Source organism: Streptomyces sp. NPDC004111 (genome assembly GCF_042874215.1).
Lineage (GTDB): Bacteria > Actinomycetota > Actinomycetes > Streptomycetales > Streptomycetaceae > Streptomyces.
This window is the reverse complement of the sequence record NZ_JBIAMU010000027.1, coordinates 57672-114410: the sequence shown is the minus strand read 5'-3', so window position 1 is coordinate 114410 and position 56739 is coordinate 57672. Positions and strand designations below refer to the sequence as shown.

48 protein-coding genes (2 of these 48 running past the window's edge) are annotated in these 56739 nt (G+C 71.5%); 20 read left to right on the top strand and 28 right to left on the bottom strand.

The window, feature by feature from the left end:
* Positions 1-903: the beginning of a S8 family serine peptidase gene (locus ACFYVL_RS38900; RefSeq protein ID WP_389253739.1), read on the bottom strand. Its footprint begins 2370 nt before the window's first position; only the first 903 of its 3273 coding nucleotides appear in the window; it begins with the start codon at positions 901-903; the stop codon falls past the left edge of the window.
* A 698-nt stretch (positions 904-1601) separates the two neighbouring features.
* On the opposite strand from ACFYVL_RS38900, the gene ACFYVL_RS38895 reads away from it, so the two are divergent.
* The 3 genes from ACFYVL_RS38895 to fes all read left to right on the top strand — a co-directional run bounded on the left by ACFYVL_RS38895 (position 1602) and on the right by fes (position 5941).
* On the top strand, positions 1602-1949 hold the full coding sequence (locus tag ACFYVL_RS38895) for a DUF6355 family natural product biosynthesis protein (protein WP_389253737.1): 348 nt from the start codon (positions 1602-1604) through the stop codon (positions 1947-1949).
* 322 nt (positions 1950-2271) lie between these two features.
* Positions 2272-4599 carry a Fe(3+)-hydroxamate ABC transporter permease FhuB gene (gene fhuB, locus ACFYVL_RS38890; RefSeq protein WP_389253735.1) on the top strand — a complete coding sequence of 776 codons (2328 nt, stop codon included), beginning with the start codon at positions 2272-2274 and terminating at the stop codon, positions 4597-4599.
* Positions 4600-4690: 91 nt separating this feature from the next.
* Positions 4691-5941, top strand: coding sequence for an enterochelin esterase (gene fes / locus ACFYVL_RS38885; protein ID WP_389253780.1), 1251 nt, complete (start codon positions 4691-4693; stop codon positions 5939-5941).
* A 203-nt stretch (positions 5942-6144) separates the two neighbouring features.
* Here the strand turns inward: fes and ACFYVL_RS38880 are convergent, their stop codons facing one another.
* Genes ACFYVL_RS38880 through ACFYVL_RS38870 form a run of 3 tightly spaced genes read right to left on the bottom strand, consistent with a single transcriptional unit; the run spans position 6145 to position 15139 of the window.
* Positions 6145-7596 (bottom strand): DHA2 family efflux MFS transporter permease subunit, encoded by a 1452-nt coding sequence (locus tag ACFYVL_RS38880; protein ID WP_389253778.1) that lies wholly within the window; start codon positions 7594-7596, stop codon positions 6145-6147.
* Between the two features lie 23 nt (positions 7597-7619).
* A complete protein-coding gene (locus tag ACFYVL_RS38875; protein WP_389253733.1) occupies positions 7620-7826 on the bottom strand; it encodes an MbtH family protein in 207 nt (68 codons plus the stop codon).
* Positions 7823-15139: an amino acid adenylation domain-containing protein gene (locus ACFYVL_RS38870; protein ID WP_389253730.1), complete on the bottom strand. Its 7317-nt coding sequence runs from the start codon at positions 15137-15139 to the stop codon at positions 7823-7825. Before ACFYVL_RS38870 ends, ACFYVL_RS38875 begins: the two co-directional genes overlap by 4 nt.
* Positions 15140-15298: 159 nt before the next feature.
* Here ACFYVL_RS38870 and ACFYVL_RS38865 point away from each other — a divergent pair, with 159 nt between their 5' ends.
* Entirely contained in the window at positions 15299-16492 is a 1194-nt protein-coding gene (locus tag ACFYVL_RS38865) for an amidohydrolase (RefSeq protein WP_389253728.1), read from the top strand.
* Positions 16493-16613: 121 nt separating this feature from the next.
* On the opposite strand, the gene ACFYVL_RS38860 is transcribed toward ACFYVL_RS38865, so the two are convergent.
* From ACFYVL_RS38860 to ACFYVL_RS38820, 9 genes are all read right to left on the bottom strand, one after another.
* Positions 16614-17609, bottom strand: coding sequence for an ABC transporter substrate-binding protein (locus ACFYVL_RS38860; protein ID WP_389253726.1), 996 nt, complete (start codon positions 17607-17609; stop codon positions 16614-16616).
* A 207-nt stretch (positions 17610-17816) separates the two neighbouring features.
* A complete protein-coding gene (locus ACFYVL_RS38855; protein WP_389253724.1) occupies positions 17817-18482 on the bottom strand; it encodes an SGNH/GDSL hydrolase family protein in 666 nt (221 codons plus the stop codon).
* A 29-nt stretch (positions 18483-18511) separates the two neighbouring features.
* Positions 18512-19363, bottom strand: coding sequence for a sugar phosphate isomerase/epimerase family protein (locus tag ACFYVL_RS38850; RefSeq protein WP_389253722.1), 852 nt, complete (start codon positions 19361-19363; stop codon positions 18512-18514).
* Between the two features lie 103 nt (positions 19364-19466).
* Positions 19467-20894 (bottom strand): chondroitinase-B domain-containing protein, encoded by a 1428-nt coding sequence (locus tag ACFYVL_RS38845; RefSeq protein ID WP_389253720.1) that lies wholly within the window; start codon positions 20892-20894, stop codon positions 19467-19469.
* A gap of 267 nt (positions 20895-21161) precedes the next feature.
* A complete protein-coding gene (locus ACFYVL_RS38840) occupies positions 21162-22595 on the bottom strand; it encodes a polysaccharide lyase 6 family protein (RefSeq protein WP_389253719.1) in 1434 nt (477 codons plus the stop codon).
* 34 nt (positions 22596-22629) lie between these two features.
* Positions 22630-23967 carry an alpha-L-fucosidase gene (locus ACFYVL_RS38835; RefSeq protein WP_389253717.1) on the bottom strand — a complete coding sequence of 446 codons (1338 nt, stop codon included), beginning with the start codon at positions 23965-23967 and terminating at the stop codon, positions 22630-22632.
* Between the two features lie 157 nt (positions 23968-24124).
* Positions 24125-24991: a carbohydrate ABC transporter permease gene (locus ACFYVL_RS38830; protein ID WP_389253715.1), complete on the bottom strand. Its 867-nt coding sequence runs from the start codon at positions 24989-24991 to the stop codon at positions 24125-24127.
* On the bottom strand, positions 24988-25959 hold the full coding sequence (locus ACFYVL_RS38825; protein WP_389253713.1) for a carbohydrate ABC transporter permease: 972 nt from the start codon (positions 25957-25959) through the stop codon (positions 24988-24990). The genes ACFYVL_RS38830 and ACFYVL_RS38825 overlap by 4 nt, the downstream gene beginning before the upstream one ends.
* Positions 25956-27284, bottom strand: a complete 1329-nt coding sequence (locus ACFYVL_RS38820; protein WP_389253711.1) for an extracellular solute-binding protein — start codon at positions 27282-27284, stop codon at positions 25956-25958. Before ACFYVL_RS38820 ends, ACFYVL_RS38825 begins: the two co-directional genes overlap by 4 nt.
* Before the next feature lie 482 nt (positions 27285-27766).
* On the opposite strand from ACFYVL_RS38820, the gene ACFYVL_RS38815 reads away from it, so the two are divergent.
* On the top strand, positions 27767-28777 hold the full coding sequence (locus ACFYVL_RS38815) for a hydroxyacid dehydrogenase (RefSeq protein ID WP_389253709.1): 1011 nt from the start codon (positions 27767-27769) through the stop codon (positions 28775-28777).
* Between the two features lie 316 nt (positions 28778-29093).
* Here ACFYVL_RS38815 and ACFYVL_RS38810 read toward each other — a convergent pair whose 3' ends face one another.
* The 5 genes from ACFYVL_RS38810 to ACFYVL_RS38790 all read right to left on the bottom strand — a co-directional run bounded on the left by ACFYVL_RS38810 (position 29094) and on the right by ACFYVL_RS38790 (position 35513).
* Positions 29094-30548, bottom strand: coding sequence for an aldehyde dehydrogenase (NADP(+)) (locus ACFYVL_RS38810; protein ID WP_389253707.1), 1455 nt, complete (start codon positions 30546-30548; stop codon positions 29094-29096).
* Positions 30545-31711, bottom strand: coding sequence for a hypothetical protein (locus ACFYVL_RS38805; RefSeq protein ID WP_389253701.1), 1167 nt, complete (start codon positions 31709-31711; stop codon positions 30545-30547). The genes ACFYVL_RS38810 and ACFYVL_RS38805 overlap by 4 nt, the downstream gene beginning before the upstream one ends.
* A gap of 4 nt (positions 31712-31715) precedes the next feature.
* A complete protein-coding gene (locus tag ACFYVL_RS38800) occupies positions 31716-32972 on the bottom strand; it encodes a glucarate dehydratase family protein (RefSeq protein WP_389253699.1) in 1257 nt (418 codons plus the stop codon).
* Positions 32969-33916, bottom strand: coding sequence for a 5-dehydro-4-deoxyglucarate dehydratase (locus ACFYVL_RS38795; protein WP_389253697.1), 948 nt, complete (start codon positions 33914-33916; stop codon positions 32969-32971). The genes ACFYVL_RS38800 and ACFYVL_RS38795 overlap by 4 nt, the downstream gene beginning before the upstream one ends.
* A 100-nt stretch (positions 33917-34016) precedes the next feature.
* Positions 34017-35513 carry a sodium:solute symporter family protein gene (locus tag ACFYVL_RS38790; protein WP_389253776.1) on the bottom strand — a complete coding sequence of 499 codons (1497 nt, stop codon included), beginning with the start codon at positions 35511-35513 and terminating at the stop codon, positions 34017-34019.
* Between the two features lie 154 nt (positions 35514-35667).
* On the opposite strand from ACFYVL_RS38790, the gene ACFYVL_RS38785 reads away from it, so the two are divergent.
* Both ACFYVL_RS38785 and ACFYVL_RS38780 read left to right on the top strand, forming a co-directional pair.
* Entirely contained in the window at positions 35668-36471 is an 804-nt protein-coding gene (locus tag ACFYVL_RS38785; protein ID WP_389253695.1) for an IclR family transcriptional regulator, read from the top strand.
* A 44-nt stretch (positions 36472-36515) separates the two neighbouring features.
* Positions 36516-37337 (top strand): NAD-dependent epimerase/dehydratase family protein, encoded by an 822-nt coding sequence (locus tag ACFYVL_RS38780; RefSeq protein WP_389253693.1) that lies wholly within the window; start codon positions 36516-36518, stop codon positions 37335-37337.
* Positions 37338-37418: 81 nt separating this feature from the next.
* Here the strand turns inward: ACFYVL_RS38780 and ACFYVL_RS38775 are convergent, their stop codons facing one another.
* Positions 37419-38402, bottom strand: coding sequence for a hypothetical protein (locus ACFYVL_RS38775; RefSeq protein ID WP_389253691.1), 984 nt, complete (start codon positions 38400-38402; stop codon positions 37419-37421).
* Positions 38403-38726: 324 nt separating this feature from the next.
* Between ACFYVL_RS38775 and ACFYVL_RS38770 the strand changes: the two genes are divergently transcribed.
* The 6 genes from ACFYVL_RS38770 to ACFYVL_RS38745 all read left to right on the top strand — a co-directional run bounded on the left by ACFYVL_RS38770 (position 38727) and on the right by ACFYVL_RS38745 (position 43579).
* A complete protein-coding gene (locus tag ACFYVL_RS38770; RefSeq protein WP_389253689.1) occupies positions 38727-40613 on the top strand; it encodes an SMI1/KNR4 family protein in 1887 nt (628 codons plus the stop codon).
* 60 nt (positions 40614-40673) lie between these two features.
* The gene (locus tag ACFYVL_RS38765) at positions 40674-41921 is read left to right on the top strand and encodes a MalY/PatB family protein (protein ID WP_389253687.1); all 1248 of its coding nucleotides are present in this window, start codon (positions 40674-40676) and stop codon (positions 41919-41921) included.
* 88 nt (positions 41922-42009) lie between these two features.
* On the top strand, positions 42010-42336 hold the full coding sequence (locus ACFYVL_RS38760) for a PadR family transcriptional regulator (protein WP_389253685.1): 327 nt from the start codon (positions 42010-42012) through the stop codon (positions 42334-42336).
* Complete coding sequence (locus ACFYVL_RS38755; RefSeq protein WP_389253683.1) at positions 42333-42689, top strand: DUF1048 domain-containing protein; 357 nt, start codon at positions 42333-42335, stop codon at positions 42687-42689. Before ACFYVL_RS38760 ends, ACFYVL_RS38755 begins: the two co-directional genes overlap by 4 nt.
* Position 42690: 1 nt before the next feature.
* Positions 42691-43017 (top strand): DUF1048 domain-containing protein, encoded by a 327-nt coding sequence (locus ACFYVL_RS38750; RefSeq protein ID WP_389253681.1) that lies wholly within the window; start codon positions 42691-42693, stop codon positions 43015-43017.
* A 166-nt stretch (positions 43018-43183) separates the two neighbouring features.
* Complete coding sequence (locus tag ACFYVL_RS38745) at positions 43184-43579, top strand: WhiB family transcriptional regulator (RefSeq protein WP_389253679.1); 396 nt, start codon at positions 43184-43186, stop codon at positions 43577-43579.
* Positions 43580-43658: 79 nt separating this feature from the next.
* Here the strand turns inward: ACFYVL_RS38745 and ACFYVL_RS38740 are convergent, their stop codons facing one another.
* Complete coding sequence (locus ACFYVL_RS38740; protein ID WP_389253677.1) at positions 43659-44135, bottom strand: hypothetical protein; 477 nt, start codon at positions 44133-44135, stop codon at positions 43659-43661.
* Positions 44136-44330: 195 nt separating this feature from the next.
* Here ACFYVL_RS38740 and ACFYVL_RS38735 point away from each other — a divergent pair, with 195 nt between their 5' ends.
* Both ACFYVL_RS38735 and ACFYVL_RS38730 read left to right on the top strand, forming a co-directional pair.
* On the top strand, positions 44331-44771 hold the full coding sequence (locus ACFYVL_RS38735) for a VOC family protein (protein WP_389253675.1): 441 nt from the start codon (positions 44331-44333) through the stop codon (positions 44769-44771).
* 143 nt (positions 44772-44914) lie between these two features.
* Positions 44915-45514 carry a dihydrofolate reductase family protein gene (locus tag ACFYVL_RS38730; protein WP_389253673.1) on the top strand — a complete coding sequence of 200 codons (600 nt, stop codon included), beginning with the start codon at positions 44915-44917 and terminating at the stop codon, positions 45512-45514.
* An 85-nt stretch (positions 45515-45599) separates the two neighbouring features.
* On the opposite strand, the gene ACFYVL_RS38725 is transcribed toward ACFYVL_RS38730, so the two are convergent.
* Positions 45600-47225, bottom strand: a complete 1626-nt coding sequence (locus ACFYVL_RS38725; protein WP_389253671.1) for a VWA domain-containing protein — start codon at positions 47223-47225, stop codon at positions 45600-45602.
* A complete protein-coding gene (locus ACFYVL_RS38720) occupies positions 47219-48442 on the bottom strand; it encodes an AAA family ATPase (protein ID WP_389253669.1) in 1224 nt (407 codons plus the stop codon). The genes ACFYVL_RS38725 and ACFYVL_RS38720 overlap by 7 nt, the downstream gene beginning before the upstream one ends.
* 326 nt (positions 48443-48768) lie before the next feature.
* On the opposite strand from ACFYVL_RS38720, the gene ACFYVL_RS38715 reads away from it, so the two are divergent.
* Entirely contained in the window at positions 48769-49128 is a 360-nt protein-coding gene (locus ACFYVL_RS38715) for a hypothetical protein (protein WP_389253667.1), read from the top strand.
* Between the two features lie 64 nt (positions 49129-49192).
* Here ACFYVL_RS38715 and ACFYVL_RS38710 read toward each other — a convergent pair whose 3' ends face one another.
* Together ACFYVL_RS38710 and ACFYVL_RS38705 are read right to left on the bottom strand one after the other, a co-directional pair.
* Positions 49193-49657: a hypothetical protein gene (locus ACFYVL_RS38710; protein ID WP_389253665.1), complete on the bottom strand. Its 465-nt coding sequence runs from the start codon at positions 49655-49657 to the stop codon at positions 49193-49195.
* A 33-nt stretch (positions 49658-49690) separates the two neighbouring features.
* Positions 49691-50131: a hypothetical protein gene (locus ACFYVL_RS38705; RefSeq protein WP_389253663.1), complete on the bottom strand. Its 441-nt coding sequence runs from the start codon at positions 50129-50131 to the stop codon at positions 49691-49693.
* 235 nt (positions 50132-50366) lie between these two features.
* Here ACFYVL_RS38705 and ACFYVL_RS38700 point away from each other — a divergent pair, with 235 nt between their 5' ends.
* Positions 50367-50771, top strand: coding sequence for a hypothetical protein (locus tag ACFYVL_RS38700; RefSeq protein ID WP_389253661.1), 405 nt, complete (start codon positions 50367-50369; stop codon positions 50769-50771).
* A 208-nt stretch (positions 50772-50979) separates the two neighbouring features.
* Positions 50980-51318: a VOC family protein gene (locus ACFYVL_RS38695; protein ID WP_389253659.1), complete on the top strand. Its 339-nt coding sequence runs from the start codon at positions 50980-50982 to the stop codon at positions 51316-51318.
* A 174-nt stretch (positions 51319-51492) separates the two neighbouring features.
* Here the strand turns inward: ACFYVL_RS38695 and ACFYVL_RS38690 are convergent, their stop codons facing one another.
* Positions 51493-52197 carry a DUF4232 domain-containing protein gene (locus ACFYVL_RS38690; protein WP_389253657.1) on the bottom strand — a complete coding sequence of 235 codons (705 nt, stop codon included), beginning with the start codon at positions 52195-52197 and terminating at the stop codon, positions 51493-51495.
* 321 nt (positions 52198-52518) lie between these two features.
* Between ACFYVL_RS38690 and ACFYVL_RS38685 the strand changes: the two genes are divergently transcribed.
* Complete coding sequence (locus ACFYVL_RS38685; protein WP_389253655.1) at positions 52519-53343, top strand: SAM-dependent methyltransferase; 825 nt, start codon at positions 52519-52521, stop codon at positions 53341-53343.
* 121 nt (positions 53344-53464) lie between these two features.
* Here the strand turns inward: ACFYVL_RS38685 and ACFYVL_RS38680 are convergent, their stop codons facing one another.
* Positions 53465-54232, bottom strand: a complete 768-nt coding sequence (locus tag ACFYVL_RS38680; RefSeq protein ID WP_389253653.1) for an NPP1 family protein — start codon at positions 54230-54232, stop codon at positions 53465-53467.
* 287 nt (positions 54233-54519) lie between these two features.
* Here ACFYVL_RS38680 and ACFYVL_RS38675 point away from each other — a divergent pair, with 287 nt between their 5' ends.
* Positions 54520-55149, top strand: coding sequence for a class I SAM-dependent methyltransferase (locus tag ACFYVL_RS38675; RefSeq protein ID WP_389253651.1), 630 nt, complete (start codon positions 54520-54522; stop codon positions 55147-55149).
* A 58-nt stretch (positions 55150-55207) separates the two neighbouring features.
* On the opposite strand, the gene ACFYVL_RS38670 is transcribed toward ACFYVL_RS38675, so the two are convergent.
* Both ACFYVL_RS38670 and ACFYVL_RS38665 read right to left on the bottom strand, forming a co-directional pair.
* Positions 55208-55804, bottom strand: a complete 597-nt coding sequence (locus tag ACFYVL_RS38670) for a GNAT family N-acetyltransferase (RefSeq protein WP_389253648.1) — start codon at positions 55802-55804, stop codon at positions 55208-55210.
* A gap of 98 nt (positions 55805-55902) precedes the next feature.
* Positions 55903-56739, bottom strand: the 3' portion of a protein-coding gene (locus ACFYVL_RS38665) for a MerR family transcriptional regulator (RefSeq protein ID WP_389253645.1). 96 nt of this gene lie beyond the right edge of the window; 837 of the gene's 933 nt are visible here — the last part of the coding sequence; its start codon lies beyond the right edge, outside the window; it ends in the stop codon at positions 55903-55905.

The window sequence follows — 56739 nt, the reverse complement described above, 5'->3', positions numbered from 1 at the left end:
GTCCGCGCCCTCGGCGGCGGCCCACTCCATTCCGGCGATGATGCCGGAGTCGTCCCCCACTCCCTCGTCGTTCAGCACCTTGCCGCTGATGATCTTGGCGCCGGGGGCCACCCCCTTGTACCTACCGCCCGACTTGGCGCCCGTGCCCGCCGCGATGGAAGCGACGTGGGTGCCGTGCCCGACGCGGTCGACGGCATCGGCGGAGGCGGAGAAGTTCTTCTCGCCGACCACCTGGGTCTTCAGATCGTCGTGGGTCCTGTCGACGCCGGTGTCCAGTACCGCGATCTTGACGCCCGTGCCGTCGTATCCGGCCTGCCACGCCTTGTCGGCGCCGATCTGCTTGACGCTGCGGTCCAGGCTCGCCCGGCGCACCCCGTCGAGCCACACCTTGTCGATGCCGGGGGCGGCGGTACGGAGACCGCGCCGCTGGTCGGTCAGCGCCTCCCACACCTTGGCCAGGTCGCCCGGCGAGGCCTGGACGGCGTCCGCGTTGATTGAGGGGAGGGTGCGCCGCAGCCGGGTGTCACCGGCCGCACGCACTTCGGCCCGTGCGCCGCCCGCCACACCGGCGTACTGGACGATCAGCTTCAGACCCTCGCGCCCGCTCCTGCGCAGCTGGGGGTCGGTGAGCGCGGTGACGTCGAAGAGCCGTGCGTCCAGCTTTCCGGCGGCGATTAGGGGCTGCGCGTCGGTGGGCAGTACCGAGGTGTGGCCCTTGGCGCGCTCCACCTTCACCGGTATCCGCTCACGCCCCTTGGCGGGCTCGAAGCCCATCACCCGGCCTTTGGCGCCGACCACCACGTGGTCGCCCGTGATGAGCTGGACCCGCTGACTTCCGTCGGGGCGCGGCTGGTTGGAAGCGGTCGGCGGGGCCGGGCCGACCGCTGTGGCAGGGCCGGTCATACCCGCCACGAGGGCCACCGAAGTGGCCGCCGCGACGGCGAAGGCGCCTGCTCTTCTCGGATGTACGGGCAAGTCTCCCCCAGGAGCTTGGGATGAAGCCGAATGGTTCCGGTGGCGGGCGCATCGTCTCCGGCCACCGGTCAGCGGAAGTATGGGACGCGTGGGAAATGTGATCAACGGTGGGACAGGAGTGAAGAGTTGAGGCAAAGAGTTTTAGGACAACCTTCCACTCCCGCGATGTGAGCGGATGCACGGCCGACGGGCCGATGCGCAGGGCCGACCGTGACCGGCTCGCACCGGAATAGCGTGCGGTCGCGGGCTCCCCGGCCGGGCACCCGGCTGCTTCCGACGCGTCTGCGCGACGGACGCCTCACGGAGCGTTCGGCTCCGTTTGGCTGTATCCGCACCCCGATGGAACCTGTCGCCGTCAGGGGGAGAAACGTCCGCACTGATGACTCGTGACTCGTGACTCGTGACTCGTGGCTCGTGGCTCGTGGGACAACGGGCAGCCGGACCGGTCACAGGTGAACGGTTGGTGAGCTGTTACCCCGTCCGGCGCACCAGCACGATGGTGCAGGTCAGAACACGGCGTGCCGTACACCCCACCTGCCTCACAAGGTCAAGGTGCGCGGTGATCGCACGCGTCGAGAAACGGGGTCCCAATGCCGACCATCAGGAACAAGGTTCGGGAGACGCACATGCGCAAGACGATCCGGGGAGTACTGGCAGGCGCCGCGGTCGCGACCGTCGCCGTGGGCATGACCGGCATGTCGCCGGCATCCGCGAGCACCGCGCCGGCCGGGGTGACGGCCGCCGCCCAGCAGCAGGACGGGAAGCCCGGTGTGAAGGGCGACCCCTGTGGCTGGTTCGCCAATCCGGGCGCCTACTACAACCACTGCGGAACGGGCAACGTCGTCATCTACGTCGACAGGTGGAACATCGGCGGCATCAGCGACTACGAGAAGTGTGTCGGTCCGGGCACCACCTACCTGGGCGGCGGATGGCCCGACTTCCAGGGCGCCTGGTACGTCGGCAGGTCCTGCTGACGCGTCGCGGCGCGCGAACGGGGGGCGTTGGACCGCGCGCCGCGGACACGTAGCAGCCACGGCGGCCCGCAGGACGACCTGCGGGCCGCCGTACGGTGATGCGTGCCAGGCAGGGCGTTGATTTGACAGTTCGTCAGCCTTGCACTGCCGGCGCACGGCCACGGGTGGTTCGTGCGGACCGCTCCACGCCGAGCAAGTTCCCCGACCATCTCGTTGTACCAGGCGCCCGAAACCTCCACGGCAGCTGGGAAGGGGTCTCCGCCTGCGGCAAGGCGGCAGTGGGTGGGATATCTTTGGCTAAAACTTAGGTTAGCCTCACCTCATGAATGTGCCGCGCGCGGGAGTGACCGCCGCTTCCCAGCCCGCTCCCCCTGTCGCACCGGAAACGCCGGAGCCCGACCGGGGCACCGACACGCCCGCCGCGGCCGTCGGCGCGGCGTCCGCGCGCTCCACGCCGCCCGGCGACCGGAGCGGAACACGCACGGAGCGGCGTGGGCTCCCTCTTCCGGCGATCCTCGGCATGTTGGTTGTGGTCCTCCTCGGCCTCCTGGCGCTGTCGCTGTGCGTCGGCGCGGGCGAGGTCGGTCCGCGCGGGGTGCTCGACTACCTCCTCGACCGCGGCGGCGCCCGCACCGACTCCCGGCTCTCGCTCGTGGTCGGCGATCTGCGCCTGCCGCGTACGTTCACCGCGCTGCTGGTCGGCGCGGCACTCGGGGTCGCCGGGTGTCTCCTCCAGGCCGTCACCCGCAATCCACTCGCGGAGACCGGGCTGCTCGGGGTGAACGCGGGCGCCTCCTTCGGCGTGGTGGCCGGCATCGCGCTGCTCGGCCTGGACTCCGGATTCGCCTTCCTGGTCTGCGCGTTCGTCGGCGCGGTCGTGGCCAGCGGTCTCGTACTGCTGATCGCCGGGCGGGCCGGCGGGTCGCCGATGCGGCTGGTGCTCGCGGGCTCGGCCCTCGGGGCCACCTTCGGCGGGGCGACCAGCGTGATCGTGGTCAACTCGGCGGAGACGTACGACAAGTTCCGCAACTGGGTGCTGGGGTCCCTGGCGGGCGTCGAGGGCTTCGGTGAACTCGGCCGCCTCGCCCCCGTCCTGCTGGTCGGCTTCCTCATCGCGCTGCTGATCGCCCGGCCGCTCTCGGCGCTGGCCCTCGGCGACGACATGGCGCGCGGCCTCGGGCACCGGCCGCCCGTCATCCGTACCGTCGTCGCTGTCGCCGTCACCCTGCTCACCGCGTCCGCCGTCGCGCTCTGCGGGCCGGTCTCCTTCCTGGGCCTGCTCGCCGGGTTCCTGGCCCGCGCGCTGGCGGGCACCCGGCTGGCCGCCCGGCTGGTGCTCGCCGGAGTCATCGGCGCCCTGGTCCTCATCGCCTCCGATGTCCTGGCCCGCGTGGTGTCGCGGCCGTACGAGGCGCCAGTGTCGGTCATCGTGGCGCTGATCGGCGCCCCGGTGCTCATCGGCATCGTACGGTCGCGGAAGCTGGCCGCCATGGGGATGACGGACCCGGCCGCCGAGGAGCGCCGCCCCACGAAGCCGGGGCGTCTGTCCCCCGGGGTCCTGCTCCGCAGGGCGTTTCCCGCCGGGTTGCCGCTGCCGCGCCGCGCGAAGAGCGGGGCCCGTCCGGCCGAGAGCCTCGTGCTGCGCCGGGGTCCGGTCTCGCTGCTCGTGGCACGGCGCGCGACCCTCGCGGCGCTGTCCGTCGGGGCGCTGCTGGTGCTCGCCGTGGTGCTGTCGGCGCAGGCCGGGCAGAGCGACATGGGCCTCGCGCGCACCTTCCGCGCGGTGTTCGGGTACGGCGACCACTTCGACGTACTGATGGTGCAGAAGTTCCGGCTGGGCCGGATCGTCGCGGGCCTCGCGGCCGGTGCGGCGCTCGGCCTTGCGGGCTGCCTCACCCAGACCCTCGCCCGCAACCGGCTCGCCACCCCGGAACTCCTCGGCGTCAACGACGGCGCCACGGCGGCCGTCCTGGTGTCCGTCTCGATCAGCGGCACGTTCGGCGCCTGGTGGGCGGGGCCGATCGGCGCCCTCGTCGCGGTGGTCGTCGTGGTGGTGGTCTCCGGCGGTCTCGGACAGCGCGGCTACCGGGTGCTGGTGGTCGGGCTCGCCATGTCGGCGCTGGCCTCCGCGGCCACCCAGGTCGCCCTGTCGCGGCGCTCCCTCAACTCCAGCAGTGCGCTGTACGTGTGGACCCAGGGCAGCCTCAACGGCCGCAGCTACGACGTGGCGCTGCCCGTGCTCATCGGACTGGTGGTACTGGTCCCGTCGGCCCTCGCCGTCTCCCGGCACCTCGGCGTGCTGCGCTTCGACGACTCCACCGCCTCCTCGCTGGGGTCGGGCCCGGCCCGCACCCGGATGATCTGCCTGCTCCTCGCGGTGGCCCTGGCAGGGCTCGCCGTCGGCATCTGCGGGCCGGTCGGCTTCGTCGCCCTGGCCTCCCCCGTCATCGCCTCCCGGCTGGCGGGTCCCCTGCGGGTGCCGCTGATCGGTTCGATGCTGGTCGGGGCGGCGCTGGTGACGGTCGCCGACACCGTGGGACGCGTCGTGTTCGACGGCACGGAACTCCCGGTGGGTGTGGTCACCACGATCCTGGGCGGCCCCTTCCTGCTCTGGGTACTGCTGGGCCGCTCCCCCGCGACCCGCGTGTGACCCGTACCGAGGACCCGGTGCGAACCGTTCCGAGGAGCCCCTGGTGAACCGTCCCGAGGACCCGCTGGCCACCCGCCCCCGGTTCACACGTGTGATCCGTCCCGCCGCCCCACGAAAGGCAACGACCGTGCTCAGCCCCCTCCTGCGTGCCCTCTCCGACGACGTACGGGACGACAAGCCCGGCGCCGAGCAGGAGTTCTGGCAGTACGCCGCCGCCCACGGCACGCCACTGGTGGAGCCCGACCCGGAGGGCGACGCGGCGTACCGCCTCGTGACGTTCGTGTGGCGGGACGAACCCGGGGCGCCCGCGACGGGCGTCCTGGCGCTGCTGCACACCGTCACGGACAAGGACCGGCACGCCGCCGACCTCGCTCCGCACCTGATGGAGCGGGTTCCCGGTACCGGCGTGTGGGCGAAGTCCCACCGGCTGCGCGCCGACCACCGGGCCTCCTACCAGTTCGCGGTGGGCCACGGCACCCGTGACGAACTCCTGCGCACGGACCGGGCGGCCTGGCGGCGCGTCCTGGACGGAGCGCTGCCGGACCCTCTGTGCCGGGGACTCCCGTTGCCCGCGCAGGGTGCCCGCAACCCGGCGTCGGTGCTGGAGCTTGGGGACGCGCCCGCGCAGCCCTTCGCCGCGCGGCGCGCGGACGCCGCGCGCGGCACCCTGCGCGACGAGGTGGTCGACGGCCGGCGCGTCACCGTCCACCTCCCCCACGGGCACCGTCCGGACGGCGGGCCCTACACCGTCGCCGTACTCCTGGACGGCGAGATGTGGGGCCCCGTCCTCGCCGTCGGCGACACCCTGGACAATCTCCTCGCGGACGGTCAACTGCCGCCCACCGTCGCCCTGCTGGTGGACACCATGGGGCGCCGGATGGAGGACCTGAGCTGCAACGGCGCCTTCGTGGACTGGCTGGCCGACACCCTGCTGCCCTGGGCGGCGCGCGAGTTCGGCACGGCCGCCCATCCGGCGCGCACCGTGATCGCGGGCCAGAGCGCGGGCGGCCTGACCGCCGCCTTCGCCGCCTTCCACCGGCCGGACCGCTTCGGGCGGGTGCTGTCGCAGTCCGGTTCGTTCTGGTGGCCGGACGACGAGGCGGGGTTCGGCGCCGGCAGCGAGTGGCTGACCAGGCAGTTCGCGATCACCGAGCGGCGCCCGGTGCGGTTCCGCATCGAGGTCGGCCTCCAGGAGTGGATGCTGCTCCCGCAGAACCGGCATCTGCGCAACGTACTGGAGGCGCGGGGTTACGAGGTGTCGTACGAGGAGTTCAACGGCGGCCACGACTACGCGTGCTGGCGCGGCGGCCTGGCGACGGGGCTGTCCGAGCTGCTGTCCTGAGCGGCCGGGCGGGGCGGGCGAAGTACGCGGAGGCGCCGGACGGGGCGGGACACCCGTGCGGCGCTGCTGCGTACGGTAGGCCGGGATCAGGTCTGCGAAGTGGTCCGGCCCGGTGCTCCCGGCCGGACGGGAGCACCGGACGAAAGCGCCGGACGGAACTGCTCGTTCCGTCCGGCGCTTCCTCGTACCACCGGAGCAGTGCGTCAGCCGCGAACCGGCTGCCCCTCCTCCGTGGTCCCTCCGGCCAGGGGTTCGGGTTCCGTCGGTGCCTCGTCGTCGAAGTCCGGTGGGGCCGGTGCCTCGCTGGGCAGTCGGAGCCCGACCAGCGCACCCAACGCCACCAGGCCCGCCGTGACGCAGATCGCGACCCGGTAGGGGCCCGCGTCGGCGGCGGAATGGGCGTCGCCGCCGATCACGGCCGCGCAGGCCGCGATGCCCAGCGCACCGCCGAGCGTCCGCACGATGGTGAACAGGCCCATCGCATGGCCCATGTCCGGCGGCGCGATGCCCTCGAACCCGGCGATCTGCACGGTCAGTACGGCCGTACCGAGGACGAGGCCGATCAGGAACATCAGGGCGCGCACCGCCCACTCCTGTGCGGAGACCTGCGGGACGGCGAGCAGCGCGAACACGCCCGCCGCCAGCACCAGCGCCGGTACGGTCAGCAGCCGTGGCCCCAGCCGCGGCATCAGCCGGTCGACGACCTGCGAGGCCAGCATCAGCCCCACGGCCTCGGGGAAGACGATGAGCCCGGCGTCCAGCGCCGTGGCACCGAGCGCCGCCTGGTACAGCAGGGGGAAGACGAACAGGACGCCCATCAGCCCGGCGGCCGTCACCGCCGCGAGCGCGGAGGCCGCGCCGTACACCCGGTCCGCGAGCAGCCGCAGCTTCAGCAGCGGTTCGGGGGCGCGCAGCTGGTGGACGACCGTCGCGATGAGGAGGCCGGTTCCCAGGACGGCGCTGATTGCCACGCCGGGGGTGCTCCAGCCCTGGGAGGGGCCGAAGCCCAGCGCGTACGTGAGGAGGCCGAGCGCCGGGGTGGCGAGCAGGAAGCCGGTCCGGTCGAACGCGCCGGGGTCCTCCTCGCGGTGCTCGCGCAGTCCGACCACGCCCAGCAGGACGGCCGCCGTGCCGATGGGCACGTTGACGAAGAACAGCCAGTGCCAGGAAAGGTGCGCGGTCAGGAACCCGCCCAGCGGCGGGCCGAGCGCGGGCATGAGCGCGGTCGGCACGATCAGCACCTTCGCCAGGCTCGCCCGGCGGTGCGGCGGGAACGTGCGGAACAGCAGCGTCATGCCGACGGGTGTCAGCAGCCCGCCCGCCAGTCCCTGCACGGCGCGGGCGGCGACCAGCGACGGCAGGTCCTGGGAGAGACCGCACCCGGCGGACGCCAGCGTGAAGACGGCCAGCGCGCCGAGGAAGACCCGTTTGGTGCCGAACCGGTCCCCGGCCCAGCCCGCGACGGGCAGGGCCAGGGCCAGGGCGATGAGGAACGCCGTCTCGACGGTGTTGGCCGCCGACAGCGGCCTGCCGAAGTCGCCCGCGATGGTGAACAGCGCCGGATTGACGATCGTCGAGTCCAGGCCGTTCATGCACATGGCGGCCGTGTAGACGAGGACGACGGCGACGGTGGGCCGGATCCTGGGCCTGATCATCAGCCCGCCACTCTTGGACACGGTCACCGCGGGGAGGGGGCGAGGTCGGTCCAGTACGCCGTGATCCAGTCCTGGGCCTGCGCGCGCGGGCAGGGCCCGTGCGCGGTGTCCCAGCCCTCGGGCACGTCGGCGAAGACCGGCCACAGGCTGTGCTGGCCCAGGTGGTTGACGAGGACGAGGAAGTCGCCGTCCGCGTCGAAGGGGTTGACGGTGGCGGATTCGCTGCTCATCGGGCGTGGTTCTCCAGCTCGGTCAGTCGGTCGGCGACCACGCGGGCGATCCGCGCGATCGGAACGGGGTGGGTCATGTCCTTGTGGGAGCAGGCGACGTTCGTGTTGTCGATGCGCCCGCCCACGTACGGGGTCCAGGTGTCGGGGGTGAGGGTGTCGTCGATGGTGTCGACGGTCGCCCGGAAGAACAGCACGTCGCCGTCGAAGACGCGGTGGTCGTAGGCCCGTACGAGGTGGTTGACGTGGAGGTAGATCTCGCCGAGCGCCTCGATGGTGGCGGGGGCCAGGTCGGCGAGCGGACTGCCTTCCCTGCGGAGCGTCTCGATGACGTTCGTGGTGGTCAGGGGCTTGCCTTCGAGGCTTTCGGGCCCGTAGCCGCCCATGGTGAGCAGTGATTCGAGGGCTTCGGCCTCGTCGGGGACGGGCAGCTCGCGGAAGCCCTCGGCGGGGTAGGCGTCGAGGACGGCGAGGAGTTCCACCTCGGCGCCGAGGTCCTGGAGGTGGGTGGCGATGGACTGGGCGATGATGCCGCCGGTGGACCAGCCGAGGAGCCGGTAGGGGCCCTCGGGCTGCACTTCGCGCAGGCGGGCCGTGTAGTGCGCGGCGAGTTCCTCCAGGGTGCGCGGCAGGGGCTGCGCGGAGGTGGCGGGGCCCACTCCCTGGGCCTGGAGGCCGTACAGCGGTACGTCGGCGGGGATGCCGCTGATGAGTCCGGCGTAGCACCAGCTGAGGCCGCCGGCCGGGTGGACGCAGAACAGCGGCGCCTTGTCGCCGGGCCCGGCGGGCCGCAGCGGCAGCAGGACGTCCAGGGGGTCTCCGGTGTCGCGCGCCCCGTCGTCGAGTACGGCGGCGAGGGCTGCGGCGCTGGGGGCCTGGAAGACGGTGCCGATGGACACCTCCGTGCGGAAGGCCTCCTTGACGCGTCCGGCGAGGCGGACGGCGAGCAGGGAGTGGCCGCCGAGGTCGAAGAAGTTGTCCTCGACGCCGACCGCGGGCAGGCCGAGGACCTCGGCGACGATCGCGCAGAGCTGCTCCTCGCGCGGGGTGCGCGGCTCACGGCTCGCGGTGGCCGCGGCGGGCAGGACGGGGGCCGGGAGGGCCTTGCGGTCGAGTTTGCCGTTGGCGGTCAGCGGCAGCCGCTCCAGGACCACGACGGCGGACGGCACCATGTGGGCGGGCAGGTGGGCGCCCGTGTGGGCGCGCAGCTCGGCGGGGGTGACGGCCGGGTCGGCGGGCACGACGTAGCCGACGAGTCGCTGGTCGCCGGGGGTGTCCTCGCGGGCGACGACGGCGGCGTCGGCGACGGCGGGGTGGTCGGCAAGTACGGCTTCGATCTCGCCGAGTTCGATGCGGAACCCGCGGATCTTGACCTGGTGGTCGGCGCGGCCGAAGTACTCCAGTGTGCCGTCCGCGCGCCGCCTGGCGAGGTCGCCGGAGCGGTACATCCGGCTGCCCGCCCCGCCGAAGTGGTGGGCGAAGGGGTCGGCGACGAAGCGCTCCGCGGTCAGCGCGTGGCGGCCGAGGTAGCCGAGGGCGAGGCCCTCCCCGGCGACGTACATCTCGCCGGTGACGCCGGGCGGCACCGGCTGGAGGCGGTCGTCGAGGACGTAGACGCGCAGGTCGGGGATGTTGACGCCGATGGTGCTGGAGGTGGAGGCGGCGGCGGTGCGCCGGTCGAGGGGGAAGTGGGAGACGTGCACGGTCGTCTCGGTGATGCCGTACATGTTGACGAGGGTCGGCGCGTTCTCGGGGTGCCGGTCGTACCAGTCGTCGAGGCGGCCGAGTTCGAGGGCCTCGCCGCCGAAGACGACGAAGCGCAGGGCGAGTTCGCGGCCGCGTGCCGGGTTCTCGCGGTCGGCGGCGGCGAGCTGGTAGAAGGCGGAGGGGGTCTGGTTGAGGACGGTGACGCCCTCGGTGACCAGGAGGTTCAGGAAGAGCGCCGGGTCGCGGCTGACCAGGTGCGGTACGACGACGACGCGACCGCCGTACAGCAGCGCGCCCCACATCTCCCACACGGAGAAGTCGAAGGCGTACGAGTGGAACAGCGTCCACACGTCGTCGGGCCCGAAGCCGAACCAGTGGTCGGTGGCGGACATCAGCCGGGTGACGTTGTGGTGGGTGACGACGACGCCCTTGGGGCGGCCGGTGGAGCCCGAGGTGTAGATGATGTACGCCGGGTCGCTGGGCACCAGGGGGCGGGTGAGCTCGGTGGGGGCGAGGGGGCCGGTGGGGTGCGCGTCGGCGTCGGGTCCGTCGACCGTGAGCAACGGCAGGTCGTTGGCGGGCAGGCGTGTTGCGGTGGCCGAGTCCGTGACGAGGGCCGCCGGGCGGGCGTCTTCGAGCATGTACGCCAGCCGGTCGGCCGGGTAGTCGGGGTCGAGCGGCAGGTAGGCGGCGCCGGACAGGGACACCGCGAGCAGGCCGGTGACGAGGTCGACGGAGCGCGGCAGGGCGAGCGCGACGACGGAACCGGGGCCGATGCCCCGGGCGGCGAGGAGCCGGGCCAGCTGGTGGGCGCGGGAGGAGAGTTCGGTGTAGGTGAGCGACCGGCCTTCGCAGGTGACGGCGGTGCGGTCGGGGTTGCCGGCCGCGGCCTCCTCGTAGCGGGCGGCCAGGGTGGTGGGCGCGGGCTTCTGCGCGTGGGCCGTCGCGGTGTTCCACGTGACGAGCGCGCGCCGGCTTTCCTCGGCGCCCAGCAGGGGCAGCAGGCTCAGCGGTACGTCCGGGTCGGCGGCGGCGCCGGTCAGCAGGCGGGCGAGCCGGTCGGCGAGGCCCTCGACGGTGGCGCGGTCGAAGAGGTCGGTGCGGAACTCCAGGAAGCCGGATATGCCGCCGCCGGCCGGGAGTTCCCCGGCGTTGAGCGTCAGGTCGAACTTGGCGGTGCCGGAGGGCACTGCCACCATGCGCGCGGTGAGGCCGGGGGCCAGGGTGAACTCGGTGTCCGGGATCGACTGCCAGGCCAGCATGACCTGGAAAAGGGGGTGGCGGGCCAGCGAGCGCGGCGGGTTGAGGTCCTCGACGAGCCGGTCAAAGGGCAGCGCGTCGTGTTCGTGGGCGGCGAGGGTGGCGGAGCGGACGCGGCCGAGCAGGGTGCGGAAGTCCGGGTCGCCGGAGGTGTCGGTGCGCAGTACGAGGGTGTTGGTGAAGAAGCCGACGAGGTCTGCGGTGGCGCGGTCGTCGCGGCCCGCGACGGGGGTGCCGAGCGGGATGTCGGTGCCGCAGCCGTGCCGGGTGAGGAGGGCGGCGAGGGCCGCCTGGACGGTCATGAATACGCTGGTGCCGGTGGCCCGTGCGAGGTCCTTCAGGGCCTGGTGCGCGGCCGGGTCCAGGGTGAAGGGCACCGTGTCGCCCGCGGTGGTCGCGACGGGCGGCCGGGGGCGGTCGGTGGGCAGGTCGAGCTGGTCGGGCAGCCCGGCCAGGGCTTCGCGCCAGTGGGCGAGTTGGGCCTTGGCGAGCGGGGTGGGCGATCCGGGCTCGCCGAGGGTGCGCTGCTGCCAGGCGGCGTGGTCGGCGTACTGCACCGGGAGCGGGGCGTACGTGGGGGCGTGGCCTGCGGCGCGGGCGGTGTAGGCGGTGGCGAGGTCGCGTGCCAGGGGGGTGGTGGAGGCGCCGTCGCCGGCTATGTGGTGCAGGAGCAGGAGCAGGGTGTGGGTCTCCTGTGCGCCGTCGGCGCGGCCCGCCCGGCCGGTGTGCGCGGGCTCCTGCGGTGCGCCGTCGCCGTGCCCGGTGAAGAGGGTGGCTCGCAGCGGGGGTTCGGACGCGAGGTCGAAGCAGTGCCGTACGGCGTCGGTGAGCCGCATGCCTTCGGGGGCGGTGTGCAGGGCGGGGCGGGCCTCGTCGGCGGTGAGAATCCGCTGGTGGGGCTCGTTGTCAGTGGCGGGATATACGGTGCGTAGTGTCTCGTGGCGCTCCGTCAGGTCGCACAGGGCGAGGTGGAGTGCCGTGCGGTCGAGGGGGCCGTGGAGGTCGAGGACGAGCGGGATGTTGTAGGTGGGGCTGGGGCCTTCGAGCCGGTCGAGGAACCAGAGCCGCTTCTGGGCGGGCGAGAGGGGGAGGTCGCCGGTGCGGGGTACGGGGGCCAGTGGTGTGCGGACGTGGAATTCGGCGGCGGCGTCGCGGACGTGGGCGGCGAGGGCGGCCGCGGTGGGGTTGCGGAAGACGTCGGCGAGGGACGCGGTCACGGCGAAGTGCTCGCGGATACGGGCGGCGAGGCGGCCCGCGAGGAGGGAGTGGCCGCCGAGGGCGAAGAAGTCCGCCTCGGGCGAGGGCACTTCGGTGAGGTGGAGGAGGTCGGCGAAGAGTCCGCAGACGATCTCCTCGTGCGGGGTGCGCGGGGCGGCCGGTGTGCTGTCGAGGCCGGGGGGCTGCTGTTCGGGGTCCGGCAGGGCCCGGTGGTCGAGCTTGTCGTTGGCGGTGAGCGGGAGGTGGTCGAGGAGGGTGACGGCGGCGGGCACCATGTGGGCGGGCAGCGTGAGCGCGAGGTGCTCGCGCAGGGCGGCCGGGTCCACGGGCGTCGCGTCGCGCGGGACCGCGTAGGCCAGCAGGCGCTTGCCGAGGTCGGTGTCGCGGGCGATCACGGCGGCGTGCGCGATGTCCGGGTGGGAGGCCAGCCGGGCCTGGATCTCGCCGAGTTCGATGCGGAAGCCGCGGATCTTGACCTGGTCGTCGGCGCGGCCGAGGAACTCCAGGGTGCCGTCGGCGGTGCGGCGCACCAGGTCGCCGGTGCGGTACATGCGGGCGCCGGGCTCGCCGTGCAGGGCTGCGAAGGGGTCGGCGGTGAAGCGTTCGGCGGTGAGGTCGGGGCGGCCGAGGTAGCCGCGCGCCAGGCAGGCCCCGGCGACGTACAGCTCGCCGGTCACGCCGTCGGGCGCGGGGCGCAGGGAGGAGTCCAGGACGTAGACGCGGGAGCCGCGGACGGGGCGGCCGGTCACTCCCCCGCCGGGACCGCCGCTGGGCATCCAGGTGTAGGCGTCGACGGTGGTCTCGGTGGGCCCGTACAGGTTGACGGGATGGACGCCTTCGGTGGCGCTCAGGCGGTCCCACAGGGGCTGGGCGACGCTCTCGCCGCCGACGACCACGATGCCGGGGCGGTGCCTGCCGTCGTCGTCCAGCAGACCCTCGGCGACGAGGGCTTCGGCGTAGGAGGGGGTGATGTCGAGGTAGTCGACGCGGTGTTCGGCGACGTGGGCGGCCAGCGTCGCGGGGTCGCGGTAGGCGGCGTCGTCCAGGAGGTGGAGTTCGTGGCCGTGGACCATCCACAGGAGCGGGTCCCAGGACGCGTCGAAGGCGAAGGAGGCGCTGTGTGCGACGCGCAGGCGGGGGCGGCCGGTGCGGGCGACGGCGGGCGCGATCTGGTCGCTGCCGTGACCGGCGAGCAGGTTGGCCAGCGAGGCGTGCGTGACGACGACGCCCTTGGGGCGGCCGGTGGAGCCGGAGGTGTGGATGACGTACGCGGCGTCCGTGAGGGCGGGGGCGTGCGGCGCTCCGAAGGCGGGCAGCGCGGCGAGGGCGGTGCGTGTCTCTTCGGTGTCCAGGGCCAGGGTGGGCAGGGCGTGTTCGGGCAGGGCCGCCAGGGTGGCGGTGGTGCCGAGCACGCAGGCGGGGCGGGCGTCCTCCAGTACCGCGGCGGTGCGCCGGGCCGGGTGTCCGAGGTCCAGCGGCTGGCAGACGCCGCCCGCCTTCAGTACGGCGAACAGGGCCACGATCAGGTCGGTGCCGCGCGGCAGGGCAAGGGCGACCGGTGTCTCGGCGCGTACGCCGAGGGCGACGAGCCGGTGGGCGAGCCGGTTCGCGGCGGCGTCGAGCTGGGCGAAGGTGAGCTGCGCGCTTCCGGTGGCTCCGGTGGCGCGGACTGCGACCGAGTCGGGGGTGCGGGCGGCCTGTTCGGCGAGGAGTTCGGGCACGGTGCGCGTCACGGCGGGCTCGGTGCGTCCTGCGGTGACGCGCGCGACGGTGTCGGCGTCGAGGAGGTCGAGGGTGCCGATGTGGCGCTGGGGGTCGGCCGTGAGGAGTTCCGCGAGCGCGTCGAGATAGTGGAGGAACTGCCGCTCGTGCACGGCGAGTTCGTGCTCGTCGTAGCGTCCGGCGTGGGCGTCGAGGGTGAGCCGGAAGGTGCCGCCGGGGCCGGGGCCCGCACCGAAGGCGAGGTCCTCGACGGGTCCGGCGGCAAGGTTGTGGACGACGCCGGGCAGGCCCGCGAAGTCCAGGTCTCCGTCGAACGGCTTGATGTTGACCATGGGCCCGGTCAGCGGTTCGCCGGCGCGGGTGAGTCCGAGGGCGCGGCGCAGGTCGGCCTGCGGGTAGCGCTGGTGGCGGCGGACGGCGCGCACTTCGAGCACCACTCGGCGCAGGAGGGCCGCGCCGGTGTCGGCGGGGCGCACGCCGATGCGCAGCGGCAGCACGTTGACGGTCATGGCGGGGGTGCGCAGGGCTGTGGGGCCGCGCCGGTTGGTCACCGGCAGTCCCAGTACGACGTCGTCGGCGCCGGTGAGGCGGTGGAGGTAGCCGGCGGTGGCCGCGATGAAGAGTTCCGCCCAGGTTGCCTTGACGGCGCGGGCGGCTTCTTCGAGGCGGGCCGTCGTGCCCGCGGGCAGGTCGGTGGCGCGGCGCAGCACGACGTCGGTGGGTCTGTGCCGTCCGTGCGCGGCGGGGGTGACAGGAGCGGGGCGGTCGGCGAGCCGCTCGGCCCAGAACTCGTGGTCGGCCGCGTACGGTTCGCCGCTGAGGTAGTCGGCCTCCTCCTGGGTGAGTCGGGCCAGGGTGGCGAAGGTGCGGGCGGGCGGCTCGGCTCCGGCGCTCAGGGCGGTGTACAGCTCGGCGACCCGGCGTCCGATCAGCTGGAGCGCGTAGGCGTCGACGGCGATGTGGTGGACGCGCTGGTACCACCAGTACCGGTCGTCGGCGAGCCGGATCAGTGCCTGGGTGGTGAGTGCGGCCTGCGCGGGCCAGGGGCGGGCCAGATCGGCGCGCATCCACTCCCGGGCCTCTCCCTCGGGGTCCTGGGCGGCCCGTACGTCGAGTCGGTGCAGTGTCCACCGCGGGTCGTGTGCGACCTGCTGGCGGGGCTCGCCGCCGGTTTCGGTGATCCGCAGCGACAGGGTGTCGGACTCCGCGACGGCGGCGCGCAGAGCCGCTTCGAAGTGCTCCTCGTGCAGGGCGCCGTGGATCTCGACGCGGTCGGCGGTCTGGAACACCGTGCTGCCGGGCGCGAGTTGCTGGGCGTAGAGGATGCCCGTCTGCGAGGCGAGCAGCGGCAGGTCCGCTGCGGGCGCAGCGGCTTCCCGGCCGATCTGATGCTGAAGAGGGTGAAGCATGCGTGGAACTCCCCGGAAAAGGACATCTGCCCTGCGCGCACCGAGAGCCGGGCGCGAACTTAGGTAAGCCTAAGCTATCTTTTTCCAGGTGAGAAGCAGGGTCCCCGACCGGGACACGAAGCAGCTGGACCTTCGTGGTCCGGGAGAGCAGAGGCGCCGATGAACACCCCACAGTCCCCCGCGCGCAACGCCGTTGGAGCGGACGCGGCGACGGCCGACGAGGAGCTGAAGGCGCGGTTGCGCACCGGGATCCTCGACGGCCGGGAGACGCTGCTGGCGCTCAGCAGACGCATTCACGCCGCGCCGGAGACGGCGTTCGAGGAGCACCGCGCCGCGGCCTGGTGCGCCGAAGTCCTGGCGGAGGGGGGCTTCGAGGTCACCGCACCCGCCTTCGGACTCGACACCGCCTTCGTCGCCACCTGCGGCGGCGGGCCGCTGACCGTCGCCGTCGTCTGCGAGTACGACGCACTGCCCGACCTCGGCCATGCCTGCGGGCACAACCTGATAGCCGCCGCCGGTGTGGGCGCGGCGCTCGGGCTGGCCCCGTTCGCGGACCGGCTCGGCCTCACCGTGCGAGTGGTGGGCACCCCGGCGGAGGAGCGCGGGGCCGGCAAGGCACTGCTGCTGGAGGCGGGTGCGTTCGACGGGGTCGACGCGGCGATGATGGTGCACCCGTGCCCGTTCGAAGTGGCGGAGTTCCGGTCCTTCGCGCTGGGCACGCTCTCGGTGACGTACACCGGTCGCTCCGCGCACCCGAGCCTCAACGCCCACGAGGGCCGTAACGCCGCCGACGCGCTGACCGTCGCCCAGGTGGCGCTCGGCCTGCTGCGCCAGCAGCTCCCGCCGCACTGGAAGGTGCACGGCGTCACCACCGGCGCCGGCACCCGGCCCAACCTCATCCCGGACCGGGCCACCGCCGAGTACGAGATCCGCGCGTCCGCCGCCGAGGACCTGCGGGAGCTGCGCGAACGGGTCGAGGCGTGCTTCCGCGGCGGCGCCGTCGCCACGGGATGCGAAGTGACCCTGGAGCGGCCGGAGCCCGACTACCTCGACTTCCGCGGCGATCCGCTGCTCATCGACCTGTGGAAGGCGAACGCGGCCAGGCTCGGCCGGGCCGCCCCGCAGACCCCCGAGCCCTTCGCCTGCACGGACATGGGCAACGTGTCGCACGTCGTGCCCTCCATCCACCCGGTGCTGGACATCACCGGCGGCACCGGGGCCTGCGGTCCGCACCAGCCCGGTTTCGTCGATGCGGCCGTCTCGGCGGAGGCCGAACAGGCGCTGCTGGACGGAGCGGTGGGCATGGCGTGGACGGCCGCGGACTTCGCGGCGGCCAAGTCCGCGCGCGCGTGACGCGCCGAGCCTGTGACGCGGCGTCCGCGTGACGCCACCGTCCGCGTGAGCGTGTGACAGCGCGACGGGGTGAGGGCCGGTGTCCGGGGACACCGGCCCTCACCCCGTGCCCGCCCGCCGCCTACTTGCCGAGCGCCTTGCTGATGTCGTCGATGACGGTCTGCGCCGCCAGCGGACCGCCGCGCGTCGACCACACCGAGCCGTTGACGGTGACGACATGTCCGGCCTTGACCGCGCCGAGCTGCTTGTACGCGGGCTTCTCCTGGACGTCCTTGAACGCCTTGTCGCCGTCGGCGGTCAGCGTGGAGAGGAAGAGCCAGTCGCCGTCGACCTCGTTGATCTTCTCCAGGCTGAGTGCCGGGGTGTGCGCGTTGCCGTCCTTGTCCTGCGCCTTGGGCCGCTTGAGGCCCATGTCCAGGGCGATGCCGCTGGCGAACTGCTTCTTCTCCATCCAGCTCGGGCCGTCCGGGTTCCAGCGGACGATCGAGACCTCGGCACCCTTGTTCTTGCCGAGCTTCTCCCCCGCCGCCGTGGCGTTCGCCTTGTAGTCGCTGACGACCTTCTGCGCCACGGAGAGCTTGTTGACCGCGTTGCCGACGCCCATGAGCGACAGCTGCCAGGTGTCGGTGGGCGCCATCGTGACGAGCGTGGCCGGAGTGATCTCGCGCAGCTGCTTGAGCACCTGCTCGTCCTGCATGTCCCCTGCCAGGATCAGGTCCGGCTTGGCGGCGATCACCTTGTCCATGACCGGCTGGAGGAGGTTGCCGACGATCTCCGTACCGGCGACCTTGTCGGCGAGGTAGGCCGGCGGCTTGTTCAGGCCCTGCCCGTTGGTGATGCCGACGGGCTTGAGCCCCAGGGCCAGTACGGCGTCCAGGTCCTCCTGAGTGAGGGTCACGATGCGCTGGGGGTTGGCGGGCACCTGCACCGCACGGCCGGTGGCGTCCTTCACGGTGCGCGTCCCGGCGGCGGCGTCGGCCTTCCCCTTCGCCTCCGACTTGCCCGCGTCCGTCTCCGAGCCGCAGCCGGTGACCAGCAGGGCAACCGCTCCGAGTGCGGCAACGGTGCGCACGGCACGGCGCGCAGCGGTCGTCGAAAGTCTGAGGGACACGGTCATGGGGAACTCCGGGCGTCAAATAGTGGGCATACGGGACCGGTTCGCCGGTCGCGGGACCGCGAGGGGCCCACAGGGCACTTCACAGCCGGTCACGCTGGCTAAGGTTAGCCTTACCTTATGCCCACTTGGGAGGGGTGACGTCCACACAAGATCTCGAACTCGTACCGAATCGCCGGAAAGCCGGTGCCGGGCACCTCCTGCGGGCGGCTACCCCAGGCGGTCCGGAGTGCGGGAGCCGACCGTGGTGAGCCAGGCGTCGGCGATCAGGCGGTGGCCGAGGGGGCTCGGGTGGACGCCGTCCGGGGCGAGTTCCGCCGCTTCCCGGTCCTGTGCCGCGCGGCGCAGCACCTCGTCCGCCCGGACCACCTCGGCTCCGTTGCCGTGGGCCACCCGCAGAACGGCTTCCGTACGGGGCAGCAGGTCCTCGAACCACTCCTCCTGCTCCGGGGTGACCGGGAGCAGGAAGGGCGTGATGACGACCAGCCGCGCGGCGAGGGTGTGCGCGGTGTCCGACAGGAGGCGGTCGAGGCACGCCTCGAACTCGTCCACCGGGCTGGGCAGCCCCCTGTCGTACCGCCGCCAGGTGTCGTTGATGCCGATCTTGACCGTGACGACGGTGGGCCGCAGGTCGGTGACGTCGGCGGTCCAGCGGGACGCGAGGTCGTACACGCGGTTGCCGTTGAGGCCCTTGTTGACGACGCGGGGCATGCCGCCCGGGGTGGCGGAGCGCCCCGCGTTCGCCCGGTTGCGCAGGGTCCGGGCGATCTCGCGGACGTAGCCGTTGCCGAGGGACGCGGCGTCCGCCCGGTCGCGGCCCGCGTCGGTGATGGAGTCACCGATGAACAGAAGTGTGTCGTTGTCGTCGAAGTGCATGTGTGCCGTCCTGGTGGCGTCGGAGGAACTCAGGGCTGAACCCGGGGCTGGGGAATCGGCCGTTGCGCCGCGACGCGGCGCAGTGTGCCCGCTTCGCGCCCGAGCACCGCGGGATCGTCGCCCGGCACGAACTCCAGCAGCGCTTCGATCTCCCTGCCGTGCAGCAGGCGGAACACCGCCGCCCACAGGTCTTCGCGCGCGGTCAGCGGCAGCCGGGTGTTCCCCGGCCACCAGGAGAAGGCGTGCACGGCGCCGACCCGGTCGCCGAGTTCGGCGAGCCCCGCCAGCGCCTCCGCGTCGGGGACGTCGAGCGGCGGCTGCCAGTAGGTGCGTACGTTGTCCGCGCCGACCTCGTCCAGCAGCCGGGCGGTGGAGGCGACGGTGTCGGTGAGGGTGCGCGAGTGGAACTCCGTCGCGAGTTCCAGTCCGTGGTCGGCAGCGATCCGGCCCGCTTCCCGCAGACAGGTCACGGTCGTGCGCCGCTCGTCCGGCGGGGTGTCCGCCGATCCGGTGCCACCCGCCCAGACCCGTATCCGCGGTGCCCCGAGCAGGGCGGCGGCACGGGCGACGGCCGGGAACCGGGCCAGTTCGCCGGGGGTGGCGCGGAAGTACGAGCCGTACGAACAACAGGTGAGCCCGAACCGGTCGGTGACCTCGCGGACCGCTCGGACGGTGTCGGGTTCCTCCGGTGGTGCGTGTACGTCGGCTCCCCACTCGACCACTTCCAGGCCCGCGTCCGCGGCGCTGCGCGCGACCTCCGCGGCGGGCAGGCGGCGGAAGGTGACCGAGCACAGGCCGAGCCTGGGCGCACCGGTACCGGGCCCGGCCGGCGGGCGGCCCGGGGCGTCTTCGGGCGCGCTGGGCCTGTTCTGCTCGGTCACTTCTCTGCCTTCCTGCGGTGGTCCTGCGGGAGTTGTGGTGCGGTCGGCCCGCTGGCGGGGCGCGGATGGACCGGGTCCTCCGCGCCCCGTCGGCGGGCGGCGGTCAGGGGGCGTTCGGGCCGACGTCCGCGGGGGTGAGCGGGTGCCGGAGGGCGGGGGTGGTCGCGTACTCGTCGGCGCCGATGTCGCGGGTGCTGCCCCGCTGGTCGCCGTCGATGTCGTCGGCCACCGCCGGGTCGGCCGACGTGGCGGCGCCGATCGCGGGGCTGCCCGCGGTCAGTCGCAGGACGCCGTCCTGGCCCTGGGCGAGCCGGGGGTCGGCCCGGGTGAAGCCGCCGGAGGGGATGTTGCCGTTGCCCGCGGCGCCCCACAGCATGTTGGTCTTCCAGGTGAATCCGGTGGTGGCGCCCATCGAGACGAGGCTGCCCGAGTCGCCGACCAGCAGGTTGTCGGCGACGACGACGTCCTTGGGCTCGTAGGTCCGGGTCTCGCCCGAGAGCGTGCCGGCGTTGTTCAGCAGGGAGTTGTGCACGATCACCACGCGGTCGCAGGCGTCGTTCCCCCTTCTTTCCTCCTTCGTCTCACCCGGGTGGTGGTCACGCGTGGAACCGCTGCCGACGACCATCGCGTTGCCCGACAGACCGCTGAGGTAGTTGTTGACGACGACGTGGTCGTTTCCGTAGAGGCGTATGCCGTCCTTGCCGCCGATCAGGAAATTGCCCTCCACCCGGTTGCGGTTGCCGTGCCGCAGCACGATCCCGCCGACGCTGTCGCGGACGGTGTTGTACCGGACGGTGTTGGCCGAGGACTTCACCGAGATCGCCTCGGGATCGCCGTCGCAGCGCTCGAACAGGTTGTACTCCACCGTCGCCTTGGCGTCGGACAGCGCCCAGTTGCTGGCCCCGAGCCGGACCGGCTCGCCGCCGTTGTCCCCCGGGAAACTGTGGTCGGAGAAGTGGTTCTTGAAGACGTGCAGGTTCTGGGCGATGCCGGTCGAGCCGGAGCCGTCGAGGATGAGGAAGAGGCCGATGGTGGTCTTGTCGTGGAAGTGGTTCCGGTCGACCTTCGTGCCGCTCGCCCGTACGACGAGCCAGTCCGCGTCGCCGTCGTCCGCGAACTGGAAGTCGTTCCGGGTCAGCCGGATCGACGAGCAGTTCGCGGGGATGTCCATCGTGGTGCTCTGGCGGAAGGCGAAGCCACTGACCGTGATGTTGCTCGAATTGCTGAAGACGAAGCTGTTGCCGCCGCGAAGGACGACTCCGCCACGGGTCTTGGCGACGATGGTGATCTGTGCGTCGCTGGTGCCGTGCTTGCCGGACACGTTGATCGCGCCCCCCGACGGCACCGTGTAGGTGCCGTCGGCGACGACGATCCGGTCGCCGGGGACGGCGGCGTTGATCGCGCTCTGGAGTTCGGCCAGGGAGGCGACCGGTATGTCGGCCGCCGATGCGCTCCCCGACAGCGAGGTGGACAGGGGTACGGCAGCGAGTGCTGCCACCGCGGTGCTTCTGAGGAACGTGCGTCGTTGCATGATGCCTCCTGTGCGAGCGGGAAAGTACCGGCGGGTCCAGGCCCTCCGGAGTGCGACCGGGAGTCCTCGGCGAGCGTGGGGGGTGCCCGTCGGACGGACGTACCCGGCAAACCTGCGTCCGCGGCCCGTGGGACGCACGGGCCCGGCACACCTGCGTACGCGACGGTCGCCCGTGGGACGGACGGGCCCGGCACAGCAGCCTGCGCGACGGTCGCCCGTCGGCCGGGGCGGGCCCGGCCGACCCTCGTACGCGGGTGTCGGGTGTGCTCAGACCGCCTGCGGGCCCACGTCCGCCGGGGTCAGCGGCCTGCGCCGCGAGGGGCGGCGGGAGTACTCGTCGGCGCCCACGTCCCGGAACCGGCCGCGCGGCTGCCCGTCGATGTCGTGGGTGACGGGCGGCCACCGCAGCGTGCCGGCGTCGATCGCCGGGCTGTCGGCGGCCGGCCGCAGGATGCCGTCCGGGCCGGCCACCAGCTTGGGGTCGGTACGGGTGCCGCCGCCCGCGGGGATGTTGCCGTCGGCCGCGGCTCCCCACAGCAGGTTGCCCGACCAGGTGAAACGTACGGTGTTCGCCATCGCGACCAGTTGGCCGGTGTCGGCGACGAGCAGGTTGTCGGCGACGGTGACGTCCCTGGGCTCGTGCGGGCGCTGGCTCTCCCCGGAGAGGGTGCCCTGGTTGTTGACCAGGGTGTTGTACGCGATGAGGACCCGGTCGGCCGCGTCGTTGCCGCGCCGCGCCTCCGGTGTCTCGCCCGGCACGTGGTCGCGCTCCGAGCCGCTGCCGATCACCAGGGCGCGGCCGGACAGCCCGGCGAGGTAGTTGTTGACGACGACGTGGTCGTTGCCGTAGATCCGTACGCCTTCCGTGCCCGCGACGAGGTGGTTGGCCTCCACCCTGGTGCGGTTGCCGTGCCGCAGCACGATCCCGCCGAAGCTGTCACGGATGGTGTTGCAGCGGATCGTGTTGTCCGAGGACTTCACCGAGATGGCCTCGGGGTCGCCGTTGCACCGCTCGAACAGGTTGTACTCCACGACCGCGTGGGCGCTGGACAGGGCCCGTGGGCTGACGCCGAGCCGGATCGGTTCGCCGCCGTTGGACCCGGTGAAGGTGTGGTCGGAGAAGTAGTTGCGGTAGACGTGGACGCGCTGCGCCATCCCCGATTCGCCGGCGCCCTCGATGCCGAGGTAGATGCCGAGCGTGCTCTTGCCGTGGAAGTGGTTGTGGTCGACCTTGCTGTCGTCGGCGCGCACCATCAGCCAGTGCAGGCCCTCGATGTCGGCCAGCTGGAAGTCGTTGCGGGTGAGCCTGATGTGCGCGCAGTCCGGGGGTATGTCCAGGGTGCTGCTCTGGCGGAAGGAGAAGCCGCTGAGGGTGATGTGGCGGGACGCCTCGAACACGAAGCTCTGCTCGCCGTCCAGTACGACGCCGCCGCGGGTCTGGGCGGTGACGGTGATGGGCGCGTGTGCGGTGCCCCGCTTGTTCCGGACGGCCAGGGGCCGGCCCGTGGGGACGGTGTAGGTGCCGTCGGCGACGACGATCCGGTCGCCCGGACGTGCCCGGTCGATCGCGGCGCGGAGTTCGTCCAGCGAGCCGACGGTGGCCGGGGCCGCCGTCGCGGTTGCGGTCAGGAGTCCTCCGACGGGGGCGGCGGCCAGCGCCGCCCCTGCCGCGGTGCCTCTGAGGAACGTGCGGCGTTGCATGGTGCCTCCGTGAGGTGGTGGATCGGGGCCCGGCTCAACAGCCGGCCGCGGGGTCCAGGAACAGTTCGATGACGGGTACGGGGGTGTCGGGGCGCCGGACCGGGATCTGGAGGGTGAGCGTCCCGGCGGGCTGTCCGCCCATCTCGGTGTTGACCGCGGGCCGGTCCGGGTCGATGTGGACGGGGACGATCTCGGACGCGTCGTTCAGCAGCTGGGCGTAGCGCACCCGGCCGGCGAGGCCCGGCAGGTGCAGATGGCGCGGCGGCCAGGCGAAGAGGTGGACGTAGAGCCGGTCGCCGCGCTGGGTGTACCGGCATTCGGCGGGGGCGGTGTACGGGGAGGGGCCGCAGCCGCGTACCGACCTCTCGTGCAGGTCCGTCCAGCGGCCGATCTCCGCGAGGATCGCCGTGTCGCGCGCGTCGAGTGCGCCGCGGCCGTCGGGGCCCACGTTGAGCAGCAGGTTGCCGCCCTTGGACACCCCGTCGACGAGCATGCGGATCAGCAGGTCGGCGCTCTTGTGGTCGAGGTTGTCGCGGTCGTAGCCCCAGCTCCCGTTGAGGGTCTGGCAGGCCTCCCAGAGCACGGGTCGCCCGTCCTGGGTCATCGGTCCCGAGGGCTGGTACTGCTCGGGGGTGACGAAGTCGCCGGGCAGGCCGGTGCGGTCGTTGACGAGGATGTGCGGCTGGAGTTCGCGGACCGTCTCCAGGAGCTTCGGGGAGTCCCAGTCGTCGGGCCCCTTGCCGCCCCACCAGGTGCGCCCGGCGTAGGAGAAGTCGAAGAACAGGTAGTCGACGCGGCCGAAGGAGGTGAGCAGTTCGCGGACCTGGCCGTGCAGGTAGCGCTGGTAGTCGCGGATGTCCCGGTCGGCGTGCTTCGCCTTGAACTCCTCGTCGTCGCGCTGCGGGTGGGTGCCGTCCACGGGGAAGGAGGGGTGGTGCCAGTCGATCAGCGAGTAGTAGAGGCCGACCTTGAGCCCCTCGGCGCGGCACGCCTCGACGAACGGTCCGACGAGGTCGCGGCCGTAGGGGGTGTTGGTGACCTTGTACTCGGTGTGGGCGCTGTCCCACAGGCAAAAGCCGTCGTGGTGCTTGGCGGTGAGGACGACGTACCGCATGCCCGCCGCCCTGGCCGCCCTGGCCCACTGGACCGGGTCGTAGCGGTCGGGGTCGAAGTGGTCGAAGTAGACCTGGTACTGCTCGTCGGTCAGCTCCTCCCGGTTCTTGACCCATTCGTGCCGTGCGGCGAGGGAGTAGAGGCCCCAGTGGACGAACATGCCGAACCGGGCGGAGGTGAACCAGGAGGTCTCCGGGGCTGCTGCGGCGGCCGGGGTTTCGGTGGCGTGCGCCGGCGGGGTGTCGGTGTGCGGGGTCATGCTCGATCGCTCCTTGTCGTCGCCGTCCGGTGCGGGTGCGGTACGGCGGGGAGGGCTGCCGGTGGTACGGGGTACGGGGGTGTGCGGACGTATTCCGGGTGCCCGGCCGGGACGTCTGTGCGGCCGGGCCGGGCAGGCGGGTCGCCTCTGTCGCGGGTCAGCCCTTCAGGGCGCCGGAGGACAGGCCGCTGACGAAGGAGCGCTGGAAGAACAGGAAGACGATCACGGAGGGCAGCAGGGCCAGCAGGGCGGCGGCCAGCACCACGCCGGGGGTGACGTCGGGGTCGATCCGCAGGGTCCGCAGTGCCAGCGGGAGCGTGTAGGAGGAGGAGTCGACCGAGACGAGGAGGGGCAGCAGGTACTGGTCCCAGATCATGGTGAAGCCGAAGACTCCGATGACTCCCAGGGCCGGCTTGCACATCGGCAGGATGATCTGGAAGAAGATACGCAGGTCACCGGCGCCGTCGATGCGGGCGGCCTCCTCCAGTTCGCGGGGCACGTCCTTCATGAACTCGGTCATCACCAGGATGGAGAAGCCCCAGGCGCCCAGCGGGACGATCATTCCGGCCAGCGTGCCGATGAGGTTGAAGTGCAGGACCGGCAGGTCGGCGAGGATCAGGGACAGCGGGAGCGCCAGGATCTCCTCGGGCAGCATCAGCGTCGCCAGGATCGCGACGAGCACCACCGTCATGCCGGGGAAGACCTTCCGGGCCAGCGCGTATCCGGCCAGGACGGACACGGCCACCTGGAGCAGCAGCCCGAAGCCGACCACGAAGAACGAGTTCAGCAGGTACGCGAGCACGCCCTGGTCGAACGCGATCCTGAAGTTGTCCAGGGAGATTCCCGAGGGGATCACACTCAGCTGGGTGGGGTCCTTGACGTTGCCGAAGGCGCTGACGAGCAGGGCCAGCAGCGGTCCGCCGAAGACGATCAGGACCAGCAGGTAGATGACGGCCTTCAGGATCCGTCCGCCGGCGCTGCGGCTCTCGGTCAGACCCAGCGCGGTCTCGGTCGGCGCGTTCATTTGCTTTCCCTCCGCCGCAGCAGTTGGACGACGACGGTCAGGATCAGGGTCGCGCCGAACAGCAGGACCGCTCCCGCCGCGCCGACGCCGAGCCGGTTCTGCTCCAGTCCGAGCTTGTAGATGAGGGTCATGACGACCTCGGTGGAGCCGTCGGGCCCTCCGTTGGTCAGCAGGAACACCTCGGTGAACACCCGCAGTCCGCGGATCGCGGCGAGGATGAACAGGATCGAGAACACCGAGCGCAGTCCGGGCACCGTCACGTACCACACCCGCTGGAGCCGGGACGCTCCGTCGACCTTGGCGGCCTCGTACAGGCCGCGGTCCACGCTGGTCAGACCGGCAAGGAAGATCATCATGTCGTAGGGGGCGCCCCGCCAGATGCCGGTGAGCATGATGGAGGCCATCGAGGAGTCGGGGTCGTTGATGAATCCGGAGGGGCCGAACCCGACCAGGCCGAGGATGGAGTTGAGCATCCCGTCCTCGGTCGGGTGGTACATGATCCGCCACAGTTCGGCGACGACCGCGATGGGCACCACCACGGGGAGGAACGCCGCGGAGCGTACGAAGCCCAGGCGGCGGCTCTGTCCCTCCATCAGCAGGGCGAGGGCGAGACCGAGGGCCATCGAGCCCGCGGTCTGCCCGGCGGCGAGGACGACGGTGTGCCACGCGGCCTCGCGGAAGCCTTCGGACTGGAGCACCGTGGAGTAGTTCTCGGTGCCGACCCACTTGTTCCCCAGGTAGGGCTGAACCTCCTGGAAGGACATGGTCAGTGCGTTGACCATGGGGATGAACTTGAAGTACAGGAAGAGCAGCAGGGCGGGGGCGAGGAACAGCCAGGGCGTCCACCAGCGGCCCGACCTGCGGCCGTTCTTCCGGCGGCCGACGGCGCCTTCGCCCCGGCGGCCCGTGGTGCGGGTGGCGGGGCCGGCCGCCGCGGGGGCGGCCGGATCAGCCTGGTCGAGACTCATGACGCGGCGATCCCCTGCTCCTTGAGAATGCCGGCGAGCTGCTTGTCGAGGTCGGCCAGCTTGGTCGCGATGTTCAGGCTGCAGTCGGCCATCAGGGCGTTCACGGTGTCGGCCGTGGCCTGGCGCACCGGGGTCCAGTTCGGGATTGACGGCGCGTAGCGGCCGGAGCCCTGATACACCTCGGAGTAGGTCTTCCAGCGGGGGTCGGGGCGGACCTGGGAGATGTTCACCGTCTTGTTGACGGGGAGCTGGACGACGAAGCCGGTGTCGCCCTCCATGCCTGTCTTCTGGCCGGGTTCGGAGACCGCGTAGTCGGCGAAGGCGTCCTGGCCGGCCTGGTTCTCGGAGCCGGCCATCAGGTAGACCGAGCCGCCCTCGGCGAGGACGGTGGCGTCCTTGGGCCCCTTGGGCATGGGCACGACCTCGTACTTGTCCTTGCCGAGGCTCTCGTCGAACCGCGGCAGCATGTACGGGCCGACGACGTACATGCCGGCCTTGCCCGCCTCGAACGTCTCGTTGGTCGGCGGGGTGTCCATGGTCACCGAGCCCGGCTGGACGGCCTTGGCCTGGCAGCCGAGGTCGCGGAACCACTGCATGGCCTCGACGGACGCCTTGCTGGTCATCGCGGGCTTGTACTTGCCCTTGCCGGACTCGGTGATGAAGTCGCCGCCCGCGGCCCACAGGAAGTTGGAGAAGTACCAGGAGGCGTAGCCGCGCTTGGTGGAGAGGGGGGCGGCGAGGCCGGCGGTGTCCTGCTTGCCGTTGCCGTCGGGGTCCTTGGTGGTGAAGTCCTTGGCCATCGCGGCGAAGTCGGCCCAGGACTGCGGGACGCCGAGCTTCAGCTTCTGCCGCCAGTCCTTGCGGATGAGCAGGGCGGACGCCTGCGCCGAGTACGGCAGTGCGTACTGCTTGCCGTCCACGCTCTTGCCGGAGTCCAGGCTCTGGCCGATGAGGTTCTTGCCGTTCTTGACCTTGTCCAGGTCGATCTCGCGGAGCAGGCCCTGGCTGTGCATGGCCCCGAGCTGCGTCACGTCGTTCATGACGATGTCGGGGAGGTTCCGCTGTGCGGCCCGCTGCTGGAGCTTGGTCTCGAAGTCGTCGAAGATCGCCGTGACCTTGACCTTGTAGCCGGTGGCCTTCTCGAAGGCCTTGGCGAGCTTGAGGGTGCCCTGCTCCCCCGGTCCGCCGGGCTTGGTCCTGGTCCAGAGCTCCAGCGGCGATGTGGAGTCCTGCTTGGCGTTCACTCCCGCAGGACCGGATGTACAGCTGGTGAGGACCAGAGATGAGGCGAGAAGGCCCGCGCTGATCCATCGCAATCGCTGCATGACAACTCCCGTTTCGCTGTTGCCCAGTTGGCATAGAAAGCGCTTGCTGGGAAGGTAACGGGGTCCGAATCAGCGGTCAACAGTCCGATGAATATAAAGATTTCCGCAGTCGGCGGGTAACCGCACGGACACGCTTTCCCGGGCCTTGCCGGAGTGCTCGCGCAAACCGTCGGCCGACCCCCCGCAAGTATCGGCTGACCGAGGGAAAGGTCAATCATCCACGGAAAAATTCGCCCTGCCCAGAGGTGGATGCGGAACGCTCCGGACGGGGTTTCCCCGGTGCGGAACGGACCGTGCGCTCTTGGGGCGATGACATTCCAGTGATCCGATGTATGGTCCGAGCGAGTCGCCTGGCCCCAGTGGTGGACGAACCACGCCAGTCCGCGACATCCAGCCCGACACCTACTCACGCACCCGACCTGCGCCCGTTGGCCGGGTCGGCCGACGGGCCCGCCAGTGAACAGGCAGAGGAGAGCACCGACATGAACGAGCCGGCCACCGTACCGACAGCCCTGTTGGTCATGGAGGAAGAGCGCCGCGCGGACGTCTATCCGCCCGAGGTACTGGCCGGGATCGACCGGCTCGTGCAGTGGCAGGGACCGCCCCTCACCCGGCAGCAGCTCGCCGAGGACCCCTCGGTGCTGGCCGGGGTCGACGTCCTGCTCACGGGCTGGGGAGCGCCCGTGCTCGACGAGGCGCTCCTGGGGCACGCGCCCCGGCTGCGGGCCGTCCTCGTCGCGGCGGGCTCCGTCCGGCACCTGACCACGCCCGCGTTCTGGGAGCGCGGCATACCGATCGTCTCCGCCGCCGCGGCCAACGCCGTGCCGGTGGCGGAGTTCACCCTCGCCCAGGTCCTCCTCGGGCTGAAGCAGGTGCACCGGATCGCGCGGGACATGGCGAGCAGCCGCAGCTACCCGCGCGACGTCGCCGTGCCGGGCGCCTACCGGTCGCGGGTGGGCCTGCTGGGACTCGGGCACATCGGCAGGCTCGTCGCGGCCCACCTCGGCCGCTTCAACGTCGAGGTCCTCGCCACGGACCCCGTCGCCTCCGCCCAGACGGCACGGCAGGCCGGCGTCCGGCTCGTCGGCATCGAGGAACTCTTCGCCACCTGCCACGTGGTGAGCCTCCACGCGCCCCTGCTGCCGGAGACCCGCGGCACCGTCGGGGAGCGGCTGCTGAACTCCCTGGGGCCGGGCGCGACCCTGATCAACACGGCGCGCGGCGCACTGGTCGACGAGACGGCCGCGGCGCGGGTACTGCGCGCCAGGCCCGACCTCACGGCCGTGCTCGACGTCACGCACCCGGAACCGCCCGCCGCCGACTCGCCTCTCTTCGACCTCCCCAACGTGGTCCTGACGCCCCACATCGGCGGTGCGATGGGCGCCGAACGCAACCGCCTCGGACACCTCGTGCTCGACGAGCTGTGCCGCTTCACCGAGGGCCGGCCGCTCCAGCACGCCATCGACCCGGCGCGCGCCGCCTCGCTGGCCTGACCGCAGGGGGGCGTGGGGGCCTACGGCCCGGCACACCCTGCGAGGCGTCCACGCCCCCCTCGGCCCCGCTCCCGCACCACGTTCCGATGCCCGCGCGACGCGGGCACCGGGGCCGTGGAGCACCTGTTCCACGGGCGCGCCGAGGCCGCCCACCGGGATCGGCCCCGATCGGCGGTCCTTACGACGCACGGGCCCGCAGCGGCGTCGGGCGCGGCCCGGCCCGGCACGGCTGCCGGGCCCGCCCGGCCCGGCGGGCGGCGCATGGCGCCGGGCGTGCGCAGAGGCCGCCCGGCCCCCTGGAGTCATCGCGTACGTCCTAGCGTTTCCCGTCCGTGCGGCGCGGCAGCTGCCAGGGATTGGCGTCGCGCAGCGCGTCCGGCAGCAGCGCGTCGGGAAAGCCCTGCCAGGCCACGGGCCTGAGGAAGCGTTCGACGGCGGCGGTGCCCACGGAGGTCGACGTCGGCGCGGTGGTGGCCGGGTAGGGGCCGCCGTGCTGCTGCGCCCAGCTGACCGTGACTCCGGTCGGCCATTCGTTCCACAGCAGCCGGCCCGCCCGCTGGACGAGCGCGGGCAGCAGACCGCGGACCAGTTCGGCTTCGTTCTCCTCGCCCTGCACGGTCGCGGTGAGCCCTGGTTCGAGTGCGTCGAGCAGGCGCGCGAGTTCGGCCGCATCGGCGTAGGTGACCACCAGCGACGCGGGGCCGAAGCACTCCTGGTGCACCTGTGTGCCCGCGGCGAGGAACTCCTTGCCGCTGATGCCCAGCAGGGCGGGAGAGAACTCAGGACCGTCCTGTGTGGGCTCCGCCAGCGTCTCCACACCGGGCACCCCGCGCAGTTCGGAGACCGCGCGGGTGTAGCCCTGCGCGATGCGCTCGTTGAGCATCGGCTGGGCGGCGACGGCGGAGACCGCCGTTCGCAAGGTGTCGTCGAGCCCGTGGCCCTCCGGCAGGAGGAGCAGGCCGGGCTTGGTGCAGAACTGGCCGGCGCCCAGGGTGAACGACGCCACGTACGCCCGCGCGACCTCTTCGCCGCGGGCCGCGACCGCGCCCGGGGTGACGACGACCGGGTTGACGCTGCCCAGTTCGCCGTAGAACGGGATCGGGTGGGGGCGGCTGTTGGCGATGTCGAACAGGGCGCGTCCGCCCGGCACCGAACCGGTGAAAGCGGCTGCCGCGATCCGCTGGTCGCGCAGTGCGGTGACCCCGGTGTCGACGCCGTGGACGACCGCGAAGATCCCGTCCGGTGCCCCGGCCGCGACCAGCGCGTCGTGCACGAGTGTGCCGGTGCGGTGCGACAGTTCCGGGTGGCCCGGGTGCGCCTTGAGGACGACGGGGCAGCCCGCTGCCAGCGCGGACGCGGTGTCCCCGCCGGCGACGCTGAACGCGAAGGGGAAGTTGCTCGCGGCGAACACCAGCACCGGGCCGATCGGCGTCAGCATCCGGCGGATGTCGGGGCGCGGGCCCATCGGCCACGCGGCGTCCGCGTGGTCGACGGTGGCTCCGAGGAAGTGCCCGTCGTGGAGTTCGTCCGCGAACAGGCGCAGTTGGAAGGTGGTCCTGGCGAGTTCGCCCTTCAGCCGCGGTGCGGGCGGAAGGTGCGTCTCGGCCGCCGCCGTCGCGATGAGTTCCCCGGCCGCGCCGTCGAGCGCGTCGGCGGCGGCGGTCAGCCAGGCCGCGCGTTCGGCGGGGGTCGAGGCGGCTGCCGGTGCGGACGCTGCCGCGGCGGCGGCGAGTACGCGCTCCAGGGCGGCGGGGTCGGTGCGCTGGGTCATGAGTCCTTCCTGGGGAATGCGTGCGCCGCTTCCGTGGCGGCGCGCAGGTCCGGCAGGCGGCCGGGGCCGGCCAGACCGAGGTGGTAGAGGTGCAGCTCCGTGGCGCCCGCCTCGGCCAGTTCGGTGACGTAGCCCCGCATGTCGGGGACCGGGTTCGCGGCGACGGCGGTGAGGTAGCTGCCGACGTCCACGCGGGACGGGAGCCGCTGCCGGGCCTGCGCGACGGCGTCGGCACTGGCCGGGCCGGGCTGCCAGTTCTGCAGGACCACGGCGTCGACGTCGTCGGCCGCGGCCGGGGTCAGGCCGGGGAGCGCGCCGGTCGCCCAGGGGTCGGGCGATCCGTGCAGGACGACCCTGGTGCCGGGTTCGATCGCGGCGAGCACACCGCGTCGGAGCCGGTCGGTGCCCCGCTGCCGGGTTTCGAGGACCGTGGTCCTGATCCCGTCGGGCAGTTCGTCCTCGGTGGCGGAGAGGTCGGCGCTGTCCACCAGGCGGCGGACCTCGCTCCGCAGGGCGCCGCGGATGTCCTCGGCGACGGCGCCCGACGCGGTCCAGCCGTCGGCGCAGGCCGTGCAGCAGCACACGGAGAGCAGCCGGGCGACGGCGGGCGACCAGACGCCGTCGGTCTTCTCGTGCTGGTGCTGGTGGACGGCACCGAGCTGGCCGCAGGCCTCCAGGACCACCGACGCGACGTCGAGGCCCGCCAGGGATACGGCGGTCAGTGTGGCCGCGTACGCCTGGACCTCGGGCTGAGAGGGGCACAGTGCCCACGGGTAGCTCTCGCCGAAGCAGTTGCGCACGGCGTACTGGGGGAACCGGGTGCCCAGCCGGGAGTCGTGGGTGAGCACGATCCAGGCGGCGGCGGGCACACCGGCCGCGTTCAGCACGCGGACGGCGTCGCCCGCGCTGTCGGGCGAGGCGACCCAGTCCGGTGCGGCCGGGCGCAAGGTGGCGCCGTGCCAGGCCTCTTCGCGCACCGGGCGGTAGAGCGCCGCGTGCCGGGCGAGGACCGATGTGCCCGTGGGTGACCAGGGGGTGGCGGCGCGGGCGCTGTGGTACGAGACGGCGACGGCCACCTCGTCGACCCCCAGGTCCCGCGCCCGGTCCACGAACCCGGGGGCGTCCAGGACGTCCCACGGGTAGGCGTATCCGACGGTGCGCACCGTTTCACCACCGTGCCGTGTGGGGCTGGAACGAGGGGACGAACCTGCGCATGTAGGTGACGTCGTCCCGTTTGGTCTGTCCGCAGCGGACGTAGTCCTCGTGTGCCCTGGCCAGTGCGTCGGGGTCCAGTGCGATGCCCAGGCCGGGCCCGTCGGGCACGGCGACCGCGCCGCCGCGGAACTCCAGTGCTCCGGGGGCGACGACGTCGACGCCGCGCCAGGGCCAGTGGGTGTCGCAGGCGTACGTCAGGTGCGGGGTGGCGGCGGCGACGTGCACCATCGCGGCGAGGCTGATGCCGAGGTGGCTGTTGGAGTGCATGGAGAGCCCGACGTCGAAGGCCTCGCAGGTCTTCGACAGCGCCTGGGTGTCGCGCAGGCCGCCCCAGAAGTGGTGGTCGGACAGGACGACCCCGACGGCCCTGGCCCGGAACGCAGGTGCGATGTCCTCGAAGCGCACCACGCACATGTTGGTGGCCAGCGGCATGTTCGCCTCGGCGGCGACCTTCGCCATGCCGTCGATGCCGGGGGTGGGGTCCTCCAGGTACTCCAGGACGCCGTCCAGTTCGCGCGCGACCCGGATCGAGGTGTCGACCGTCCAGGCGGCGTTGGGGTCGATGCGCAGCGGGCGGCCGGGGAATGCGTCGGCCAGCGCGCGGATCCCGTCCATCTCCCGGTCGGGTTCGAGCGCGCCGCCCTTGAGCTTGATCGACTTGAAGCCGTACTGGTCGATCATCCGCGCGGCCTCGCCGACCAGGGCCTCCGGGGTGAGCACCTCGCCCCAGTCGTCCTGCGCCGCGTCGAGGTGCGCGCCGTACTTGTAGAAGAGGTACGCGGAGAAGTCGACCTCGTCGCGCACGCGTCCGCCGAGCAGGTCGACGACGGGACGGCCCAGGAAGTGCCCCTGGGCGTCCAGGGAGGCGACCTCGAACAGCGCGTACACGCTGGCGATGGTCTTGCTGACCGAGAAGCCGCCGGTGAGGCCGTGTTCGTCGGCGAACACCGCGCCGCCCAGTACGCGTGTCACGGTGCGGCGCAGGCCGGGCAGGTCGAACACGTCGTGTCCGGTCAGTTCCGGCAGCACCTTGCGCACCTGGTCGAGGAAGGCCAGGTCGCCGTAGGACTCGCCGAGTCCGACCACACCGTCCTCGCAGCGGAGTTCGACGACGCTGCGCAGTGCGTACGGCTCGTGCACGCCCATGGCGTTGAGCAGGGGCGGGTCGCGGAACGCGACCGGGGTCAGGACGACGTCGAGCACCTTCATCGGAGGTCGCCCTCCAGTGCGGCGAGCAGCGCGTGGCCGTCCTTGACGATCTTCGCCAGGCGGTCGGTCTGCTCCTCGGTGGGTTCGACGAGCGGCGGCCGGACGCCGCCGACCCTGTCGCCCCGCAGCCGTGCGCCGGCCTTGACCAGCGAGACCGCGAAGCCCGGGGTTTCGTCGCGCAGCGCCACCAGCGGCAGGTAGAAGCCGTTCAGCAGTGCGTCGACGGTCTTGTCGTCGCCCGCGGCGAGGGCTCCGTGGAAGCGGATCGCGATCTCCGGGGCGAAGCAGTGGACCGCGGAGGAGTAGCGGGCCACGCCGATCGCCCGGTAGGCGCGGGCGGAGACCTCGGCGGTCGGCAGGCCGTTGAAGAACAGGAACTCCTCGGCCCGCGGCGACTGCGAGCCGCGGACGGTGGTGACGATCCTGGTCATCAGCTCGACGTCGCCGACGCCGTCCTTGAGACCGGCCACGGAGGGGATGTCGAGCAGCTGGAGCGCGGACCTGGGGGTGAAGGCGCCGTTGGCACGGTGGTAGACGACGACGGGGACGGTGGTGTCGTGCACCGCGTGGCGCACGTGGTCGACGAGGCCGGACGGCGGCCCGGACACGAGGTAGGGCGGCAGGAGGAGCACGCCGTCGGCGTTTCCTTCCTGGGCCGCCGCGACGCCGGCCCGTGCGGTCGCGGCGCCGCCTCCGGCGCCCATCCAGACCGGCACCCGGCCGGCGACCACTTCGCGCGCCCTGCGCAGGAGCGCGGCCTGCTCGTCGGGCGTGGTCGCGCTGAACTCGCCGGTTCCGCAGGCGATGAACAGCGCTCCGGCGCCGGCCGCGACGTGCCTCTCGACCGTTTCGGCGAACGCGTCGAGGTCGACGGCGAGTTCGCTGGTGAAGGGGGTGAGGGGGAACGCGAGCAGGCCGTCGAGCTCGACGTGGGGTTGTGCCATCAGCTTGTCACTCTTTCGTTCTTGAAGGGTCGTGCTTGCGGGTCATGAGGGGCAGGAGGCTTGGTGGCTGCGGGGTTCGCCGGGCGGCCGGTGGCCGCGCTCAGGCGCGTACCGCTGTCGGGGCCGGTGGGTCGTCGCCGACGGTGGTGTCGTCGTCCTCCCTGCCGACGAGTTCGATCATCTCGTCGGTGGATTCCTTGCGTTCGGGGGCGAGCAGCCCCAGTCCGCCGTAGAGGGCCAGGGAGACGAGCACGGGTGTCGCGACGGTGACCGTCGCGTTGGCGGCGAGGACGTAGTAGCAGAGGGCGTAGGCGATCAGGCCGCCCGCCCAGGAGGTCAGGGCCGCCCGTGGCCCGCAGTTGCGGAAGGCGGGGAGCATGCCGAGCAGCAGGGGGACCGATATCGGTCCCATCAGGGCCGCGACCCACGAGACGACGATCTGGAGGACACCGCCGAGGTTCTGTGCCTGGGTGGCGACCACCATGGTCAGGACGACGAAGACGATGGTGGAGGTCCGGGCGGCCCGCAGCCCCTCTGCCTCGGTGAAGCTCCTCGCCCGGCGCCACAGGGCGGGCAGCATGTCCCGGGTGATCACCGACGAGATCGCGTTGGCGTCGGAGGAGACCATCGCCATGGTGTGCGAGAAGATCCCGGCCAGTACGAGGCCGATCAGGCCGGGCGGCAGGAACGTCATGGTCATCACGGCGTACGAGGTGTTGGGGTCCGCCAACCCCGGGACGAGCAGCGGGGCCGCGAACATCGGGAACATCAGGACCGGCGGCCACAGGAGGTAGAGGGCCGACGAGAGCCGTGCGCCGCGACGTGCCTCGCGGGTGTTGGGGGCGGCCATGTAGCGCTGCGCCAGGTTCCACATGCCACCGTTGTACTCAAGTGTCTTCACCAGGACGTAGACCAGCAGGAAGACGGTCGTGTACTTGGCGGTCGCGGGGTCGAGGTGGCCCTCGGGGAGCTTGGCCCACATCGTCCAGAGTCCGGAGACGCCGCCGAGCTTGCCGAGGATGACCCAGATCATCACGAGGGCGGCGACGGCCTGGATCACGAACTGGCCGAAGTCGGTGAGCGCGTCGGCCCACAGGCCGCCGGCGGTGCAGTAGACGAGGGTGACCGAGCCGGTGAGAAGGATGCCCCAGACGTAGGGGACTCCGGCGAAGACGTTGAGGAGGGTCGCCACGGCGTACCACTTGGCCGCGATGTCGAAGATCTTCAGCAGGCTGCCGCTCCACGCGAGGGCCTGTTGTGTGGGGACGTTGTAGCGCTTGGCGAGGTATTCGAGCGGTGAGGCGACGCCGACCTTCGAGCGCAGCCGGTTCCACCGGGCGGCGAAGAGCCAGCTGCCGATGCCGACACCGATGCCGATGCTGGCGAAGCCCCAGAAGTAGACGGTGATCCCGCTCGTGTACGCCACGCCCGCGTACGCCACGAAGAGCACCGCGCTGTAGCCGGACATGTGGTGGGAGATCCCGGCCAGCCACCAGGGCATCCGGCCGCCGGCGGTGAAGAAGTCGCTGACGTTGGAGACCCTCCGGTGGGACCACCAGCCGATCACCACCATCAGCACGAAGTAGCCGCACACCATTGCCCAGTCGAGGAAGTGCACCACTGACCTCTCTCACTGTTCATGTACGTGAACGGAGTCTGATATGGTGATCGCAGTTCATGGAGCAGAATGCTGTTCCGGGACGTTAATGTGGTGTGCCACAGGTGTCAACGGCTGGACGAAGGAGCGCCTCGTGCCGCAGAAGGCGGGAACCCCGGCAGGCGGGAACACGGTCGAGTCGGCGGGGGTCAAATCGGCGCGCCGCGCCATCGATCTGCTGGAGACCTTCGCGGCCAGCGGTGTCTGGCTGTCGCTCGCCGATCTCCAGGCGAGCACCGGTTTCCCCCGGTCGAGCCTGCACGGGCTGCTGCGCACCCTGCTCGACGCCGGGTGGCTGGAGGCCGACTCGGGTACCGGGCGCTACCGCCTCGGGGTACGGGCGCTCATCTGCGGCACCGCGTACCTGGACCGCGACCCCGTCGTCCCGTACGCGACGGAAGCGCTCGAACTCGTCCGTGAGAAGACCGGGTTCACGGCGCACTACGCCCGCCGCAACGGCGCGGAGGTGGTGTACCTGGAGACCAGGGAGTCGGCCAGGTCCACCCATCTGGTGTCCCGCGTCGGCCGCACCCTTCCCGCGCACGCCACCGCCCTCGGGAAGGTGCTGCTCGCCGAGCTGACGCACGACGAGATCGAGGCGGTGCTCAGCGACCCGCTGACCGCGCTGACCCCGAACACCATCACCTCGGTCGAGGCCCTCCACGCGGAGTGCGCCCTGACCAGGGAGCGCGGCTACGGCGCCGAGGTCGAGGAGGGCGGGCTCGGGGTGCGGTGCGTCGCCGCGGTGATCCCGTACCGCATCCCCGCCACTGACGCGATGAGCTGTTCCATGCCCGTCGACCAGGTCACCGACGACGACGTCCGGCACGTCGGCGAGCTGCTCGCCGAGGCCACCGCGGAGCTCGGGCAGCGCCTGCGCCGCGCGGGAATTCGCTGATTTCTCCCCTTTCCCTGTGCGTCCGTAGAGAAAAGAGAGCACCGATGGCAGACCAGCGTGTCCTGATCACCGGATCGGCGGGCATAGTCGGCAGCCTGATGCGCCCGCGGCTCCGCCGCGAGGGCCGGATCCTGCGCCTGCTGGACCTTTCCCACCAGTCGGCCGCGGAGGCGGGCGAAGCGGTCGAGCTGGTCTCGGCCTCGGTCACCGACCCGGTCGCGATGGCCGAGGCCTGCGCCGGTGTCGACGCGGTGATCCACCTCGGCGGGCACAGCCGCGAGACGTCTTGGGAGGAGACCCTCGACGTCAACATCAACGGCACCAGGACGGTTCTGGAGGCCGCCCGCGCGGCCGGTGTCCCGCGGGTGATCCTCGCTTCCAGCAACCACGCCGTCGGATTCCGGCGCAACGACGAAGCCGGCGAGACGGGCCTGGCCGCCGACTCCACCGCCCGCCCCGACACCTTCTACGGCGTGAGCAAGGCCGCCATCGAAGCGCTCGGCAGCCTCTACCACTCACGGTTCGGCATGGACGTCGTCGTCGTCCGCATCGGGTCCTGCTTCCCGAGCCCGGCCACCCTCGGACCGCGCGGCCTGGTCACCTGGCTCTCCCCCGGCGACGCCGCGCGCCTCTTCGAGGCCTGCCTGGCCACCCCGTCGCCCGGCTACCGCCTGATCTGGGGCGTCTCGGACAACACGCGCCGCATCTACTCCCTCGCCGAAGCCGAGGCGCTGGGCTACGTCTCCCAGGACAACGCCGAGACGTACGCGGACCAAATCGACTCCCCCGCCCCCACCGGGCCCGCCGCGAGGTACGTCGGCGGCCCCTTCGTCACGACCCCTCTGGGCGAGCCCAACCCCCTCTAAAACCGCGGGCCCGGCCCGCGCCGCTCCCCCACGGACACGGGAGCGGCGCGGCATCCGCGGAGCGCGGGGACGCGGGGACGATCAGTAGAAGCGGCGGACGAAGACGTCCGACTTCCCGTTGGTGTCACCGGGCACCAGGTCGTCGGCCGCGGACCGGAAGACCACGTCGCGCCCGCCTGCGCTGACCGCGTCGACCCCGGCCGAGGCGGGCCTGTCCGAAACCACCTCGTCGGTGCCCGTGCGCAGGTCGCGCAGGACGAGCGACGGTCCGGTCGTGTCGCGCGGGGCGAACAGGAGGTAGTCGCCGCCCGGGTCGATGGCCAGGCCCGTGACGCCGGGCACCAGTTGGGCGGTGCCGGAGCCAACGTCATGGACGTAGGTGTCGGAGCCCGAGAGGTAGACGACCTTGCTGCCGTCCTCGCTGATCTGGACGACGGACGCCTCCTTGGCCGGGCCCTCGACCGGGCCGGAGGTGGAGCCGTAGGCGCGGTCCCACAGGAAGACGTCGCCGGCCCTGCCGTCCTGGTAGGCGACGAATCGGCCGTCTCCGCTGAGGGACGGCCGGGACGGCGCGGTGTGGTCGAACCAGGCGAGTTCCTGCTTGGTGCCGGCCTGCCAGTCCCACACGTCGATGCGCTGGCTGGTCGACGGCCGGCCGGAGGTGGCGACATTGGCGACGTAGCGCCCGTCCCCGCTCAGTGACGGCTGACTGCAGCTGAGCGCATCGCAGTTGAGGCCGATGGAACTGCCCGCGGTCCACTGGCCGAGCTTGACCTTGGTGTCCCGGAACAGCTGCACCCAGTAGGCGGTGTACTCCCCGTCGCCGCTGATCACCGGGGAGTGCAGCGGCGAGGTGCCCACGCGCTTGAGCTGTCCCGACCGCTGGTCGCGCAGGTACACGCCCTCGTCCCCTGAGGTACCGCCGGGCAGGAGGTTCTTCGCCGTCGACGAGAAGACGACGCGGCGGCCGTCGGTCGTGATCGCACCGCCGGTGGAGTCGCCGTCGGACTGGGTTCCGTCCGCACCGACACTGACCCGCTCGATCCCGGCGCCGCCGGACCGCACGGCGCCTCCGGGGTCGGCCGAGGCGGTCGCGGGCAATGCCGTGGCGACCGCGCACGCGACGACTGCCGCGGATAAAGCAATGCGGACACGTCTGTAAGTGTTCCGGCTCGTGTTTTCCGTCATTCTTCCCCCACTCGGAAATAGGTCTTGCCGCCGGCTCCCCACCGGTCGGCCCCAGGAATGCAACCGCGACAAAGCCGAGGGGTCAATGCGTCAGAAGACATGTGAGAGGCGTCGTTTCGGTACTGGGGGCGAATTGGTCCACACCCCGCGTCGCACGGGCCCGCGACCGCATTGTCAGTGGCAGCTGGAAGGATCTCCGTCATGAGCGACGATTCCTTTGACTGGCACGGCTTTCTCGACCGCTGGCAGGCGGAATGGGTTCCCCCGTACGGGGAGGACGAGGAGTACGGTCCCGGTGCCGTCCGGCTGGGCCGCCCCGGGGCGGACGAGGCAGCGATATCCCTGGCCGAGCAGCGGCTGGGGACGCGGCTGCCGCCCTCCTACCGCGGGTTCCTGGCCGCCAGCGACGGATGGCAGGTGGAGCAGACGGCCGGGGTCCACGTCCTGGGCGGTGCAGCGGACATCGACTGGTCCGGCGATCCGTACGGGTTGACGGAGGTGTACCAGGAGAGCCTGGACGACGACCCGAGCGAGCAGGACGTCCTGCTCGCCGGGATGTGGCAGCGGGCGCTGCAACTGGAAACGGAATCCGACATGACGCTCGCCCTGCTCGATCCGGGCGACCGAGACGAGCAGGGCGAGTGGGCGCTGTACGTCTACAAGGGCTGGAGCGGCTCGTACCCGGACCGCTACCCGTCGTTCCGTGCCTACATGGAGGCCATGTACCGGGGCTTCCACGGCGACCGGGTGGAGCGGCCCGGCTTCGAGAACGACACCACGCGCGCCCAGGACGCACGCGTCGAGGAGGCCCGCCTCCTCGCGCTGCGCGGACGGCCAGGGGAAGCCGTGCCGTTGCTGGCGGAGGCCCGGTCCTTCGGACGGCCCCACAGCGGCCTGCTGCTGAACCAGTTGGAGCAGCTGGCGGCGGGCGACACCCAGCGGGACTACGGTCTGCTGGTGGCCGACCCCTGCTACGGACCCGATCTCCTCGCGGTGTCCGCCGTCGCGCGGGCCGACGACACCCGGGAGGGCGGGGACGAGCACTGGCTGGGCATGATGGCCGCCCGCGGGGTGGACCGGCAGGCCGCCGAGGACCTGCTGAACGCTCTGCGCGACGGCACCCACCGCTACGCACCGCCGGGTGCGTGGGGCCGGGCCGTCGAAGAGGCGCGGGAGTCCGCCCGATGGGGAGCGACCGATGCCGCGTGGCACACCCTGCGGGACGCACTCGGGCGGTGGAGCCCGCCCGGACCGCTGTGCCTCGCACCCCTCGGCCTGCTCGCCGATCCGCTGCTGGGGCCGCTGATCACCCCGGAGCGGGGCCGCGAGATCCTCGCGACCGCGCGCGCGGGCGAGTCGGGGCCCGCTCCCGAGCCGGTTCCCGACCTCGACCCGCCGGGTCTCGGCTGGCTCACGACGACCGGGTTGCACGGGCGGCCGTTCGACTCGTACCGCTGTATCTGGGTCGAGGGGACCGGCCCCGCCGGACTGCCCGCTCTGATCGGTGAGGAGGGCGCGGAACTCGGTGCGCCCGTACGGGCTGTCACGGCGCACCGGCAGCTGCGGCAGAACCACGAGCGGGAGGGCGTCGAGCTCTGGGAGGACCGGGCACCGGTCATGGTCGGCCGCTGTGGTGAGGGGTGGTCCTTCGCCTTCGACGGCCATTCCCACCGGGGCATCAGCCACCTGTTCCGCTCCCCCGCCGTGGCCGCGTCCGCGTCGGGCCGCGCCGTGGTGGTGTGGCGCGAGCAGCACCGGTCCTCGGGCGACCGGCCGGCCGCGTTCCACGTCTCGGTTGCCGAACACGGCGCGGAGCTGTACGCGTTCACGGTGCGGGGCGACGACATCCAGGCTTCGGGGGCGATACCCGGGGCGCTGGATCCCGCGCTGTTCGCCGGCCCCCCGGACACCGCCGGGGAGCGCGAGGCACGCCTGCTGGAGGCGCTGCACGACGAACTGGGTCTGGCGCTGCCCTGTTTCGCCCTGACCCGTGGAAGTCTGCCCATGTTCATTACCCGGTCCTGGACCCGGGCACCGCACGAGGGCGAGGGGTTCGCGTACCTGCGCCTGGTACGGCATCGCGACTGACACCGCGGGCACGACAGGCACCGCCCGGGGCAGCACCTGGCACGTGGCTAGCATCCAGTCATGGCTGACGACACCCCGCGCCTCGACCGAATACGACACAACGCCCCTGCGAGCGGCACCGGTTCGCCCTTCGACACCGTCGTGGACCGCAGGAACAGCAACTCGATGAAATGGGCCCGCGCCCACGAGTTCCTGACGGCGGACGAGGTGGCGGCCGACCCGCTGCCGATGTGGGTGGCCGACACCGACTTCAGGGCGCCGGAGGTCGTCATCGACGCGCTGCACCGGGCGGTCGACCACGGCGTCTTCGGCTATCCCGGCGGCGCGACCGACAGCTACCTCGACGCCGTGACCGGCTGGCAGGCCAGGCGGTTCGGCTGGGAGGTGCCGCGGGAGTGGGTGATGCAGACCGCGGGCATCCTCACCACGCTCAAGACGGCGGTCCAGGCGCTCTCCGCGCCGGGCGACTCGGTCCTGATCCAGCCGCCCGTCTACGCCCACTTCCACGAGGACGTCCTGCTCAACGGGCGCCACCTCACGTACGCACCGCTGCTGCGGACCGAAGACGGCTACCGGTTCGACGCCCGTACTTTCGAGGCCGCCATCCGGCCCGACACGAAGCTGTTCATCCTCAGCCACCCCCACAACCCCACCGGAAACGTGTGGACGGAGGAGGAGCTGCGGACCATGGGCGAGATCTGCGTGCGCCACGGCGTTCTCGTCGTCTCCGACGAGATCCACCAGGACCTCCTCCTCAACCCGGACAGGAAGCACATCCCCTTCGCCTCGCTCGGCCCGGAGTTCGCACGCAACAGCATCACCTGCACCGCCCCCAGCAAGACGTTCAACCTCCCGGGCCTGCAGAGCGCCAACGTCTTTGTGCCCGACCCCCGGCTGCGCGCGGAACTGGCCCGCCAGTACGACCGCAATGTGTTCCCGCTGGTCAACGTGCTGGGCATGGTCGCCGCCGAGGCCGCGTACGCACACGGCGAGCCCTGGCTGGAGGACATGCTCACCTATCTGCGCGGCAACCACGCCCGCTTCGCCGACGCGGTCAATTCCGCCACCACCAAGGTGCGGGTGCTCCCGGCCGACTCCCTCTACCTGGCGTGGATGGACTGCCGCGGCCTCGGCATGGACGCCGAGTCGCTGGACAAATTCATGCTCACCAGGGCACGGCTGTGGCTGGACAAGGGGCAGAAGTTCGGGATCGAGGGCCACGGCTACATGCGGGTGAACCTGGGCTGTCCGCGCTCCACGGTCGACGAGGCGATCGGCCGGCTGCTCGCAGCCGTCAAAGACACGTGAACATCGGCAGACCCCCTTACTACTCGGTGATACCGTATAGTGGTACTCGGTACTACGCAGTACCACTGTGCGCCGAGGAGGACCCGCGATGGACGACCTGACGGAGATGCTGAAGGGGACGCTCGAAGGGTGCGTGCTCGAAATCATCGCCGGTGAGGAGACCTACGGCTACGCCATCACCCGCCGGCTCAACGAACTCGGCTTCGTCGACGTCGTCGAGGGGACCGTGTACACCATCTTGCTGCGACTGGAACGGAACAAGCTCGTCCAGGTGACGAAGCGGCCGTCCGGGGTCGGCCCGCCGCGCAAGTTCTACGCGCTCAACGACACCGGGCGCGAGGAACTGGCGAAGTTCTGGACGAAGTGGAACTACGTCTCATCACGCATCGACAAGCTCAAGGAGGGCGGGAAGTGAACTTCTGGGAGACCATCACCGGCAGCGACCTCACCAGGGAATGGAAGGCCTTCGAAGTTCGGGCCGGGGCCCTGCCCGAGGAGTACCGGGCCGCGTGGGAGCAGATCAAGTACCACCTCTCCCCCCACGGTGACTTCACCGGCCGCAACCTGATGCCGATCCTCGACTCCGCCCTGGGGCTGCTGGAGCAGACGGCGGCGGACGGGCAGAGCATCGACGAGGTACTGGGCGACGACATCCCCGGCTTCTGCACCGCGCTGGCCGGCGGCGAGGGCGCGCGCACGTATCGCGACCGGTGGCGCAAGCAGTTGAACAGGAACGTCGCCAGGAAACTGAGCAGGCTGGGAGGCTGACGTGAGTATCCAGGACATCGTCGAGGGCAAGAAGCAGTGGCGGGCGCACATGGCCCGGGTCAAGGCACTCCCGCCGGACTACCGGATCGTCTACAAGGAGATGCAGAAGTACCTGTTCAAGGTCGGCCCGGTCGACCTGCCGACCGGCCCTCTGCTCCCGGAGATCGTCGACTTCTTCGAGGAGGGCGCGGCCACCGGGAAGGGCGTCCTGGAGCTGATCGGCACCGACGTCGCCGCGTTCTGCGACGATCTGATCAAGGACTCGCCCACCTACGCGGACGTCTACCAGGAGTCCCTCGGCAGGGGTTCCGGTACGGCCACGAAGTAGCTCCCTCGCTCTGGCCCGGCAGGAGGAGGGCTCCTGGACGCAGCGGCCCCGACGGGCCTTCCCGTCGACGACGAGCACTAGCGATCGATCTTGAACAGTTTTCCGATCGGACACGCGAAAGAGTGCCGGTGTGCCCGCACTGTTCCCGGTTCGTTGTCACCGTCGTATGGTCTTGGCACTTGCCGCGCCCCTACAGCGAGTTGGGCAGGCCGGATCGGGGAGGAGGGGTGTCGTGACGGAAGCCCTTGGTACGGAATGGGCCGCGCGGGCAAGGTGCCGGACCGTGGACCCGGACGTGCTGTTCGTCGAAGGTGCGGCACAGAACCGGGCGAAGGCGTTGTGCACCGGCTGTCCCGTACGTGCCGACTGCCTCGCCCATGCTCTGGACCACCGGATCGAGCACGGCGTCTGGGGCGGTATGACGGAGCGCGAGAGACGCGCGTTGCTGCGCCGCAGGCCGCTCGTGACGTCCTGGCAGCGGCTGCTCGACGCCGCGTACACCGAGTACGAACGGGATACCGCAGGGCACGTGAACGGCGAGCGGACGACGGCCGCGGGCTGATCTCCGGACCCGGCGGGCCCTCATGGGGATGCCGCTGTGCGGGAGGAACGAACGGTTCGTCGAACAGGGGAGGTTCTGGTTACGACGGCCAGCCGACCGCCCCGTCACTTACCACCAGCACCTCGTGCTCGGTCTCTTCGTGGAACCGGGTCCAGCCCAGAGCCACGCCGCCATCGGGCCTTCGATGAGGATCGCCGGCCCGGTGCGCGAGCCAGGTGAGGAGTTCACCGGTGCGCTCGAAGTCCTCGGGGTGGATCTCCTGCCGGCTGACCAGGGCCCAGGCGGCGCACTGGGTGTCCTGCTTGCGTGCCAGGACGGAGACCGCCTCACCCTGCACCTTGCAGGCTTCGCCGCGTTGGGCCAGGAGCGGTTCGGGGCAGTTCTCCACGACCGGTTCGCCGTGCTCGTCCTCCGCCACGAACGGAAAGTCCGTCACGATGCGGAGGACCTCGGGCTGCGGGCCCAGTCCGAGGTGCCATCGGAGTTCGGCGAGCTCCTCCTCCGACACCTCGTCGCAAAGGTCCACGCTGAGCATGAGTTCAAAGATGTCTGCCACGGTCGCACACCCTAGTTCTCACGTCTGACAGCACTGTCCTCGACTGCCGGTGCGCCTGCCTCGGCACACGGCCGGGCCTGTTCCAAAATTTCTTGGAACTCGGCTGACCACGAATGTCGAGAACGTGTCCGTGGCTCCGTCCCAGGGACATCAGCGGCCACCACCGGCCGCGCGAGGCAGAGGGAGAGGACCAGCATGGCTGTTCAGCGGATGGACAACGTCGGCATCGTCGTCGAGGACATGGACGCCGCCATCGCGTTCTTCGTGGAGCTCGGTCTGGAGCTGGAGGGCAGGGGCCAGGTCGAGGGGCTCTTCGCCGACCAGTGCACCGGGCTCGACGGCGTCCGCTGCGAGATCGCGATGGTCCGGACCCCCGACGGCCACAGCCGACTGGAACTCGCGAAGTACCACCGGCCCGCGGTGATCAGCTCCGAGCCGCGCAACCGGCCGCACAACGTGCTGGGCACGCACCGTGTCATGTTCGCCGTCGACGACATCAAGGACACCGTCGCCCGGCTGCGTCCCCACGGGGGCGAACTGGTCGGCGAGATCGCCCGGTTCGAGGACAGCTATCTGCTCTGCTACCTCCGCGGTCCGGAGGGCATCATCGTCGGCCTGGCCGAGCAGCTGCAGTAACGCACTCGCCGTGAGGCCGCAGAGCCTCGGAGCCGTAGGGCCTTGGAACCGTAGGGCCTCGGAGCTGAAGAGCCGAAGAGCCCTGGAGCCGTAGAGCCGTAGAGCCGTACAACACCCATGACTTCCCGCCCGAGGAGAGCGACATGACCAAGCAGTCCGGCCGCCGAGTGACCGCCAACCTGGCCCTCAGCCTCGACGGGCACTACCACGGCCCCGCCGGGGCCCATGACTTCGGTGCGTTCGTCCCGTACGTGACCACCGAAACCGCACGCAACCACCTCACCCGCATCTGGGAGGGCGCGACCACTGCCCTGCTCGGCAGGGTCAACGCCGAGGGATTCCTCGGCTACTGGCCGTCGGTCGCCGCGGACGCGAACGCCGATCCGCGTGACCGTGGCTATGCGAAGTGGCTGGTCGACACCGAGAAGGTGGTGTTCTCGACCACCTTGTCCGAGGCGCCGTGGGAGCACACCCGCGTGGTGAACGCCCCCGCCGCGGACGTCGTCGCCGGCCTCAGGGGCACCGGTGGGGGCGACATCCTCGTCAACAGCAGCGCGAGCATCATCAAGCCGCTCCTCTCCGCGGACCTGGTGGACCGGCTGTACCTGCTGATCTGTCCCGAGATCGTTGGCGGCGGACCGCGGCTGTTCGACGACGGCCTGCCGGGCTCGCAGTGGACGCTCGCCCATCAGGAGGCCGGCGACCTGGGCGAGATCGCCGTGGTCTACGACCGGGTCCGTTGATCCGGCCCCTCCGTGCACTTGCCCGACGGGCTCGGGTGCTCCCTGGGAACTCCACGGTCACAACGCCGCACTGCGAGCCGCTGCGTCAGATGACGCGGAACAGGTCAGCAGCGGCGTGCACGTCCGTGAGGTCGTCGACGGTGCGGAGGTTGTCGGAGAGGAGATCCAGGACTGATTCGGGTTCGGCCGCACGCGGGGCGCCCACGGCTATGGCGAAGAGCCGGAAGTCCAGGCGGTGTTTGGCCGTTCGCCAGTCACTCAGCCACTCCTCGCCGACGTCGCACTCGTCGTCGGTGATCATCACGATGTCGCCGCGTGAGCGCGACGCGTCGTTGAGCTCCTGGTCCAGGATTTCCGTGGCGGCCCTCAGCGGACTCTCGTAGCTGGTTCCGCCGCCGAGGAAGGTCTCGGCGAATTCCAGGACCCGGCCGGTCGCGACCTGTTCGCCCGCGGGAAAGCGGAAGGTCTGGATCTTGCCGGGGGCGGAGAAGAGGATGCCGACGAAGTCGCGCCGGGCGTGGCGGGCCTGGTCCAGCAGGGCCAGGGCGCACCCCTTCGCCCAGGCCTCCCTGGTGACGCCGCCGGGGCCGGCTTCGTACATGGAGTGCGAGGTGTCGACGCACGCGACGATGGCGCCCCGGCCGGTGCTCTGCTCGCCCACGTTGTCGTACAGCATGAGTTCGCCCGCCGCATAGCGGGCGGCGAAGAGTGCGCGCAGTTCCGGGGAGCCGAGGTGGGCGAGTTCGGCGGGGACGATGCGGGAGAGGTCGTCGCCGAGTGTGACGCCGACCAGTTCTCCGGTGGTGCGGTGCACCTTGCGGGCGCGCTCGCCGTCGGCCATCCGGCGGAAGCGGCCGATCAGGTCGGCCCACCGGGCGAGCCGTCCGGTACCCAGTCGTTGGGCGAGGCGCAGGCGCTGGTCGAACGGCATCCGTTCCGTTTCCGCCGGGGCGACGCCCCAGGCACGCATCAGCGCGGCCTCCTTGCGGGCGGCGGCGACCGCCCGTGCCGCCGCGGTGTGCGTGGCGGCCCGGACTCCGGGGGCCACCGCCGTGAGTGCCTGGTCAAGGGACTGCCCGGCCTGCCGGGCGGTGGCCCCGGCGGCCTCGGCGGCGGTGACGGCCTGTCGTACGGCGTCGGCGGCCCGATCCGGCACGGCACCCGCCCCGTCGGTCTGGCCGACGGCTTCGCGGAGTGCCGCGGCCACGGCGGCCGCCGCGTGCTCCGCGTTCCGCTGTGCCTCCTTCGCCCGGTCCGCGCCGTCCTGCTCCCGCCGGGTGTTCTCCAGGATCCGGCGAAGTTCCGGGGCGAGCGCGAGCACGGCCAGGGCTGCCGCGTAGGGGTCGCCCGCGGACGTGCTGCGCAGCTCGTCGAAGTCGGCGGACTCCGTCAGCGCGGTCACGATCCGGTGATGGAGCAGCCGGGTCGGATCCATGGCGGCGGCTGCGCGCACCTGTGGCCCCGTCGGCCGGTAGGCGGCCACGAAGACGTCCGTCAGCAGGTCGCGGGCGCCCGGGTGGGTCGCTTCCAGGTCAGCGGCCAGTTCGTGCAGCGCGGTCGCCCGCCCGTAGGTGTCGCGCCAGGTGGCGAGGTCGAACCGGTCCGCCAGGACGGCGGTGGTGTGCCGCTCGGCGGTGCCGGAGGAGCGGGCCAGCCAGGTCCCGGACAGCCGGGTCAGCGCGGCGAGGGTGTTCGGAGTCTCGCTCACCATGCGCTTGCGGCCGGTCCTGACCCCGTTGTCACCATGCTCGTGTCCAGGCCCAGGGCCTCGGTCAGTACGCGGGCGCGGACGGCGTGCTGACGGCTCGTGACACGGTCGACGGTGGCCGTGGAGCGGCCGGTGCGTACGGCCTCGCTCCGCAGCTCCTCCAGCCGCTTCCCCGCCGTGGCGAGTTTGTGGTGGGCGTTCTTGATGACCCAGGTGCTCAGCGCCTCGCGGGACTGCCCGGACATGGAGTCGAGCTGGACCTCCAGTTCGTCGAGGAGGTCGGCGAGGTCGAGTGCCTCCTTGGCGTCGGGGCTGACCAGGTGCAGTACTTCCCGTTCGACGGTGGGCCGTTCGGCGGGCGAGTTCCACAGGACGTGGGTCAGTACCGGCAGATCCTGCGCGCCGACCGACGTACGGCCGTCGAGGTAAGCGGACGCCTGGAGCAGGCGCACCGCCTGCCGCCACCGCCGGTCGGAGGCGACGATCTCCTTGCGGCGCAGGGCGGAGCGCAGAGTGCAGACCGCGTCCACGAGCGTGTCCGGGACCTGCACGGCCGGTACGTCCTGGGTCACGGCCTGCTGGAGTGCGGTCAGTTCCACGGTCGTACGGGGTGGCCGGCGCGGGGTGCTGGTGACGGCAGAGCGGATCAGGGCGGCGAAGTTCACCGGGTCGTTGAGGTAGCCGACCTCGATCCGTACCAGCAGGCGGTCGTAGATCGCGGCCGAGTCCTCGCCGCCGGGCAGTTCGTTGCTGGCGGTGATGGCGCCGATCAGGGGGCAGCGGATGGGCTCGCCGCCGTTCTCCGGGTGGTAGATCCGCTCGTTGAGGTAGCCGAGCGTCTCGTTCAGGGCCGCCGTGGAGCACTTGAATATCTCGTCGATGAACGCGATGTGCGCGGTGGTGGCGCGGCCGTCGTAGACCTGGCGGTACTCGCCGCGGGCCAGGGCGGCGACGTCGATCGGTCCGAACATCCTGGTCGGAGCAGTGAACTTGGACAGCAGGATCTCCCAGTACGACGCCCCGCCGACCCGTCCGGTGAGCTCGCGGGCCAGCTCGGACTTCGCCGTGCCGGGCGGGCCGAGCAGCAGTGAGTGCTGTCCGGACAGCAGCGTCACCACGAGGGTCCGCACCACGTCGTCCCGCTCGTGGAACCGGTCCGACAGCTCACCGGTGATCGCCCGCAGCCGCACGGCGGTGTCCTGCGTGTCCTGTGCGCCCAACTCTTCGTCTCCGTAGTCTCGTTCGCGGTGCCGTCCCGCGCTCCGCCGTGCCGATCCGGGTGCTGAGCGGAGGCCGTTCGCGCGGTCTCGGCACCATCGGCCGGAAACGGCCGCCCCTCGGGCCGCCCTGTCCGGCAGCCTGTCGGCGAGCATACGACGGTGGTTCGGCGGCCTTCCGGCCGATCCCACCAGGGGCGTACCCACGGGCCTCGCGGCCGGGAGTCGAACTGGGGTGCGCATCAGCGGAACCACACGGCACGCCGCCCGCGTCTGCCACACCACAGGCGCCTGGTACGAGACAGGAGCGACACCCCGTGGGACAGGCCATGAACACCACTTCTTCGCGCACGGCCCCTTCGCGCACCGCGGGCGGCGCCGGGTGCCTCCTCGCTCTTCTCGGCGCGGCGAGCGCGCCGCTGGCGTGGGCGCCCCGGGCCACGAGCAGTATTTACGGTGGTTTCGAGGGCGAGCAGCGTGATTTGAGCGTCCTCTACCTCGACCTGCCCCTCATCGCGCTCGGCGGCGCTCTCGTCCCCCTCCTGGTCTGGATGCTGACCTCGCGCTGGACGGGCCGCCCCTGGGCAGCGGCACTCGCGGGCCTCGCCGCGCTCTCGCTGGGGATCTGGGGGCTGCTGGAGTGGTGGACTCCGCAGCACCCGCCGAGCTACGGCGACGGGCCGCTGTGACCGCTGGGTCACCTTCGGTGCGGTGGCGGAGTGCGGGCCCTCGGGGCGGTGCCGGCGCGGTCCGTCAGCTTGCGGCGGTACGAGCGTTGCCCACGACGGTCCGGTAGTGCTCCCGCACCGCCTGCAGCAGGTCCAGGTGCTGGGCGGCGACTTCACGGTCGTACTGGTCGCGCAGTTTTCGTACGACGCCCTTGTAGTCGGCCTTCACCAGGCACGAAGCGTCGGCGGTGGCCACGGCTGTCTCGCCCTTCCCCGGGCGCTCGCCCTGCCATGCGGGGTTGTTGCGGGCGGCAGCGAAGGTGTCGAAGGAGTGTCCCGCCTTCTTCATGCACTGTGACCAGTTCTGGACCATCGAGCGGTAGGCGGGGTGGCGGACCACGACCGATTCCGCCTGGCTCCTCAGCAGCAGAACCGCGTTGAGGGCGTCCCTGCCCTGGGCTCCGTGGGCGTCGAGATCGGGCCCGCCCTTCGCGAGCCGAGCCTCGGAGACGCCCAGACACCCGCCCTTCGGAACTTCCTTCCCGTTCACCGAGGCGATTGCAACGGCAGAGGGAGAAGTGCCTCATGAGGGCCTTTTTCCAGAATTTTTGGGCCCATTCAGGACGAGCAGTTCCCTATTGTTCAGACTCTGCTGGCGACCGGTTGCGGGATTTTCCTGCTGATTCTGCGGAACTTCCTGCTGGGGCGCGGGGTGGTAACCGTATTTCTTGGCGTCCGCGAGGGCCACCGGCAATTTGACGCTCCCTCGCGCGTCTTCGTAGAGACCGTCCATCAGCGGTCCGTCGACTTGTGTCTTCAGCCCATAGCCGGACGCACAGGACGTCACCAGAATTCCCTGCGCCTTCCTGATGAGCCGGACCTCGTCGACCGTGGGCAGGTAGGAGGCCAGTGGCTGGGCCCGCTGTGCGCCCGCAGGAGCAGCCGTTCCGGGGCTCGCCGTCGATGCGCAACCCGCCAGGAGCATTACGCCCGAAATCACCGCTGCGGCTCTCGTTGCGTTCACTTGCAGACCTTCACACTTCCCCTGGAATTTGGATGCCGGAATGGTGCATCACGACCGGCACCCATGGCAAGGGAAACCTCAAAGCCGCAACGGGCAAGTCGGAAATGTATTCACTTCCAGTCGGCTGCCGCATTTCGTCGATGTGACGCCAATCACAGCACCGCGGGGAACCTGTGAAGAGATTGCGTGGCATTACCGCCGGGCCACATTCCGCTTAACTTTGAAGGAACTCAAAATGCGAGCAATCGGACGCATAGCCGTCGTGGGATCCATGGTCCTCGCCTCCGCCGGTCTGTCGGTCGGCAGCGCCTCCGCCCTGTACGCCGTCTGCTGGGACGCCGACAACGACGCCGGTGGCGTGAACTGCTCCATCAGCCACGAGGAGAACTCCTGGGGCAGCGTCGACAACGTCAACTTCCAGGCCTACGGCGAGGTGCTCCACATCTCCGACCTGCTGGCCAACGGCAAGGGGGTCGGCGCCTACGTGGAAGGCAAGTGGTACCCGTTCAACGGCACCTCGGACGACCCGGGTGTCACCTACAACCTCAGCTTCACCGAAGGTCAGAAGATCACGCTGACCTCCTGCCAGACGAACAACGGCACCCGCTACGACTGTCACACCGAGTACGCCACCGCCTGATCCCCCAGGCCCCCGGACCCTGCTGCGCGGAACGCCCGCGCGGCAGGACCGGGTCCGGGGTCCGGGGTCCGGTGCCGTCCGCCGGGCCGGCGGAACCGGAATCCGTGCGCCGTGGCGGGCCTGATCCCGGCGCAGGGGGTTCGCACCGATTACTTCTCGGCGTTGCCGGAGTCCTACGGACACCACAACGACTCCCCTGGAGGACGGCATGGGCCTGGACCTCTTCGCCGGTATCCCCGTCACCGACTACGCCGCGGCGCTGTCCTGGTACCAGCGGTTCTTCGGCCGGGAGCCGTCGCTCCTGCCCCATGACACCGAGGCGGTGTGGGAGGTGGCGGAGCACCGTTACGTATACATCGTGGAGGACCCGGAACGGGCGGGGAACGCCCTGGTGCTGTCGTTCGTCGACGATCTCGACGAACGGGTCGCCGCGGTCGCCCGGCGGGGCATCGAGCCGGCGAAGCGCGAGGTGTTCGGCGACGTGCACAAAGTGATCTACCGGGACGAGGACGGCAACGAGATCAGCCTCGGCGGCACGCCGGTCTGACGCGGGCCACCGCGCCGACCGCCGCGGCCCCCGGACCGGGGTGCGGTGCATCCGGCCCCGTGTCCGCCCCGCGGACCCGCCCTTGCCGCGACCAGGCGGCACCGGGGCCGGCCCGCGTCCGCCGGTCCCCCCCGGACCGGGGCCGCGCCGGCCGGCCGCGCGCACCACCCGTCGTTACTTGGTCGTGTGCGTGGGGTAGACCTGTACGTCCGTGTAGGCGCCCTTGATCTGCCCCGCGCCCGCGGGCCACTTCAGGGTCACCGTGTGGGTCTCGTTCGGGGGCGTCACGAGGATGTTGGTCGGGCTCGCAAGGCTCTTGCCGGTGGTGTCGATGGCGTAGGCGAGGTTGAAGACGGCGGCGTCACCCGGCTTCAGGGTGGTGACGCGCGGCTGGGCCTGGCCCCGCTCGATGGGGTTCGAGGTGTTGTCGGCGTCCTTGATGTCCACGCCCGCGAAGCCGGTCGCCGAGCAGGTGGTCGAACCCCGGTTGATCATGGTGATGTCTATCCGGCCGGTGTTCTTGTCGGGTGCGGCGTCCCGGACGTCGATGGCCAGGTCCTCCGTCTTGCAGAACTTGCCCTTGCCGCCGGTCTTCGTCGTGCTGTCCGCGGCATCGTCCTTGGCGCCGGAGCCCTTGCCTGAGTCCTTGCCCGAGTCCTTGCCGGCCTCCGGCTTCGCGTCACCGGCCTCCGAGCCGCCCTCCGTCTTCGCGCCGCTGTCCGCCGTCGTGTCTCCGCCCGACGAGGAAGAGGACTCGGACGACGACGAGGAGTCCTTCGCGGAAGAGGCCTTGCCGGTGTCGTCGCCGCCACAGGCGGTGAGCGAGAGGGTGGCGGCGAGGCTGATGGCGGCAAGAGCGGCGGTACGGGTGTACTTCATGGTGTTCCCCCAGGAAGAACGCGGTGCAGGTGGTCAGAAGTATTTGTATCTCGCACCGAGTTACAGGCAGTCCTCCGCGAGGTCTTCGTTCTGTCACAGGCGTCCGCACAGCGGAGGTGGGGCATCCGCGGCGCGGAGGCGGGGCGTCCGCGCTCGCCCACCACCCGCCGACCCCTTCACACCACTCGGCCCCCGGCACACCGGGTGGGCAAGTCCTCCGCATACATACGGAGTTGAGTACGCAGGCAGGGTCAACTCCGTTCATGGGGTGCATCTAGGCTGAGGGTGATCACTCAGCATCGTCGTCCCAGGAGGCGCCCCGTGTCGGACCGTGAACCCAGAGCTGTCGCAGCCTCCGAACTGAGCGCGCGGATCGATACCACCACGCCCCACTCCGCGCGCTTCTGGAACTACTTCGTCGGCGGCAAGGACCACTACGAGGTCGACCGGGAACTCGGGGACCACATCCAGGGAATCTTCCCCGGGCTGGTCGACGTGGCGCGCACGAGCCGCCACTTCCTGGGCCGCACCGTGAGCCATCTCGCCGGGGAGCAGGGCATCCGGCAGTTCCTGGACATCGGCACCGGTCTGCCGACCGCCGACAACACCCACCAGGTCGCACAGCGCACCGCACCCGAGTCGAAGATCGTGTACGTCGACAACGATCCCCTGGTGCTCGCGCACGCCCGCGCACTGCTCACCAGCACGCCGGAGGGCGAGACGGCCTATCTGGATGCCGACCTGTACGAGCCCGAGTCCATCCTGCGGGCCGCCGCCGAGACGCTGGACCTCTCCCAGCCGGTCGCCCTGGTGATCCTCAACACCCTCGGTCACGTCGCCGACCACAAGCAGGCGTGCGCGCTGGTCTCCGACCTGATGGCGGGTCTGCCGTCCGGCAGCCATCTGGTGATCAGCGACAGCACCTCCACCAGCACCGGCATGATCGCGGCCTCCGAGGCCTACAACTCCAGCGGGGCCGTCCCCTACTACGTGCGCAGCGTCGACGAGATCACGCGGTTCTTCGACGGCCTGGACCTGCTCGACCCGGGCATCGTCGAGGTCACACGCTGGCGCCCGGAACCGGGAAGTCCGTCAGGTGCCCCGGCCGGTGTCGACGCGTACGGCGGGGTGGGCCGCAAGCCGTAGGCGCCCCTCGACCCGCTTTCCACCGGCTCTCCGCCGGTGTCGGGCGGGTATGGGCCGCATCGTCCGGCCGCCCCGGAAGCAGACGTGCCCGGGGCGGCCGGAGACCTGCGCGTACCCGGTGTTACGCGTACGGGTCGAAGGGGATGCCGGACGGCTTGGCCTTCGCGAGGTGGGCCGCGAAGTTGCCGTCCTTCAGGCCGAACACGGCGCTGCCGAAGTCGGTCTGGGCGAGCTTGTCGCGCAGCCCAGCGGGGTAGCCGTTCCAGCCGACGAGCGCGGGCAGTTGCCAGGTGTGCTTGTGGTTCTCCGGGGGCTCGTCGTTGGAGTTGGCGGGCCGGAAGCAGTGCGTGCTCGCGCCGTCCTTGTGGTAGACGATCTTGGGGTGGGTGCCGTCCCAGCGGATGCGGTCGCGGGCGTGGATGTCGAAGTTCCCGTGCGCGGAGGTGGCGACGTAGCGCGCCTCGTTGTTCTGCACCCACACGACGATGTGCTCCCAGTCGTGCCGGTGTCCCCCGAGGCCGCTGCCGGCGACGGCCTGGTCCTTCTCGAAGTACAGGCCGTACATCACGGCGCACCAGCCGTTGTTGCACTTCTGGCGGGCGTACGCGTTGGTGTTGTCGAGGTCCCAGGCGTCGCGGCACTGGCCGTTGAGGGCTCCGGACGGCTTGAGTCCGCCGTTCGTCGTCCCGTCCGGTCCGATGGCGGGGGTCGAGTAGCAGCCGTCGGTGTCGTAGTCGAGAGCCGGCTGGTAGGTCCGCTCCAGGGCGTCCGCGTTCGCGGGCAGGGCCCGCGGCGGATCGGCGTGGGCGCTGCCGGAAGCGGCGACGACCAGCGCGACGGCGCCGGCCAGCACGAGCGTCGTTCTGCGGATCCGTGAGTCTGTCTTCACTGTGTCCCCTGATCGCCTCGGTCTGCGGAATGCTCGGACTTGCCATGCCCATTTCAGCTTGGGCGAACCACGTGGCCGTTCCAGCGTCCGGAGATGTCGACCGGGCGACGCCTGGGCCAACGGTGTCGCGGCACGGCGGAGTGCCCGGCGGGGCGCGGCGTTGTGGCGGGCCCGCGGCCGTGGAACGATGCGCGGACGCAGGGTCGGCCGGGCCCGCCACGCATCCGCCGCACCGGGTCGCGCCGCGCACCGGCCGCCGCAGACGTACGACGAGGGGACGCACCACCATGGACGAGGAGCGCCCGCGCCCGGCGGCGGCCGTCTTCGACGCACTCGGGGCGACGTACGAGCACGCCTTCGGCGACTCCCCCGCCCACCACGACTCACTGCGGCGCCTGCTGGGGGACCTGGCGCCGGGCAGCCGGATTCTCGATGTCGGCAGCGGTACGGGGAAGCCGACCGCGGCAGCGCTGGCGGCGGCCGGGCACGACGTGCTGGGCGTCGACGTCTCGCCCGTCATGGTCGGCCTCGCGCGACGGCAGGTGCCACAGGCGGAGTTCCGGCAGGTGGACGTACGCGAAATGGCCCTGGAGGACGGTTCGTTCGACGCGGTGTGCGTCTACTTCTCCCTGCTCCAGATGTCGCGCGACGAACAGTCGGCGCTCCTTGGCCGGCTCGTACGCGCGCTGCGACCGGGCGGGCACTGCGCGGTGGCGACCGTGCCCCTGGACGTGGAGGACGTCCAGGGGGTCTTCATGGGCCAGGACGTACGGGTGACGAGCTTCGGTGCCGAGGACTTCACGGCAGCGGTACGCCGGGCGGGCCTGTCCGTGACGCACGAGGAGAGCCACCTCTTCACCCCGGCCCACCCCGACGCCCGCCCCGAACCCCACCTGTACCTGCACGGCCGCAGGTAGCCCGCGCAAGCGTACGCATCCGGCCCGCGCCCGGCGGGCACGGCGGACGCCCGCGCGGCTAGCCCACCGTGGCGGACTCGGCGGACGGCCGCCCGCCGCGGACTTCGCGCCAGATTTCCGGGGTGATCGCGTACTCGACGGTGCGCAGGTCTGCTCCCGGCGGGAAGTCCTCGGCGTCCGCGAGGAATTCGCGGACGTGCTGGAGGCCCATGCCCTCCAGCGTGGCCCGCGAGGCGGTGTTGGCAGCCGCCGCCATGGCGGAGATCCGGGTCAGCCCCAGGTCGTCGAAACCGTGCCGGAGCAGTTCGCGCGATCCCTCGGTGCCCAGCCCGTTCCGCCAGTGGCGCCGCAGGATCTTGCACCCGAGTTCGCCCTGGCCCGGCGCCGGTTCCTGGTCGCCGTTGCCCGGCGGCCGGAGGATCCAGTAGCCGGCGAAGTCTCCCTCGACGAATCCGGCCCAGTACCCCAGACCGGGGACCCGCTCCGCGTCCGCGAGGTTCCCGTGGAGCGCCGCCTGCACCTGCTCACGGCTGCGGGCACCGCCCAGGTGACGCATGACCTCGGGGTCGGCGTCGAGTTCGAGCTGGTACTCCAGGTGCTCGTCGGACAGCGGGACCAGCCGGACCCGCTCACTGCGCAAGATCGCTTGGGACATGGCGCCGAGCATCTCACAGCAAGGCGGCATTCGAACAGACATTCCGGGCGCGAAAGATGTGCCCGCGAGCGCCTCGGGCCGTGTGCGGGGTGGGGTCGTCAGGCGTGCTGCGGGAGGGCCTTGCTGAACCAGTCGCGTACCGGGGCCAGGGCGGAGGAGGCGGGCCAGCCGTTGACCGAGGCGAGGAGGGTCCAGTACCGCGCGACGAGGGGTTCGGTGCCGCCGTGCAGGCGGACCAGGAGCCACCGGCGCAGGTCGCCGTCGCCCGCGCTGTCGAAGGCGCGGGCGTAGAGGTCGCTGATCGTTTCGGAGCGGGGTGCGGCGGCCTCGGCGGGCAGGAAGCCGGCGGACACGGCCTCGTCGATGCGTTCGTGGAGAGTGCGGTTGAGTTCCGCGTGGAGGCCGTCGGTGTCGCGGGCGGCGAACTCCGCCGCCTGTTCCTCGGCGGCTCGCCGCACCGCCGCCCGGAACCGGTCGCTCTGGCAGATCTCGGCGAGTTCCACCCAGGCCTCCACCTGTTCGGACGTGGGGTCGTCGGGCAGGTCGGGGAGGGTGGAGCGCAGCAGTGCCTCGGCCTCCGGGTTGGTGTGGGGCTCCGCGAAGGCCGCGTCGACGAAGTCGGCGACGAGCTGGTGCCGTTCGGTACGGGAGAGGGTGGCGAGGTGGTGCATGAGGTTCATCTCCGTGGGGGTCGGGCCGCGCCGGGCGACCGCACGCAGTACGGCCCGGCGCAGGCGAAGGGACTGGATCTGCACGTCCAGGGCGTCGGCATGGGTCTCCGCGACGTCCGAGAGGGACACCTTGCGGTCCAGGACCTCGCGGACGACCGTGAGTTCGAGGCCGAGGTCGCGCAGTGTCCGCACCAGGTTCAGCCGGGCGAGCGCGTCGACGCCGTAGAGCCGGTAGCCTCCCGGGCTCCGGTCGGTCGGCGGGAC

Coding starts and splice junctions, on each gene's coding strand:
- ACFYVL_RS38895 (WP_389253737.1), top strand. CDS start 1,602: ATGCGCAAGACGATCCGGGGAGTACTGGCAGGCGCCGCGGTCGCGACC.
- fhuB (WP_389253735.1), top strand. CDS start 2,272: ATGAATGTGCCGCGCGCGGGAGTGACCGCCGCTTCCCAGCCCGCTCCC.
- ACFYVL_RS38880 (WP_389253778.1), bottom strand. CDS start 7,596: ATGATCAGGCCCAGGATCCGGCCCACCGTCGCCGTCGTCCTCGTCTAC.
- ACFYVL_RS38875 (WP_389253733.1), bottom strand. CDS start 7,826: ATGAGCAGCGAATCCGCCACCGTCAACCCCTTCGACGCGGACGGCGAC.
- ACFYVL_RS38870 (WP_389253730.1), bottom strand. CDS start 15,139: ATGCTTCACCCTCTTCAGCATCAGATCGGCCGGGAAGCCGCTGCGCCC.
- ACFYVL_RS38865 (WP_389253728.1), top strand. CDS start 15,299: ATGAACACCCCACAGTCCCCCGCGCGCAACGCCGTTGGAGCGGACGCG.
- ACFYVL_RS38860 (WP_389253726.1), bottom strand. CDS start 17,609: ATGACCGTGTCCCTCAGACTTTCGACGACCGCTGCGCGCCGTGCCGTG.
- ACFYVL_RS38855 (WP_389253724.1), bottom strand. CDS start 18,482: ATGCACTTCGACGACAACGACACACTTCTGTTCATCGGTGACTCCATC.
- ACFYVL_RS38845 (WP_389253720.1), bottom strand. CDS start 20,894: ATGCAACGACGCACGTTCCTCAGAAGCACCGCGGTGGCAGCACTCGCT.
- ACFYVL_RS38840 (WP_389253719.1), bottom strand. CDS start 22,595: ATGCAACGCCGCACGTTCCTCAGAGGCACCGCGGCAGGGGCGGCGCTG.
- ACFYVL_RS38835 (WP_389253717.1), bottom strand. CDS start 23,967: ATGACCCCGCACACCGACACCCCGCCGGCGCACGCCACCGAAACCCCG.
- ACFYVL_RS38830 (WP_389253715.1), bottom strand. CDS start 24,991: ATGAACGCGCCGACCGAGACCGCGCTGGGTCTGACCGAGAGCCGCAGC.
- ACFYVL_RS38825 (WP_389253713.1), bottom strand. CDS start 25,959: ATGAGTCTCGACCAGGCTGATCCGGCCGCCCCCGCGGCGGCCGGCCCC.
- ACFYVL_RS38820 (WP_389253711.1), bottom strand. CDS start 27,284: ATGCAGCGATTGCGATGGATCAGCGCGGGCCTTCTCGCCTCATCTCTG.
- ACFYVL_RS38815 (WP_389253709.1), top strand. CDS start 27,767: ATGAACGAGCCGGCCACCGTACCGACAGCCCTGTTGGTCATGGAGGAA.
- ACFYVL_RS38810 (WP_389253707.1), bottom strand. CDS start 30,548: ATGACCCAGCGCACCGACCCCGCCGCCCTGGAGCGCGTACTCGCCGCC.
- ACFYVL_RS38800 (WP_389253699.1), bottom strand. CDS start 32,972: ATGAAGGTGCTCGACGTCGTCCTGACCCCGGTCGCGTTCCGCGACCCG.
- ACFYVL_RS38795 (WP_389253697.1), bottom strand. CDS start 33,916: ATGGCACAACCCCACGTCGAGCTCGACGGCCTGCTCGCGTTCCCCCTC.
- ACFYVL_RS38790 (WP_389253776.1), bottom strand. CDS start 35,513: ATGGTGTGCGGCTACTTCGTGCTGATGGTGGTGATCGGCTGGTGGTCC.
- ACFYVL_RS38780 (WP_389253693.1), top strand. CDS start 36,516: ATGGCAGACCAGCGTGTCCTGATCACCGGATCGGCGGGCATAGTCGGC.
- ACFYVL_RS38770 (WP_389253689.1), top strand. CDS start 38,727: ATGAGCGACGATTCCTTTGACTGGCACGGCTTTCTCGACCGCTGGCAG.
- ACFYVL_RS38765 (WP_389253687.1), top strand. CDS start 40,674: ATGGCTGACGACACCCCGCGCCTCGACCGAATACGACACAACGCCCCT.
- ACFYVL_RS38760 (WP_389253685.1), top strand. CDS start 42,010: ATGGACGACCTGACGGAGATGCTGAAGGGGACGCTCGAAGGGTGCGTG.
- ACFYVL_RS38745 (WP_389253679.1), top strand. CDS start 43,184: ATGGTCTTGGCACTTGCCGCGCCCCTACAGCGAGTTGGGCAGGCCGGA.
- ACFYVL_RS38735 (WP_389253675.1), top strand. CDS start 44,331: ATGGCTGTTCAGCGGATGGACAACGTCGGCATCGTCGTCGAGGACATG.
- ACFYVL_RS38730 (WP_389253673.1), top strand. CDS start 44,915: ATGACCAAGCAGTCCGGCCGCCGAGTGACCGCCAACCTGGCCCTCAGC.
- ACFYVL_RS38725 (WP_389253671.1), bottom strand. CDS start 47,225: ATGGTGAGCGAGACTCCGAACACCCTCGCCGCGCTGACCCGGCTGTCC.
- ACFYVL_RS38715 (WP_389253667.1), top strand. CDS start 48,769: ATGAACACCACTTCTTCGCGCACGGCCCCTTCGCGCACCGCGGGCGGC.
- ACFYVL_RS38700 (WP_389253661.1), top strand. CDS start 50,367: ATGCGAGCAATCGGACGCATAGCCGTCGTGGGATCCATGGTCCTCGCC.
- ACFYVL_RS38695 (WP_389253659.1), top strand. CDS start 50,980: ATGGGCCTGGACCTCTTCGCCGGTATCCCCGTCACCGACTACGCCGCG.
- ACFYVL_RS38690 (WP_389253657.1), bottom strand. CDS start 52,197: ATGAAGTACACCCGTACCGCCGCTCTTGCCGCCATCAGCCTCGCCGCC.
- ACFYVL_RS38675 (WP_389253651.1), top strand. CDS start 54,520: ATGGACGAGGAGCGCCCGCGCCCGGCGGCGGCCGTCTTCGACGCACTC.
- ACFYVL_RS38670 (WP_389253648.1), bottom strand. CDS start 55,804: ATGTCCCAAGCGATCTTGCGCAGTGAGCGGGTCCGGCTGGTCCCGCTG.